Source organism: Arthrobacter sp. ISL-28 (assembly GCF_018613875.1).
Taxonomy (GTDB): Bacteria; Actinomycetota; Actinomycetes; order Actinomycetales; family Micrococcaceae; genus Arthrobacter.
Map to the genome: position 1 here is coordinate 112,338 of NZ_JAGGPJ010000013.1, position 54,359 is coordinate 166,696.

Sequence of the window (54,359 nt, forward strand, 5' to 3'; positions counted from 1 at the left end):
TGTCTTTTGTGGCAGCCGAGGACAACACTCCCGCAAGGACGGGAACGAGCAGCTCGATAAGTAACATGGACTTGTGATGACAACCGTTGACTCGCGCAATGGCAGGCGCCTGACGGCGCGCGGTGAAAAGACGCGGGCAAAGATCGTCGCCGCAGCGGCCGACCTGATGTATGTCCAGGGCATCGGGGCTACCACGCTCGACGACGTTCTAATGGCCAGTGGAGTGAGCAAGTCGCAGTTGTACCACCATTTCGCAGGCAAAGACGAGCTCGTGCGGGCCGTCATCGATCATGTAGGCGAACGCATCATCGAGCGTGAGCGCGATGCCCTCGGCCATGTTTCGACGATCCCAGGCCTGCGACGCTGGCGCGATGCGTTGGTACAGAACAACGCCCTACGGCATGGCGCCTACGGCTGTGCGCTCGGCTCACTGGCCTCCGAGGTCTCCGATCAAGACGATGCCGCACGCCAGGCCGTGTCTCAACTCTTCATTGAGTGGCAGGGGCTGCTGGCAGGCGTGTTGCGCAGGCTTCAGGACGGTGGCGCGCTTCCGCCCGAGGCGTCGATCGACCAGCTCGCCACCGGACTCATGGGCGCCGTCCAAGGAGGGTACATGCTGGCACAGACTGCGCGCGACGTCACACCCATGGCAACATCAATTGACATGGCGCTTGCGCATATCGAGAGCCTGTCTCCTGACTGAGTTTCACTCCCGACCAAGCCACAGATAACGCTGAAATCCTCGCCCGAGATTCGGTTCGAATTCACCCGTGGCCTACCGCTTGTCTGGGTCATAGGGTAGCGCGCAGCCCGTAGCCGCACGTAATCGTGGCGCAACGGCATCCGCTGCTCGGAAGCGCGGTGTCAGTCCCCGGTGCTACGCGGCAGCATCGGCTCCAGCCTTCAGTGGGTCGAAATAGACATGAAGAACAGACATCGCCTCATCACACCCACCCGACGTCATGCGGGTAAGTGTCCGCGAACTGCTCGAGCACTCACGCCACCTGGACATGAGCTTCCACCTTTGCCTGTTCAATAGGTTGGGCAGTCGTCGGCTCCCCTTCCAGGTATCCGTTAACGATCAGGTAGGCACGGATTTTTCGTCGTGCATCGAAAACGGTCTTGTAGATCGCGCCCCGATTCGATCCAGACCGAGACACCATGGCGTCCATCGGTACACCGTCGATCACGATCGCGACGAAGAAGTGGCGCTGGTGATCGGTCAATGTCTCGTTCATTGCCCGCTGCACGGCCGTGATCAATTCCCGCTGCTGTGTCTGCGCGAGCGGGTCGGCAGCGAACATCTCAGGGAGTTGCTCCCAGTCTTCGGCATCTAGGGACACGGATGGCCTGCGCCATAAGTGGCGGCCGAGTTTGTTGGAGACCTCCAGCGAGACAAAGCGGTACGCCCAGGTCGTGAATCGACTCTCCCCGCGGAAGGTGTTGAGTTTTTCCAGTAGGGAAACCATCGCATCATTGGCGGCCTGATGTGCAAGGTCGTCGAGCTCCGGTCCGCCAATGCGGAAGCCGGGTCCACGCCGATACGTCTCATGGAAGGCGACCCTCAGCAACATCTTGTGCAGGCGGGCCAACGCCGCGTCCCGTTTGGTTCCTGCATCGCCGAGTGCGGTCAGCCACGAGGAGGAGTCTATGTCCATGTCGATAAGTCCAAATTCGGTGAGTGCGCCGTGCGTCTGTCGTCGGTGGTTCAGCATCGACACAGTCGGCTCTGCAGCTGACGGCTCCTGCGAACTCGTCGTCGAGTTGCGGCGTGCGGTTGAGGCTCGGTCGATCTGTCGACCACGATAAAAAGAACTATTTAGTCCAGAATAGATCATCGGCGCACCGTTCGGCAAGCCCGCATTCCCCTTGCTGGCCCGACTCCACCACCTCCTTTGATGGCGGAATTTGGGGCCACAAGTGGATCTAGGTGCCCGGTATCTGAACATTCCCGATTCGTCCGCCGTCCTTCAGCGAAGACTTTCGCACATCTAGTTCTGGACTATAAGGTCCTGTTAGGGGTACAACTGTAAGAGTGTTTCGACAGCCGATTCGAGCACAAAGGGCTCTGCCTCCGGCGCGCCGGAGGCAGCGAACAGTAAGGGAGTCAGGATGTCTGAGAACCGCTTCATCAGCGATGCCATCACCGCCAGCGCGGAGACCGCAGAGGACCGTGTCAAGCTGGCCGGCATGGTCGCAGAAGCTGCAACCGCCGCGCCGGCGGCTACGACGGCCACGGACGGGCCCAGCGATGCCTCGATCCTGAACTTCGCGCTCAACCTTGAGTACCTTGAAGCCGAGTTCTACCTTCGTGGCGCAACGGGGCAGGGACTTCCCGGGGACATGGTGGGAGGGGTCGGGACGCCCGGCCAGGTGTACGGTGGCCGGCAGGTCGATTTCCGCAGTCCGTTGATCAAGAACATCGCCCGGGAAATCGCCATGGACGAGCGGGCCCACGTCGCGTTCCTCCGCGGCGCACTCGGAGACGCGGCCGTTGCACGCCCACGCATCTCCCTCGATCACAGTTTCACTGCCGCAGCCACCGCTGCCGGGTTGATCAAGCCCGGAGAGACCTTCGACGCCTACGCCAACGACCGCAACTTCCTCTTCGCCGCCTTCCTCTTCGAAGACGTGGGAGTCACCGCTTTCAAGGGCGCGGCGCCGTTGATCTCCAACAAGACCTACCTGGACGCGGCCGCTGGCCTGCTCGCCACAGAGGCCTACCACGCCGGGATCGTACGGGCCACGCTCTTCAGCGAAGGACTCGCGGACGAGTCCGTGTTCGACGTCGTGCACAAGATCTCCGCGGTCCGCAACGCCGTCAGCGGCCCCGCAGACGATGATCAGGGCATCGGCACCAAGGACGTGGCCAACCTCGTTCCTACCGACGAATACGGCCGGACCTTCGGCCGGAGCGCCGCGCAGATCCTCAACATCGTCTACCTTGACTCCCAATCGGGCACCTCCGGCGGCTTCTACCCGCATGGGCTCAACGGGGACATCGTTCACGGCACCGGGCCGATCGCGGACTAAATGCGTGCCCTCGCCAATCAGCGGTGCCTACGAGATGGCTCATCGAGCGACCGGGAAGCTGCCAAGCCCGCCTGGATGCTCAGGAGCGCCACCCCATTCGAAGGGAGCATGACATGCCAAAAGCTGCGAGACCTGCTGTCAAAAACGGAGACCGCATTGACGCAGGCGACATAGCGGAAGCGCTGACGAGAGCACCATTCACCTACACCGACGGGGCAACCCAAGTGTTTGCTCGCGACGGCCGCACCATCTACACCGAGAATGGGCACCCAACGTCCGGAACGTGGGGAGTAGACGATCAGGGGCAGTTCTGGTCTTTCTGGCCACCGGCCTATCGCGCCACCTACGACGTCTTCTGGATTACAGATGCAGATGGCGATCCCGTCGGCATCCGGTTCAACGAACTCAGTCGTGGAGCGACCTCTGCAGGGCGATACATCTCCAAGCCCACGTCATCTCCGGATTGATTGCCCCCAACACGCCGCTCTGATCGATCATGCCCACTTGGGCTTTAGTCCACGATTGGAAACCACTCCCAGAGAAAAGAAGGATCCAATGTCCACCCCCGATTACTGCAAAGATCCCGACAAAGTCGCGAAACTCACCCCCGCGCAGTACGACGTCACCCAGAAAGCGGGGACCGAGCCGGCCTTCCGGAATGAGTACTGGGACAACCACAACGCCGGCCTGTATGTCGACATCGTCTCCGGTGAGCCGCTGTTCACGTCCATCCACAAGTTCGACAGCCGCACCGGTTGGCCCAGCTTCACGGCGCCTATCGACCGCAGCAATATTGTCCTCAACGAGGACCGCAGCTACGGCATAGTCCGAACCGAGGTGCGCTCCAAGCATGGTGACAGCCACCTCGGCCACCTGTTCAATGACGGCCCAGCCGCCGATGGTGGCCGGCGTTACTGCATCAACTCCGCCGCCTTGCGCTTCGTGCCTCTGGACCAGCTCGAGACTGCCGGATACGGGCAGTTCCGCATACTCTTCACCACGGAGGCAGAATCATGAGCCGCGACCACGCCATACTGGCCAGCGGCTGCTTCTGGGGCGCCCAGGAGCTGCTCCGAAAGAAGCCGGGCGTGATCTCCACCCGCGCCGGATACTCCGGCGGCAACACACCAAACGCCACCTACCGTAACCACGGTGACCACGCCGAAAGCGTCGAGATCGTCTTCGATCCCGACGTCATCTCCTTCCGGGACCTGCTCGAGTTCTTCTTCCAGATCCACGACCCTTCGACCCGGGACCGGCAGGGCAACGACATCGGCCGCAGCTACCGGTCCGCAATCTTCTACACCAGTGACGACCAGAGGCAGGTCGCGCTGGACACAATCACAGATGTCGACGCGTCCGGACGTTGGCCCGGAAAGGTCGTCACCGAGGTCGAACCGGCGGGAGATTTCTGGGAAGCCGAGGAAGTACACCAGGACTACCTCCAGAAGTACCCCGACGGCTACACCTGCCACTACGCCCGCCCAGGATGGAAGCTCCCGCAGCGTGAGAGCCAGACCGCGTAAACCCGGTCCCGGGCCAGAGGGCCGTGGGATCTACATGCCGATCGGTTGAAGGAGAAATGATGGCAGTTTTCGGAGGTCACCGCCGTGACGACAACCCAGCGCTACCGCCCGGGCAGTACCTGACGGAGTCTTTCCCTGTGCTGTCGTCAGGTCCGACCCCGTCGATCGATATGGAGGACTGGGAGTTCTTCATCCACACCGAAGCTGGGCAGACCCACCGTTGGACCTGGGATCAGTTCATCGCCCTCCCGTCCCAGGACATCAGCGTCGATATCCATTGCGTGACCAGCTGGTCCAAGTTGGGCACGGGCTGGAGAGGCGTGTCACTGGACACCCTGTTCGCTGAAGTCGAGACGGGTTTCGATTTCGTGATGGCCCACTCCTACGGCGGTTACACCACAAACCTTCCGCTTGGGGAGCTCCTCAACGGTCGGGCCTGGATCGCCTATGAGTACGACGGCGACGAACTCGACGCCGAACACGGCGGCCCGGCACGCCTCCTGGTGCCTCATCTCTATTTCTGGAAGAGCGCCAAATGGGTGCGGGGACTTGTTATGCAAAGCGAGGACAACCCCGGCTTCTGGGAAGAGAACGGCTACAACCTGCACGGCGATCCTTGGCGGGAAGAGCGCTACGCGTGACCAGCCGAGCCATCGGCTGGCGCACCGGCAGCCTCGAGCGTGCACACCCGCTGACCGCCTCCGCGCGGAGCATCACCTTCACCGTGTCTAGCTGGCCAGGTAATGATGCGGGGCAGCACGTCGATGTCCGGCTCACCGCGCCGGACGGGTATCAGGCCGTCCGTTCGTACTCCATCGCCAGCACTGGCGCGGGTGAGGAGATCGAATTGGCCATCGACCGGCTGCCGGACGGTGAAGTCTCCCCCTTCCTCGTCGACGACCTCGAACTCGGTGACACCGTCGAGCTCCGCGGTCCACTCGGCGGATGGTTTGTGTGGCGCCCGGAACAGACCCAACCGGTCCAACTGATCGCCGGCGGCTCCGGTGTCGTCCCATTAATCGCGATGACCCGTGCTCACGCCAGCGCCGGCAGCTCCGTGCCTATGCAGCTGCTCTATTCGCTCCGCACACCCGATGATGCGTTTTTCCGTGACGAACTGTCCCAGCCCTCAGCGACCGCTCGGACAACCTGGCACTACACCCGCGCTGTACCGTCGGGATGGTCTCGCTCTGCTGGCCGGCTTACCGCTGAAGACCTGAAGCGCGAGACGCTGCCACCGGAACACGTGCCGCTCACCTACATTTGCGGCCGCACCGGATTTGTCGAAACAGTCTCCCGTGCCCTCATTAGCCTCGGGCACGTGCCCGACAATATCCGCACCGAACGATTCGGAGGAACCTGATGGATCACCTCGACGGCAACGTTCTCGCGGGCCCGAGCACCGATCTTTTCGCTTTCGAGGCGACGACGACACAGTGTCAATGTCAGTCCTGTGCCGATATTGCAATGCTGGGCCAAGCGATGGTGTATGGCCAGCCAATGGGTTTCGTCGCCCGCTGCCGCAACTGCGACAACGTCCTCATTGTCATCGTCGAACGCGCCGGACAGAAATCTCTAAACATGCGAGGGCTCCGCTGGCTACGGGTCGCTGACCAAGCAACAAACGACCGTATCTAGGCCCAAGACGAAGAGGAGGTCCAGGTGACCATTATCATCGGCTCCGGTCCTGCCTTATATGCGGCCGGGATCTACGCTGGCCGTGCCAACCTCAATCCGTTACTCATCGCAAGCTCAGTAGAAGCTGGAGCGAGCTGGTCAAGACCACCAGAGCTTAAGAACTTTCCCGGGTTCCCAGGCGGAATCCTTGGCCTCGACCTCATGGTCAAGGCGGAGCGTCGTTGCAGACGGATTCACGTCAGCGCCGTATTGTTCGATGCCGGTCAATGTGACCATGCCCTCGGCCTTTCCTGCCATGCTGCCTCCTAATCATTCGTCCCATCGGCCGTCGGGAGCGCCCAGACGGCCGGATGAAGCGTTTCTTCTCCTCCTCGGCGAAGGTCTCATCGAGGTCCCAGATGGCCCCGGTCCGAGTGCCGTCCGCGCCGAGGAGATGGCCGAGCAGAGCATTGGCGGGACTCCTGCGGGGTGATCAGGCCACCAGAGTCGTACGTGCGGACGAAGCCGTCGCGCAGGCCAGCACCGATGCTTTGCGGGTCCTCACTACGAATCCACTCCTGCATGGCGATATCGACACCCCTGGCCCGCAGATATTGACCGTCACATCCGTGCCGTCGAGTTCGGCGGCGAGATTGCGACTATGGACTTCGAGAGCAGCCTTCGTGCGGCCGGTGCGGCGGGAGCAATCACGTCGATCTCGAATACCTGCCGTAGCTGTTTAGGGCTGATCGTGCCGCTGGCGCCGGCGAATTCGACAGTGGCCGCCTTGCTCACAGCCCGCGTTCGTTCCGTGAGATCGTCTCGGTGCCGTTGCCCTGCTGCCAGGCGGTAAAGTCGGCCAGCGACATAAAGCAGTAGTAGTCGCAGTACCGGGCCTGCTGCCGCTCCTCGCGGGTCATTCCGTCACGCCCAGCTGCTCGCAGAGCAGGCGGGAGAGGTTCTCCACGCAGGCGCCAATGATGGCCGTGGCGTGGTGCAGAATGTGGTCCCGGTTGGTGATGGTGTTGGGGACGTCGCACCAGTACATGAGGTCACAGTCTTCGAGGTTGTGAGCAGTCTTGAAGGCCTCCTCCAGATGGTTCCAGGCACGGGCGGAACGTTATTGATCAGAACATTGATCGGGCCGCCGGACAGCATGTCGGCGATGGCGTGTTGTGTCTCATCGGTCAGATCGGCAGTCACGTGCGAACCTCAACACGCGACGCACTCGCCCAGATGGCGTTGGCGGTCTCGTTGAGCTGGTCGGCAGTAGGCGAGAAGAATCACATTAGCTCCGGCCTCGGCAAACCCGGTCGCGATTGCTGCGCCGATGCCCCGGCCAGCGCCGGTGACCAGTGCAGTCCTGCTAACAAGTCCAGCTGTCATGCTTGACGGTTCCTTTCACGCGATGTGTGGCACACCCTCACTAGCGCACCACGCGTTCCGATGAGTGAGAAGGCACAAACAGATGCAACCTGCACCTACATCATGAGTGTCGATCTTTCGCCCCGTCTTACCAGCAACCTCTATCGCGTTCGTCCTCTCCGAACAGGTGTGCCACAACGTTGTCCGACCAGCGTTGTAAGACGCCGCGGTTTGGCGCCGCTAACTCTTCAAGAACTTGATGAGAGGCGAGCGAATATGACCAACACCGATGATGGCAACGGCTTCGAGAATCCGGCCGAGAACTTCGGCTTGCTTCCGCCCGACGAGAGCCTCGACACCGATGAACTCGGCGACGATATAGACGAAACCGGGTACTCCCCGTTGGATTGGCGGCCGGCCGATCTCTCCTGGGGTTTCACACCGCGCGAAGCGCGGTCCCGGGAGCCTCTATCCGCCCGGCTTGCCCGAGAGATCCCCGACGAGACAGAAGAAGTTCTCGGAGACGGTATCGGAGACACCACTGACACAGACGGCGAGGTTATTGACGATCAGGTCGGTTCAGTCCGAGCTGGCCGACTGAACTGGGTCTCCCCAGAGAGCTTCGACCCGGCGACGGATTACTGGGCGAACGACAACGGCATTGACGGTGCCGGTGCATCAGCGGAGGAAGCAGCAGTCCACATCGTCCTAGATCTAGACGATCTGTACTGACCGTGAACAACGTCACCGAATAGGAGAAGAAACGCTTCATCCGGCTGTCTGGGCCCGCCCGACGGCCGATGGGAAGAATGATTAGGAGGCAGCATGGCAGGAAAGGCTGAGGGCATGGTCACATTGACCGGCATCGAACAATACGGCGCAGAAGGAGCTGTTGGCCAGCCGCAGGTGGTGCCGCGCTCCAAGGGACGGGTGGTCGTTAACTGGATTACATCCACTGACCACAAGACCATCGGTTACCTGTATCTGATCACTTCGTTTACCTTTTTTTGCCTGGGCGGCGTGATGGCTCTGCTGATCCGCGCGGAGCTGTTCGAACCCGGCATGCAGATCCTGCAGACGAAGGAACAGTACAACCAGCTCTTCTCCATGCACGGCACGCTGATGCTACTCCTGTTCGCAACCCCCCTTTTCGCCGGTTTCGCCAACGTGATCGTGCCGCTGCAGATCGGCGCACCGGATGTAGCATTCCCCAGGCTGAATGCCCTGGCGTACTGGTTTTATCTTTTCGGCTCGCAAAGGTCATGGTTGATGATCCACGGGGCTTCGGCGCCTCCCTTGAATGGGCAACATCCTGCCCGCCGCCGCGCCACAACTTCGCCTCCCTGCCCCAGATCCGCTCCGAACGCCCCGCACTGGACCTCCATCACCCCGAACTTTCACACCACCTGCATGACACCACCCACAGCAATGCCGCGGCGGCGCTTGCGGCCGGTGACATCGGTGATGCAGGCACCCGGTCCGCCCCGCCGCCCGGGATGCCCGCCTATGAACGGGACCCAGATCCGCGCCAAGCCGGGAGGCCATAATGGCGCTGTCTGAACACGAGAAGGTTGTACTCGAGCAGCTCGAACAGCAGTTCAGAATGGAAGACCCGAAGCTCGCTGAGGCCATGGAACCGGCCCGTACCAGGGTTCCCGGCCACATCGTTATCGCTGTGGCGGGTATAGTGGCCGGCTTGCTACTTGTGGTCCTGGGTGCAGTACTCCAAGGCCTCGTTCCGTACATCCTTGTCGGGGTCCTCGGCTTTGCCGTAATGATCACCGGAGGGCATTTCGCCGTGCAGCAGACCTCGGTGAGTTCTCAAGGACTCTTGGCCCCGGTGTGACGGTCATACTCGGCCCCTCATAGGGCTGCCGCCAAAACCCTGCAGAGTACGGTAAGGTCAAGCCTCGGTGCCGTCCCGTTAGCCCGTCCTCCAACGCAACGCCATACGGCCACTCCCCTGTCGCCGGGCCGAATTCGCGGGGATGGAAAGACGACCATGCTCTTCAACTATCTCCAGGTTGAGGTCCTCGAGCCCGCAGGCTGCCAAGGCAGGAATTCTTGTAATCGTTTGTGTCCTTCCCCACACTGGCCACTAGACTTCTTGTGAGCTCAGCGTGGCGCTCTGCCTGTATACCCTTCGAACCAGGATTTGAGCCTAGATAATGAAAATTGGAATCCTCACCAGCGGCGGAGACTGCCCCGGACTGAATGCCGTGATCCGCGGCGCGGTCCTTAAAGGCATCGCCATCCACGGCCACGAATTCGTGGGGTTCCTCGACGGATGGCGCGGAGTGGTTGAGGGAGACATCATTCCCATTCCCCGTACGCTTGTCCGAGGCATTGCCAAGCAGGGCGGCACCATCCTGGGCACGTCCCGCACCAACCCGTTTGAAAATGGCGGCGGACCGGACGTCATCAAGGCCCATATGGACCGGCTCGGCATTGACGCCATCATCGCGATCGGCGGTGAAGGCACCCTCGCCGCAGCAAAGCGGCTCACCGACGCCGGACTGAAAATCGTCGGTGTCCCCAAGACCGTGGACAACGACCTCGACGCCACGGACTACACCTTCGGCTTTGACACTGCCGTCCAGATCGCCACCGAAGCCATCGACCGCCTGCGGACCACCGGCGAGTCGCACCACCGCTGCATGATTGCCGAAGTCATGGGCCGCCACGTTGGCTGGATCGCCCTGCACGCGGGCATGGCCGCGGGCGCCCACGCCATCCTCATTCCGGAACAGAAGATCAGCATCGAGCAGATCACCAAGTGGGTGACCGAGGCCCATGACCGTGGCCGTGCGCCGCTGGTAGTGGTTGCCGAGGGCTTCGTGCCGGAACACATGGAGTCCCCGCACTCCGAGCGCGGGTTGGATACCTTTGGCAGGCCCCGCCTGGGCGGCATCGCCGACCAGCTGGCCCCGGAAATCGAAGCGCGCACCGGCATCGAGACCCGGGCCACCATCCTTGGCCACATCCAGCGCGGCGGCGTTCCGTCCGCCTTCGACCGCGTGCTGGCCACCCGATTGGGCATGGCCGCCGTCGACTCCGTGGTCGAGGGCCGCTGGGGCACCATGGTCTCGCTGAACGGCACGGACATCGACCACGTGGGCTTCGAAGCAGCCCTGGGCAAGCTCAAGACCGTCCCGCAGCACCGGTACGACGAAGCCGCGGTCCTCTTCGGCTAAACCGTACCTGCCCGCGCCGGGTTTGGGAGCGGCCGGGGTCGGTAGGCTAAAGGTATGAGCCTTGAGCCCCATTCCGCCGCCATCATCCAGCTGGCCTGGGCGCGCCGTTTGGGTCTCGACGACGGCGCTTTCGCCACCGCCCTCGATACCGGGGAACGCATCACCAGGGTTGACGAGGCCGCCCGCTCCGTCGAATTTGTCCGCCTGTTCGGCAGTTCGGTACTGGTCGGGCCGCAATGGGCGCTGGATGCCGCCGTCGGAATTTCCGATGAGGAAATGGCGCAGCACGTGACCCTGTTGACCATCTCGCGGAAGCACGGCGGGCACGGCCAGGGCTCGGCGGCATTGTTCTTCGCCGATGACCTGCCGCTGCTGCAGCTTCCCCGGGAACTGACCGTCTCACACGGACATCCGGAGGCCATCGAACTGGAGAGCCTCTGCCCGCCCGACGACGTCAACGAGGTCGGGCTCTCGGACCTTGAGAACCGCTTTACGATCATGTACGACGAGGACGGCCGAAGGGTGCCGGTAGCCTGCGGCGCCTACACCGAGTGGGAGGGGATTCTGGCGCACATGGGCGTCCTCGTGGCGCCCGAGTGGCGTCGCCGCGGTGTGGGCTCGCTGGCCGCATCGATCGCCGCGCACGAGGCCCTCGCTTCCGGGCTAACGCTGCAGTGGCGCACCGACGTCAGCAACAAGGGATCGCTCGCCACGGCGCGCAGCCTTGGCTTCTCCACCGGCGGCATCCAGACAAGTGTGCTGCTGGGCTAAATCCGCCTCGTCCCTGGGCGCACGGCACTGACCGCCCGACCCTGACCGCCCGGCGGGGCGCCTATGCCAGCAGGTCCTGGATGTCCTTTCGGGCGAACATCTCCGCGGCGGCGCGCGCCGAGGGGGTTCCGGCGTCGGGGTCGGCACCGGCGTCGAGCAGCACCCGGGCCACATCCGTGTAGCCCTTGAAGGCCGCACCGGCCAGGGGCGTCTGCCTGCGGTCGTTGGCCTGGTTCGCGTCCCCGCCATGATGCAGGATCAGCTGAACAGTCTCCGCATGGCCGTGGTATGCCGCGAGCATGAGCAGCGAGTCGCCGGCAGAGTTCGTCAGCGTCGCCGGGGCGCCGGCGTTGAGGTAGCTGCGGAGCACTTCCGTTTCCCCGTTGCGTGCAGCATCGAAGAGCGCGTGCGCCAGGGCGATGGTCTCTTCGTCAAGCTCCTCGGAGGAGCGGGGCGCGACTTCCGGGTCGGTCGGGTCGGTCGGGTCTGTCATTTGTGGGTCCCCCTCAGGAATCCGGTCTGCCGGCCAATGACCTGCCCGGCGTCGGGAGCCACGATCACTTCCTGCGCGGCTGTGTACGGCTCTTCACCGTCCATGACAGTCAGTATTTCATCCGGGGCGACTGAACGCTTGATCACCGCCAGCGCAATGGGTCCCATCTCGTAGTGCTGGGCCACGGACGTGACGGTGCCCACTTTGCGCTCGCCGAGCAGCACGGGGCTTCCGGCCACCGGCATGGTGTGCTGCGAACCGTCCAGCTGGAGGAACACGAGCCGCCGCGGCGGGTGGCCGAGGTTGTGCACCCGGGCGATTGTCTCCTGCCCCTTGTAGCAGCCCTTGGACAGGTGGACGGCGGTCCGGAGCAGATCCAGCTCGTGCGGAATGGTCTTGTCGTCAGTTTCGGCTCCGAGGCGCGGACGCCAGGCTGCAACGCGCAGGGCCTCCGCCGCCGAGACTCCCGCCAACGGCCGGTCGCCAACCGTCGCTTCGAGCTCCGAAGCCGGCACCAGATATTCGAACCACGGACGCTCGGCGCCGGGATGGGCGTCCTCGCCCACCACGGAATAGGCGTAGCCGCCGGTACCGACGTGCGGCCAAGGGTCCTGCCAGACCTTCAGGGCAGACCACTCCGGCACGGCCCTGGTGGATCCCAGCACTGCCCACTCGTCTGAGACATCGGCGATTTCGACGCGCAACATGAACTTCATCCGGTTCAGCCACTCGGTCAGCGGGGCAGCTTCGGCGGCCTCCACGATCAGCCAGGTGGTCCCGCCGTCGTCCACTACCCGGGCATCGAATTCGATGCGGCCCTGCACACTCAGGAGCAGCAGCTCACTGGATTCGCCGGGCTGGAGATTGGTGACCTGCTGCGAGGACAGCGTATTGAGCCAGCTCAGGCGGTCGGGTCCGGCGACAGTGACCACGCCCCGGTAGGAAAGGTCGACGACGGCGGTCCCGGACGCGAGGGCGCGCTGCTCGCGCAGCGGCTCGCCGTAGTGGGATGCGACGCCGGAATCGGCACCGCCCGCTTCGACGGCTCCAGGGCGCGACAACAGAGGGCTCTTGATAGTCATATGAAGGGAACGTCCTTGGCTTGGCGGAAATTCCGGTCGGGGAGGACCGGGGTGGAAGCGGCGTTCGTGTCCGCTGTTCAGGGGTCCGCTGTCAGCGGTATTCCGGATTCTCGAAACCGAACGTCGATCCGGCTTTCCATTCTTCCGGAAGGTTGCCATAGGCGGGAATCCCGCCGGAATCCTTGAGCATCCGGGCGAGATGAAGGAGGTTCCACGTCATAAATGTGGTGTTCCTGTTCGTGAAGTCACTCTCCGGGCCTCCGGACCCCTCGTCCAAGTAGCTGGGTCCGGGGCCTACCGGGCCGATCCATCCGGCGTCGGCCTGCGGAGGAATGGTGAACCCGATGTGCTGGAGGCTGTAGAGGACGTTCATGGAGCAGTGCTTGATGCCGTCTTCGTTGCCGGTGATCAGGCAGCCGCCCACCTTGGGATAGAAGGCCCACTGGCCCTTGTCGTTGAGCTCACCGGAATGCGCGTAGAGGCGCTCGATGAGTTTCTTCGTCTGGGAGGAGTTATCGCCCAGCCAGATGGGGCCGGCCACCACCACGATGTCCGCTTCCTGCACTGCCGGATACAGCCGGGGCCACTCGTCGGTCTCCCAGCCGTACTCCCGCATGTCCGGGTACACGCCGCTGGCGATGTCATGGTCCACTGTCCGGATGACTCGGGTGGTGACGCCCTGCTTTTCCATGATCAGACGGCTGAGCCGAATCAGCCCCTCGGTGTTGCTCCTTTGGGGTGAGCGTTTGAGGGTGCCGTTGAAGAACACCGCCTTGAGATCGCTGTAGTCCGCCGGGATTCGAGCGTCATCCATGTGGTGCTCCCTAGGTAGCCGCGGGCAGAGTCAGGAGACCCTTTTAAGGAAAGCAGAAGCGTGGGCTTCCAGGCCGTCACGCGGTTCCGAAGATCCTGCCGACGAGGCACCGCCGGTGGCAACATCCCAGCGCCACAGGAGGTTTCCGTCCACCAGGCCGAAGATCCGGGTTGCTGCGCTGTAGTCCTTGGAGTGGCTGCCGCGCATCACCATGTCGGTGCTCAGCTGAATCTGGGGGCCCTTGATCTGGCCGTAGTACAGCTCGGAAATCCCGCCGGGATGGGCAATGGACACGGAGATGTCGAATCCCCCGTCTTTGTTCCGGAGCGCCTCCACCTCGTCGGCGCTCTTCAGCGCGGGCACGATGTCTGCGGGAACCAGACCAGGACCGCCGTCGGCGTCCAGCTGTTTGCGTTCCAGTGCCCAAAATCCGGTCTCGACCGTGAGCGGCCGGAGTTTGGTGCCGTCTTCGTCCGTCAACCAGCTCTCCGCACGGTACTGCAGGTACGGCAAGCCGTTGTGGGTGAACGAAACGTGCTGCAGGAAGTGCTCAGAGCCTTCATCGCCGGAACCGAGCCGTCCTCGGCCCTCCCACTCACCAATGAGCCAGGACAGCGGGACCAGTTCGGGAGTCAGGTCTGTGGGAATCTCAATGGGCACGGCTGTTACCTCTGGAAGGTGCTAACAGGAACGCGGTCTACTTCTGCCCCTTGAAGAGGCGGTAGACCACAAGGCCGGCAAACCAGGCCATGGAGAGGCTGGCGACACCGAGCAGGACGAGGAAGAAGATTTCATATGCAAGTACGGACATGGTGCCATCCTAACGCTTTAGTAGGTGAGTAGTTTGTCTATGAAGTAAGCAAGTGATCCGACCGCCGAGACAGGCGCCAGGCCCATCCCCAGGGCGGCCGGGAAGTCCAGCGGGGTCCCCCGCAAAGTGACAAGCCGGCGGAAGCTGACCAGCACGGCCCCCACCACCACTCCGAACACGGCGGCGGGCAGGACGGCAATGTCGGAGAACACGAGTCCGGCCAGCGGCCCGGCGAGGCCGGCCAGAACGATTCCCAGCGGTGCGATGATCCTGTCAGACCAGCGGATAAGGCCGGCAAGGAGTGGGACGGCGGCGCTGATGCCGGCGATGAGGACCATTTCCTTGACTCCGTTGAACCGTGCCCCGGCAATCCACCCGGCACCGAGGCACGAGAGAAGGACGCCGACGCAGCAGCCAAGCGTCGACTCGAGCCGTTGCGCCTGGCCTGTCCCGCGGAGCAGCTGGACCAGGAACACGGCAGTGACGCCCAGAGCGATGAAGCCCGGCGTCCAGTCGAGGTAGCCGGGGGCAGGGACGGTGGCCGCGGCCACGGCCGAGCCGGCCCCTGATAGGCCGATCACCGCGGCGAGGGTTTTCTTCGCCGGTATCCCCAGGTAATGCGGCCAGCCCAGGCCGATGGCCAGGGCGATGAGCACCGCGACGGCGAGGAGAACGTCCGGCGTCCGGTAGACGCTGGCGACAATGGTGGACAGACCGGCCAGGCCAATGACTCCGATGCTCCACGATTTCACGGTGGTGCCCGAGGGCGCCGCAGCGCTCACCTCAGGCGGGGCCATGGCGTACTCATCTGTGACTGTGCACTCAACTTCGCTGCGTCCTCATCTGCCTTTGCCTTGACCGGCTATGCCCTTGACGGGCTGTGCCGTTGACGGGCAGGGCTGGCGCCCTGACGGTTCAATCCTGCCCTATGTGACTGCCATATGTCGCAAATGAGGCGCACCGCGGGCCCGAACCAGTGTCCGTGAAGGTGCCGTTAGGTATACTCAAAGCTCAGCTACGCTTCCAGCGCGGGAACGGAGGCCCTGGTCCGCCAGAGCATCCGCCCCTGTTGCAGGCAGCACAGTACCGGCCGGTGAAAGCCCGGTTCAGTCGCCCAATGATGCGCGGACGGCCCCTTGGAGGAACAATGTCGCACATCCTGTTACTGACCAACAGCACCGGATCATCGGTGGACATTCTGCCTGCCTTGGAGCTCTTGAACCACCGAGTGCACATCCTGCCCGCCGAACCCACAGCGCTTCTTGAAACGGATCCGTGCGACATCGTGCTGCTTGATGCCCGCAAGGACCTCGTCGGGGCGCGCTCCCTCACCCAGCTCCTGAAGGCAACAGGCCTCAGTGCACCCCTGGTGCTGATCCTCACCGAAGGCGGCATGGCCGCCGTGTCCTCCGCCTGGGCGGTCGACGACATTGTGCTCGATTCCGCAGGCCCGGCCGAGGTGGAGGCCAGGATCCGCCTCTCCGTGGCGCGTGCTGTACCCGAGCAGGAGGACACCCCCTCCGAGATCCGGGCCGCCGGCGTCGTCATTGATGAGGCGAGCTACACGGCCCGCGTCAACGGTGCGGCACTGAACCTGACATTCAAGGAGTTCGAACTACTGAAGTACCTCGCGCAGCACCCGGGGCGGGTTTTCACGCGCCAACAGCTGCTCACCGAAGTGTGGGGCTACGACTACTACGGCGGCACCCGCACCGTGGACGTTCACGTCCGGCGGCTGCGTGCCAAGCTCGGCGCAGACCACGAGAACCTGATCAGCACCGTCCGCAACGTGGGCTACCGCCTGACCCTGGTGCGCCAGCAGGAGGACGAACTCACCGAGGCCTGACGGGCTTCTTCGGCGTCAAGTACGAAGGCACGACTACGCAAAACGGCCCGGGCTCTTTCGAGACCGGGCCGTTGCTTTCGCTTCAGTGGAGGACATACGGGTCGAACGTATCGAGGCCACCCCAGTGGTGGATCCCCCTCGCGTCCTGCTTCAGGAAACCGGACGAGATAACGAATATACCGGCCCAATGCGGCGGCCACAAATCGGCCACCACGGAGCCCTGTGCATATAGCCTTGCAGCATGAGCCTTGCGCATCCGGAGAACTGGCCCGTCACCGTCATCAAGGACGGTGCTGACGACGAACTGCTGCGGGACATCAAGACCCTGCTGTCCGCCGCCGAGGAATCGGACGGCAACCCCTCCATCTCGGAGCAGACCCTGGTGACGCTGCGCGCCGCGGACACCGGGCCCCACTCCGTGCTGACCCTGGCCCTCTATGCCCCCGATGAGGATTCCGATCCCGCCACCGCTCAGGACCTGGCAGGCTTCGCGGTCGTGGTCGAGGAATCGGACGGCACCGGGATCCTGGAGATCGCCGTGCACCCCAGCTACCGGAACCAGGGTGTGGCCGACAGGCTGATCCGCACTCTTCAGTCCTCACGCGGCCTGGACGGGCTCAAGGCCTGGTCCCACGGCAACCACGAGGCCGCCGCGGCCCTGGCGGCCCGCTATGGTTACGGTCCCGTCCGGGAGCTGTGGAAGATGCGGCTCATGACCGCCGCGGCGGAACTGCCCGACGCCGGCCTTCCGGACGGCGTGAAGCTCCGCGCCTTTGTGCCGGGCAAGGATGAGGACGCCTGGCTCGCGGCAAACCGCGAGGCGTTTGCCTACCACCCGGAGCAGGGGTCCATGACGAGGGCGGACCTTGACGCCCGGATGGCGGAGCCGTGGTTCGACCCGGCCGGCTTCCTCCTGGCCGAAGACACGGACGGGCGGCTGCTCGGCTTCCACTGGACCAAGGTGCATCCCCGGCACGGCGATCATCCTGCCATCGGAGAGGTGTACGTCGTGGGTGTAACGCCGGCCGCGCAGGGCATGGGCCTCGGCAAGGCGCTGACGGTTGCAGGCATCAGGCACCTCCAGCGGCAGGGCCTTCACGCGGTCATGCTGTACGTGGATGCGGACAACACCGCGGCCGTCTCGCTGTACCGCCGGCTGGGCTTCACGCGGTGGGACGCTGATGTCATGTACGGGCCGTTGGACGGACGATAATCCACCTATTTGGCGCAGTGCCCGCCCGCGCTGAAATCTGAGGGTCCCGCAGCGGCGAATGCTTGTAAGGTTGAAGCTAAATTCAGCCAGCACCAAGGAGAGAGCATGCAACCGGAATCCGCCGGAACAGCCACGACCGAAATCAAGGCGGCCCCCCTGCGTGCCCGTTTCGGTTCCTCCGAAGTGCCCGCCTCCCGCGCCACCCAGGACCGCATCGACATTCCAGAATTCGCCGCCATCCTGGAGCCGGAAGGCGACATCAGCCGGGACCGGTTCCTGGACCGTGAGCTGAGCTGGCTCGCCTTTAACGCCCGCGTCCTTGAGCTGGCCGAAGACCCCAACCTCTACCTCCTCGAGCGCGTCAGCTTCCTCTCGATCTTCGCGTCCAACCTCGATGAATTCTTCATGGTCCGCGTGGCCGGCCTGAAGCGCCGGATCGCCACCGGCCTGGCGGTCCCCTCGCCCGCGGGGCTGAGCCCGGTGCAGGTCCTCGAGCAGATCGGCGAGGCGGCCCACAAGCTCCAGCAGCGCCACGCCCAGGTCTATGCCGAACAGATCCGCCCTGCCCTGGCGTATGAGCACATCCACCTCATGCACTGGGACGAACTCGACGACGAAGCCAAGCGCCGCCTCAGCGTCATGTTCGCGGAAAAGGTCTTCCCCATCCTCACCCCGCTGGCCGTGGATCCCGCCCACCCCTTCCCCTACATTTCCGGCCTCTCGCTGAACCTGGCTGTGGTGGTCCGGAACCCAGTCAGCGACAAGGAGCTCTTCGCACGTGTGAAGGTGCCGGACCAGCTTCCGCGCCTCATCTCCATCGACGGTCCGCGCGCCGGGTCCGTGCCGGGGCGCGTTGCCCGGTTCATCGCCCTTGAGGAAGTCATTGCCGTCCACCTGGACCAGCTCTTCGCGGGCATGGAGGTCCTGGAACACCACACCTTCCGCGTTACCCGCAATGAGGACGTCGAGGTGGAGGAAGACGACGCCGAGAACCTCCTGCAGGCCCTTGAGAAGGAACTCCTGCGCCGCCGGTTCGGTCCTCCCGTCCGTCTGGAAGTCACCAACGACATCAACCCCAACATCCGTGCGCTGCTGATCCGTGAGCTGGGCGTGGAGGAGTCCGAGGTCTATTCGGTTCCTGCTCCGCTTGACCTCCGAGGGCTCTCGGTCATTGCCGGAATTGACCGCGCCGACCTGCACTACCCGAAGCACGTGCCCCACACGTCGCGGTATCTGAACGAATCCGAAACGTCCAAGGCTGCCAACGTCTTTGCCGCGATGCGCCGACGGGACATCCTGCTGCACCACCCGTACGACTCGTTCTCCACGTCTGTGCAGGCCTTCCTCGAACAGGCGGCCGCCGACCCGAAGGTCCAGGCCATCAAGCAGACCCTGTACCGCACCTCGGGCGATTCCCCCATCGTCGATGCCCTCATCGACGCTGCGGAGGCCGGCAAGCAGGTACTGGCCCTCGTGGAGATCAAGGCCCGCTTTGATGAACAGGCCAATATCTCCTGGGCCCGCAAGCTCGAACAGGCCGGCGTCCATGTGGTGTACGGCATTGTGGGCCTGAAGACGCACTGCAAGCTGTCGCTCGTGGTTCGTCAGGAAGTCGACGGACTGCGCCGCTACTGCCACATCGGAACCGGCAACTACCACCCCCGCACGGCCCGCTACTACGAGGACCTGGGGCTCCTGACCGCCAACGAGCAGGTGGGTGAGGACCTGTCCAAGCTCTTCAACCAGCTCTCCGGCTACGCCCCCAAATCGACCTTCAAGCGGCTCCTGGTTGCGCCGCGCTCGGTCCGCTCCGGGCTGATTGACCGGATCGAGACCGAGATCCGCAACGCCCGCGCCGGAATCCCGGCGCACGTGCAGATCAAGGTGAACTCGATGGTGGACGAAGCCATCATCGATTCCCTCTACCGGGCGTCGCAGGCCGGCGTGAAGGTCGACGTGATTGTCCGCGGCATCTGCTCTTTGCGTCCCGGCATCCCCGGCCTGAGCGAGAACATCACGGTGCGATCCGTGCTGGGCCGCTTCCTGGAGCATTCACGGGTCTTCGCCTTCGGCAACGCCGGTGATCCCGTGGTCTATATCGGATCGGCTGACATGATGCATCGCAACCTGGACCGCAGGGTCGAGGCGCTGGTCCAACTGTCCGGCGGTGAGGACACCCTGTATGTGCTGGACATGCTCCGCCGGTACATGGACCCCGAGACCTCCAGTTGGCACCTTGACAACCAGGGGATCTGGACCCGCCATCACTTGGACGAGGACGGCAGGGAACTTGACGATGTCCAGTCCTGGCTCCTCGCCTCCCGTTCGCGCCAGCGCGCGTCTGCCCGACGATAGGACCGGGTTTGAAGAGCCTTTCACAGGTATCCGATTTGAAGAGCGATTCACCGGTAGCCGACCAGACTGACCATCCGGGCGAGCCCGTTGCCGTCACTGCGGCCGGCGCCCTGCCTTGGCGGGTCAAGAAGGACCAGCTGGAAGTCCTCCTGATCCACCGGCCCAAGTATGACGACTGGTCCTGGCCGAAGGGAAAGCTCGACGTCGGGGAGACAGTACCTGAGTGCGCTGTCCGTGAGGTGCAGGAGGAGATCGGGCTGCAGGCTCCGCTGGGCATCCCGCTACCACCCATCCACTACCACGTCTCCGCGGGGCTGAAGGTCGTCCATTACTGGGCTGTGGAGGTCAACGACAGTCCGCTGCGCCCCGACGGCAACGAAGTGGACAGCGTCATGTGGTGCAGCCCGGAGCGTGCCGCTGCCCTGCTGTCCAATCCCTCCGATGTGCGACCCCTTGAGTATCTGGTGGCCGCGCATGCCCGGAAGGAACTGCACACCTGGCCGCTGGTCATTGTGCGCCATGCAAAAGCGAAGCCACGGTCGTCCTGGACCAAGGCCGAAGGCGAACGGCCGCTCGCTGCCACAGGCATCCGCCAGGCGCAGGCTGTGTGCCGGCTGCTGCGGGCATGGAAACCGCAGCGCGTGGTGACCAGCCCGTGGCGGCGCTGCGTCGCCACTATCGCTCCGTATGCCAAGGCCTCGGATGCCAAGGTCAAGCTGGTGGATGCGCTGACAGAACACCGGCATGCGCGGAATCCAAAGAAGACGGCCGCCGCGGTCGAGGCATTGTTCGACAAGCAAAAGGGCGTCGTGCTGTGCACGCACAGGCCCGCGCTGCCCACCGTCCTGAACCAGCTGGGCGTCTTCATGAGCTCACGATTGAAGGGCGTGCTTCCGGTCGCCGACCCCTACCTGGCGCCGGGAGAGATGATCATTTGCCACGTGGCGCACGCAAGCAAGAGCAAGATTGTGGCCGTGGAGCAGTTCAAGCCCTTCGACGACTGAGCGCGGTGACCCGTTTCGCGAGCCGGCTCCTACTAGACTGGACGCGTGAACATCCCAACGCCCTATGAAGACCTCTTGCGCGACGTCATGGCCAACGGCACGCACAAGTCCGACCGCACCGGTACCGGAACCAGCAGTGTTTTCGGCCGGCAAATGCGCTTTGACCTGAGCAAGGGCTTCCCGCTCATCACCACCAAGCGGGTGCATTTCAAGTCGGTCGCGGTCGAGCTGCTGTGGTTCCTGCGCGGCGACACCAACGTGAAGTGGATGCAGGACCAGGGCGTCACCATCTGGAATGAATGGGCTGACGCGGACGGCGAACTCGGCCCGGTTTACGGTGTCCAGTGGCGCAGTTGGCCTACTCCTGACGGCGGGCACATTGACCAGATCGCTGAGCTTGTCGAAAACCTGAAGGCCAACCCGGATTCCCGCCGGCACATCGTGTCGGCCTGGAACGTGGCTGAGCTCAAGGACATGGCGCTCCCGCCCTGCCACGCGTTCTTCCAGTTCTACGTGGCCAACGGCAAGCTATCATGCCAGCTGTACCAGCGCTCCGCGGACATGTTCCTGGGCGTGCCGTTCAACATCGCCTCCTACGCGCTGCTGACCTGCATGCTGGCCCAGCAGACCGGTCTGGAGCCGGGCGAATTTGTCTGGACCGGCGGCGATGTCCACATCTACGACAACCACATGGACCAGGTGCTCAAGCAGCTGGACCGGGAGCCCTACGAGTATCCCCAGCTGAAAATCACCCGCAAACCGGCCTCAATTTTCGACTACACGCTCGATGACTTTGAAGTGGTGGGTTACCGCCACCACCCCACGATCAAGGCGCCGATCGCTGTATGAGTACCGAAGAGACCATGGATCCCCAGACCTTCAGCGAAGAGATCGCCGCGAACGCAACCGGCATCGGTCTGGTCTGGGCACAAACCACTTCCGGTGTCATCGGCCAAGCCGGCGACATGCCCTGGCACCTGCCGGAGGACCTGAGGCACTTCAACAAGGTGACGAGCGGGCATCCGGTCATCATGGGCCGCAAGACCTGGATGTCCTTCCCGGAGAAGTACCGCCCCCTGCCCAACCGGACCAATATCGTCATTACCCGGCAGGAAAGCTGGGGCGGCACGCCCGAGGCGGAGGGCGCCGTCGTCGTTAAGTCCCTTGACGATGCCCTGCTGGAATCGCAGTTCGCACCCGGCCGCGAGACAGTCTGGATTCTGGGCGGCGGCGAGATCTTCCAGCAGTCCACCGAACTCGCCAATATTGCAGTCGTCACCACGATCGATATAGAGGCCGACGGCGATACGCACGCACCCGAGCTTGACGCGGCGTGGGTGCCGGAAGACTCTGTACCAGGCGAAGGCTGGCTGACCGCCGCCAACGGCATGCGCTACCGGTTCACCAAGTGGAACCGTACGGAAGGTTAGGCAATGCTTCGGAAACCGGAAACGCTCTTTGTCCTCGGGTACATGCTGCTGCCGCTGCTTGCCCTGCTGTCCGCGATCGTCGGCCTGACCATGATTCTTGGCGGCAACAAGATCGCGGGGATCATCGTCCTGGTCGTTGTGACCCAGGTGTTTGCCTTCGGCGCCTTCTTCGCGCTGCGCGCCCGCAAGAGCGCTGTGCTGGAACAGACCGAGCGGCAGTAAGGCCCGCACCGGCTGTTCGGCGGCCATTTCTGAGATGGGGAGGGCTGCCCATCGCGGCCGCGGCACCACCTAATTACAGTGGTGGCAGGATTCAGCAGCAACCGTTCGGCCAGGAACGTTCAGATAATTGGGGGATGACGCCGCAGTGGCAGGCAACTTGTGGGGCGCGGACGTCGCCCAGCTGCGCACACTCGCTCAGCAGTTCGTGAAGGTGTCCGACAACCTGCTGCAGCAGTCCTCGCAGCTGACAAGCCAGATCAACAGCAACCCTGTCTGGAAGGGCCACGACGCGGCACAGTTCCGCTCCGACTGGAACGGCAACCACCGGGCACTCATCCAACAAACAGCCCGCGCGCTCAAGGAAGAGTCCAAAAAGCTGCTGGCCAACGCCAATGAGCAGGAGAAGGCCAGCGACGCCGCTCCCGGCTCCGGCGGCGGACCGGGCACACTCAGCGATCCCGGCGGGACGCTGCCGGGTGTGGTGGGTGGCGTGCTGCTTGGCGGGGCCGGCGCGCTCCGGTCCTTCCTGACCATCCAGAAATTCATCAAGGCACCCCTCACCCTCGCCAAGCACGTAGGGCAGTACGGCTGGGTGATGAAGAACCAGCGGGCCGGGCTGGCTCAGGCATTGCTGACGAAGGGCCGGCACCGGCTCGGCGGCCCCGTTTTTGATAGCCGCCACCTGCTGCAGACCACCAGAGGGAATGCCGCCCTTGAGGACATTCTGAGGAACTCGTCGAAGGCAAACCGCGGTCTCGGCATCATCGACAAAGCGACGGACATTGCCTCACTGAAGAACCTGCATCGGTACGGAAAGCTTTCCAGGCTCGCCCCGTTGCTGGAGGAGAAGCCGTGGATCGGTGCGGGCAAGAGTTACGAATGGCTGGGCAAGGGAGGCCTGGCCCGGGGCCTCGGCTGGGCCGGTGTTGGCTTCAGCGCCTACGACTCGGTGAAGAGCTTCACCGAAGGCGACATCAAGGGCGGACTTGTGGGCGCGGGCAAGACCGCCCTCGGCGTCGGCTGCTTCCTGCCGCCTCCGGCCGGGACCGTCTGCCAGGTCGCCAGCGTCGGCATCGCGATCTACGAGAACTGGGACACCATCAGCAGCGTGGGGAAGAACATCGGAGAGGGCATTGCCGACGCCGTTAAGGACCCCGGAAAATTTGTCAGCGATACGAAAGATACGCTGGTGGACGCGGGCAAGTCCGTGGGCAACTTCCTCGGGTTCGGCGATTAGGAGAGAAACATGACTGTCCAGGACCAGACCCAGCACGAGCCGCGCCTCGGAATCGACGTTATCGGCTTCGGCGTAGGCGAGTTCGCCTATCTTCTGAACGTCTTCGAAGGTCCGGCGCGGGACCGGTCCGTCAGCGTTTTCCATGCCGAGGAAATGGTGGACGACGTCACCCTGTCCACCGCCGGCGCCTCCTCGTTGCTTGCCCGCGACCTGGCTACCGTCGACGACAACGGCGAGCTCGGGGTGAAGGGTGTGGCCGCTGCTGTGGCCACGGCTTTGGGGCAGGCCACCCGCTGGACTCAGATTTCCCTCCTAACGGCCGAAACCATGGACAATGTCGCCTTTGTTGAAGGGCCCGACGTAGCCATCATGCTCCAGCCCCGGCTGCTGGGAACCTGGTTTGTGTTCGCGAAGGACCCCTCACTTTCCTCGGCAGAGGCCACCCGGCGCATCGTTCAGCAGCACATTTCCGAACATCCCGGAGGTTCTGCCTACTTCGTCTTCAAGACATTGGACTCCGAACAGCACCTTCTGGTCCGGCGTGAGGACGACACGTGGACCACCGGCGTCCCGGACTTTGACAAGGACGAGGTCGCTGAAACCGCTGGCCTGGACGATGCCTCACTGCTGGCCGCGATCGAGGATGCCCGTGGCGCGGCGTAGCGAGGGAGTACCGCAGGACCCCGGCTACGTGCCGTCCCGCGGTTCAGACGATCAACTGATCTACCGCAGGGCGGAAAACGGCGAGATGGTGGGCTACACGTCCGCCGAGTACGGCGTCCGCAAGGACGACGGCGGCGGCCTGGTCAAGCCCGTCAACAGCTCCGGCGGCCTGCTCTTCCTTGCCATCCTCCTCACTGCTTGCCTGGGCGGCCTCGTCTACGGCGTCGTCCAGGTCGCCATTCAGGGGACGTGGCACATTCTTGGCGAAGTATGGTGGGTCTTTCCCGCATGCTTCTTTCCCTTCACGTTCGCTTGGCTGAGCTATCTCAAAGAGCGGCGCGCCGAGAAACTGCGGAAGGCCCGCAACCTCGCGCGGCCCGTCGAGTAGCCTCAACGACCAACAGCACACCGGTTCTGGGCCAGCCAGCGATAGGACAGCGGTGTCCCCGAGTCCGGCCCCCGTCAGCTGAACTGAGGTTGGAAAGACATACTCGGTGGATCGGTTAAGGTCGTGCTTCCGGTTGCAGGCACGCAGTGACGTAACCGACTGCGCCCTTCCCGTTCCAAAGTCTAAACTGGGCTAATGACTACAGCAGCTACTCCGTCCGTTGGACTGGTCGGTTGGCGTGGCATGGTCGGTTCCGTCCTGATGCAGCGCATGCAGGATGAGGGCGACTTCGCCAACATCAACCCGGTATTTTTCTCCACTTCAAACGCGGGAGGTGCCGCCCCGTCGTTTGCTGATGGGGCAGGCAAGCTCGAGGACGCGTTCGACGTCGAGACGCTGGCGAAGCTGCCGATTATTGTCACCGCCCAGGGCGGGGACTACACCAAGCAGGTCCACGGCCTCTTGCGCAGCCGCGGTTGGAACGGCCTGTGGATCGATGCCGCCTCCACGCTGCGGATGAACGACGACTCCATCATCGTGCTGGACCCGATCAACCGCGACGTCATCGACAAGGGCCTCGCCAACGGCACCAAGGACTACGTCGGTGGCAACTGCACCGTCTCCTGCATGCTGATGGGCCTTGGCGGGCTGTTCAAGAACGGCCTGGTCGAGTGGGGCACCTCGATGACCTACCAGGCGGCCTCCGGCGGCGGCGCGCGGCACATGCGCGAGCTCCTCAGCCAGTTCGGCACCCTCAACGCGGAGGTCAGCACGGAACTGGACGACCCGGCGTCGGCCATTCTGGACATCGACCGCAAGGTCCTGGCCCACCAGCGCACCGCCATCGACGCCACGCAGTTCGGTGTGCCGCTGGCGGGTTCCCTGATCCCCTGGATCGACGCGGACCTGGGCAACGGCCAGTCCAAGGAAGAGTGGAAGGCCGGTGTCGAGACCAACAAGATCCTCGGCACCTCCGGCGAGAACCACGTCATGATGGACGGCCTGTGCATCCGGATCGGGGCCATGCGGTCCCACTCCCAGGCGCTCACCCTCAAGCTCCGCGAAGACCTCTCGGTCACCGAGATCGAAGACATCCTCGCCAAGGATAACGAGTGGGTCAAGGTGGTGCCGAACACCAAGGAAGCATCCATGGCCGAACTCACCCCGGTCGCAGCCTCCGGAACCCTGGACATCCCCGTCGGCCGGATCCGCAAGCTCGAGATGGGCCCGCAGTACATCAGCGCCTTCACGGTGGGCGACCAGCTCCTGTGGGGTGCAGCCGAACCGCTCCGGCGCATGCTGAACATCGCCGTCGGGAAGCTGTAGCCACCCACTGAGGCGGCTGTGCCCCGAGCGCATGAGCGGCCCTGCCCCGCATGAGCGGCCCTGCCCCGGGCCGCTCAAGCGGTTCGGGGCCGCTTTTGCGTATCAGCCCGGGCCAGGGCGTTCTCTCCGGAGCGCTCCGCCAGCAGTGCCTGATCTGTGGGCCCGTAGTCGCTGTACTTGGCCTTGCCGTCAAACTCAATGATCACCCGGCGTGCGGGGTCGGCGAAGTCCGCTCTGAACAGACCCGACCTCGTGAGCAGCTCGTGCTGCGGCTCGAAGCCGTCAATCCCAAAGGAGCGCAGGAGCAGCCTGGTCCGGGTTTCGCCCGCAGATTCCGATCGGCCATCCAGCGCGTCCAGCACTGCCGCAGCCCGCATGCTCCCCCGTTTGACCGGACTTTCATCAAGCATTTTCCTCATGCTTGCCAGGTCCGCGCCCTTCCGCAAGGCATCGTCCCCAATCACGGCGGCAGCGTCGAGCCGGAGGGTCCTGGCGCAATCCAGTACAGTGCGTTCCAGGCTGGTCACCTGAATGTCCCGGCCGTCCGCAGTCTGCAAAATGGTGACGTCCGACGGGTCCAGCGGTAAGCGGTGGGTTCGGACGTCGGTCCCGCTGCTGGTGGCGGAGTTTGAGTACCGCGTGATGACGTGAACCAGCGGCCCGCAATTCCAGACCTGGCACGAGTGCAACCGCGCTGCGCTGGTATGGCTGTAGCGGGCCGTCCCGCCCGTGGATTCGTAGTGCGCATGGATCCGCAGGCTGTCCCGCTCCCAAGGCTTGAGCTGATTCCACTGTGAGCTTCGGACGTATGCTCCTCGCCTGAGCCGGACCAGCACCCCGTCCCTCACCGCCCCGGTCAGCGTCCGGTCGTCCACTCCCGCTGCTGCCAGCTGCTGCGTCAAGACGACAGGTGGTCCGGGCCATCGCGATTCGACCATCGGGCGTATTTGCTCACGTCTCATGGCCCCCAAGAATGCATCTGTGCGTTGCCTGCCGGAAAGTCACGGTATCCCCTATGTGGATAACGGGCACGGTTCAGGCCAGCCCTCAGACTTGACCGGCCCCGGCCCGCACAACCGTCGCTGCCCCGGGCCGGTCCTGCGGGGCCGGGCCGGTCCTGCGTGGCTCGGCCGGTCGTGCGGGGTTGGAACCGGGTTGGAACCGGTTGGAGCCGGGGGCTTGGGCTGACGCCCGGCGGGGCGCCGGCGCGGGCCCGGCCCAGGGCAGGGCCGGGCCAAGCCCTCAGGACTCGAGGAACCGCTCGTAGCGCTCGACGGCCTTGTTGAATGCGGCCAGCGTCGCCGGGCCGAGCGGCTTCGAGTCGTCGAACGGCTCCGAGATGATGGCGGCAGCCCGCCCGGTCCCCTGCCGCCCCCAGGTCCCGACCACTTCGCCGCCCGCGACGACCGCTTTCTTGAACACCCCGTTGCCGCCCGGGACGATCTTTTGGGCATGCTCCGGCGGCAGCACCAGGCTGCGGTCCGTGTAGCCGAGGATGAACTCGTCGAACCCCGGCAGGGCAAGGACTGTCCGATGCCCCGGCACGCCGTCGTCCAGCAGGGCCGCTGTCTCGGGCGAAAGCCAGTAGCTGGTTCCGCCAAACTCCAGTTCCACGAGCTGCCCGCTGATCGAGGGAAGCGCGGCCCGGGCCTCCGTCAACGTGGTGTTGGACCACCAGGCAAAGTCGCGCACCGTCGCCGGCCCGTGGCTGCGCAGGTAGCGCAGCAGGAGCTCGGCAATGCCCTCTTCGCGGTCCAGATCCCGCGAGGTGGTGATCCAGTCATCGAATGCCACGAACTTCTGCTGGTTCCCGGCCAGCGGCCCGGGCACCAGCGACGCGCTTTGGCACAGCAGGCCAAGCACGTGGATGCCCCGCTGCCCTGTTGGAGGCTGGCCGCCGGCCTCGAAGGCTGCGAACAGCTCCCCGCGTGTGGCCCCGTGCCCGCCGGTGACCAGGTCCAATGCGATCTTCCGGCAGGCTTCAACGTCGCTGCCGCTGATCTCCAGCTGGCGGTGACGGGTCGACATGCCCTGCACCAGCCGTGCCGTAGTGATGTTCAGGATCCAGCGCAGATCCTCCGGGGCGAGCAAGTGAAGAGTGCCGCGCATGGGCCACGACCGCACCACGGTCCCTGCGTCCAGGGCCGACCGCACATCGCTCAGCCCGGTACCGGGAACGCGGATGCCGACCGCCCATAGCGCGGCCTGAAGGTCCTGCGCCTGCATGGCGGTCATCGCGCGAACGGCCTCCGGAACGCTCGCGAACCCCATGCCCAGCAGCCCTTGCGAGGCCAGCCGCAACCTGCCGATCACCTTCGCCGTAACCCTTGTCCGCGCCACTGCTGCCATGAGCCCATCCTAGGACCAGCGACAGGCAAGCACGTCCCGCCGGCGCGCGGCGCGTGGGGTACCAGGACTTAGAGCTCGACGCCGATCAGCAGCGGTTCCGGGTGCAGTTCAATACCAAAACGCCCGACGACGCCGGCACGCACCTCGCGCGCGATCGCCACCATATCGGCGGCGCTGGCGGAGCCGCGGTTGGTGATTGCCAGGGTGTGTTTCGTGGAAAGAGCTGCGCGACCGCCCGAGACACCGCCCGTTTCCAAGCCGAAGCCCTTGCCGAAGCCGGACTGGTCGATGAGCCACGCCGCCGAAAGCTTCACGAGGCCGTCCGAACCGGCCGGGTACCGGGGCGCATTTGCCGGCAGCCCTGCCGCCACCTCAGCGGGGACGATCGGGTTGGTGAAGAAGGAACCGGTGGAGTACGTGTCGCGGTCCGCGGGGTCAAGGACCATGCCCTTGGACGCACGGAGTCGCAAGACCTCGCGGCGGACGTCATTGGAGTAGGCCCGCTGTCCCTGCTCGACGCCGAGCACCCTGGCCAGCTCGGCGTAGCGGACCGGGGCGCTCATCCGGCCCAACGGCAACTGGAACTCGACCGTGAGCACCACGTACCGCGGAGACCCGTTGACGGTGGTCTGTTTCAGAATCGAGTCCCGGTAACCGAACTTCAGCTCGGAGTTGGTGAAGGTCTGCACTGCATTGCGTTCCCGATCCCAGGTGCGGACCGCCGCGATGGTCTGCGAAACGTCAGAGCCGTATGCTCCCACGTTCTGCACCGGCGTGGCGCCGGTGGCGCCCGGAATGCCGGCCAGCGCCTCGATTCCGGACCAGGCATGCAGCACGGCATGCTCCACCAGGGCATCCCAGTTATGGCCGGCCTGAACCACGACGGCCACGCCGCCACAGGAGTCCTCCGCCTTGACAGTGAACCCCTCCGAGGCGATCTTCACGACGGTCCCGGGGAACCCGTCGTCGGAAATCAAGAGGTTGGAGCCGCCACCGATGATGAGTACCTGTTCCCCGGCTGCATCCGCCGAACGCACGGCCTCGACGATTTCCGCTTCCGTGCGGGCCTCGACGTAGTTGCCGGCGGGGCCGCCGACGGCAGCCGTGGTCAGATCGGAAAGCATAGTGGAAGTCACCTGTCCAGCTTAACTTGGATTGCCGCCGCGCCCGTTATCGACCGTCAGCATCGGCCGGGGATCTTCGGCCGGGGAGCTACGCCGACTTCCGCGCCACGGGTGACAGCAGGAAGCTCACCACGAGAACCGCCATGACGGCGAGCAGGGAGTGCAGGATCCCCACGTGTTCGGCCAGGAGGCCCAGCAGCGGCGGGCCGCACAGGAACGCGCCGTAGCCGATGTGGATACCACGGACACCCGGCAGCTGCTTTCGTCGGATCGTCGGCGGCGGCGGACATGCTCACCGGGAAGCCCAGGGAGGCGCCGAGCCCCCAGACGGCCAGGGCGGCGTAGGCGGCAGCGTAGGCCACCACCACCGCGTTGCGCCAATGGGTGACCTCAGGCGCCTGCACGGCGGTGGAGCTCAAAAGCGGATCACCCTTTAGGAAAGGCTAACAAGCGCCTGGGCCTTCATCAGGACTTTCTGTCCGTCAAAGACCACGGCAAGGTCCACGCGGGCCGTGCGCGCTTCGGCGTCGAGCGCGCCAACGGCGCCGCTGACCTCGATGACGGCACCGGCGTCGGCGGTTCCCGTGGTGTCGGCCACCAGCACCGGCTTGGTAAAGCGGGTCTGGTAATCGACGACGGCGGCCGGGTCGCCTGCCCAGTCGGTCACCAGCTGCACGGCAGCACCCATGGTGAACATGCCGTGCGCGATCACGCCCGGGAGCTCCACGCCGGTGGCGAAGGCTTCGTTCCAGTGGATGGGATTGAAGTCACCGGAGGCGCCGGCGTATTTGACCAGGTCCTGCCGCGTGACAGTGATGCTGCGGCTGCCGATCTCTTGGCCGACGCTGAGTTCTTCGAAAGTGGGGCTCATGGTTACTGTCCCTCTCCGCGGACCAGGATGGATGATTTGGTGGTGGACACGGGTTCCCGGCCATCGCCGTCGGTCAGGGCAAAAATCTCGGCACGGGTGGTGATCATGGCACCGCCGCCCATGGCGCGGACACCGTCGACGTGCAACTCGGCCACCAGGCGGTCGCCGGCGAAGATGGGGCGGTGGTGGGTGAACCGCTGGTCCGCATGCACCACGCGGGAGAAGTCGATGCCGGCCTCCGGATCCTCAATCAGCTGGGCGTCGGCGCGCTGGGCGATGATGATGGCAAACGTGGGCGGGGCGACGAGATCGCGGTGGCCCAGGCCCTGCGCAGCCTCGACGTCAAAATGGGCGGGGTGCGTGGCTTTGACCGCTCGGGCAAACTCGCGGATTTTCTCGCGGCCGACGTCGTACACCTCTGCGGCAGGGTAACTCCGACCCTGCAGATCCGGATTGATAGTCATGGCCTCAAGCCTATCGTTCCCGCTTGGCGCACCGCCGAGGAGGCTCCGCGTCGAGGGCGCTGTTACGCCGCAGTCATTCCCCCATAAGCTGACCACAAAACGCGGATGATATGATGAATCCATCATTTTGTCATGTCATTGACCCGCGGCACTTCCGATCCCGCGACAGGGCGTGAACCAGGAAACGGCAGGTCACGATGATATCCCCCGCGCAGGCCCCCCTCTACGAAATCAAGGCGAATCTCTTCAAGGCGCTGGCACACCCCGCCCGCATCCGGATCCTTGAGCTGCTGGCGGCTGCCCCGGAGACCACGGCCCCGGTGAGCTTTCTCCTGTCCGAGACGGGGCTGGAGGCCTCGCATCTGTCGCAGCATCTGGCGACTCTTCGCCGGCACAAGGTGGTGACGTCCATCCGTTCCGCCAACGTGGTGACATACCGGATCGCGCACCCCAAGGTCGTCGAGCTCCTGGCCATTGCCCGCACGTTCCTGCTGGACACCCTGGCGGATTCCAACGATCAGCTCCGGCTCGCGCAGGACCTGCCCCAAACCCACCTGCCCACCCCTACTGCATGAACGCGGACGCGCCAGGCACCGCAAAGGCAGGCACCGCAGTGACCGACTACTTCTTGTAGCTCTTCCGGATCTGCTGGCCCCGGACCACCAGGGCAGCGACATGCAGGACCAGCCCCAGCCCGATCACGGGCAGTGAGGCGATCATCAGCCCTTGGTTGGAGGTACCGTTTCCGGCGACCGTGAGGATGATGCCGGCGGCGATCAGGCCCATCCCGCTGAAGACCAGCACCTTATATGACGCAGGCGCGGTGGCCCAGAATTCGTTCAGCACCATGACAGTCTACAAGCCGGCCCGACGAGTGGGTTTCAGGGCTGGAGTCCTTGGAGCAGGTCCCTCACTCGGTCCGGCTCCCCTCAGAACAGCGCTTCCTGCACGGCGGGCACTTCGGAACGGAACTCCCCCAGTTCCACGTGCCGGGCCTTCAGCAGCCCCAGGTTCACCACGAAGTCCAAACCGGATTCCTCAATGGCGGCGAGGCCGTGGCTCCCGCACAGCGCCTTGAGGGTGAAGCCGTGGCTCCCGCGGTCCATCCCGTGCGGATACGGGTGCCGCTCCGAGCCGCCGCACAGCGGGGCCGCCTGCCCGGGACGCACCCACTGCTCGTCCACGGTCTCAAAGCCGCCGACGGCGGTGCCCGCCAGCAGCGTCCGGATTTCTTCCGCGTGCCGGCGGTTCAGTCCGTCCAGCTCGCCGCCGGGCCTGGGACCGGTGAACGCGGCGGCTTTCGCTGCCGAACGCACCTGCTGGGCCAGTCCGGCCTCACGAGTGACCATGTCCTCCAGGAGGCGCACCACACGGCCGCCCTCGGCGAGCGCCACGTACCGGGCCACGACCGCTCCCTGCTCTGCCAGCCGGTTCCATTTACGAATGTGTGACGCAGTGCCGACCTTGCTGGCGCCGCCCGCGAAGGTCGCAACGTACAGCCAGTGGGGCTGCATGAGGTAGCTCCGCAGGCCGGACGGGACGCGTCCGCCGCGGTGGAAGTCGTGCATGAGCCGGAAATCGTCCACCATGAAGCACCGCTCACGCTGGCTGCCCTTGACTGCCTGGGAGCGGGCGGGGCACGGCACGTGCTCGCGTGCGGTGGCCGAGAAGACTCTGGCATGCCCCAGGCAGTGCCTGCCGCCACCCGCAAGCCGGAAACCGAGGCGGGTGCCGTCGTCGAGCCGTACGTCGGTGAAGGCCGGACCGCCGGAGCGGCGCCCGGACCCCGGCTCGTGCGGCGGCGAAAGGTGCTGGAGGCGCAAAACGGGGCGCCCGCCGTCGGACGTTGGAGACGGTGCCGGCGGGCCATCCCAAAAGACCCCGTGCACCAGATAGCGGGTATCGGTCACGGGGTCTCCTGGGAATGTTCGTGTTGGCTACAGCGCCGGCTGCACTCCAAAGGCTACCGCGAGCTTCATGATCTTCTCGGCACGGCCCAGGCGCGGCAGGTCGGACCCGTCGCGGATGACGCGGCCGCTGGCTTCGAAGTCGGCCATGAAGTCCGTGGCCCAAGCAACGTCGGAGGGTGTGGGGCTGATGACCTCGTTGATGACGCTGGTCTGGTCGATGGCGAGGCAGAGTTTTCCGGTCATGCCCATCATTACCGTGATGCCGGTCTGCTCGCGCAGGATCGGGTGGTTGGTGCCGACGGTGGGGCCGTCGATGGGGCCGGGCAGGTTGCCGACACGGCTGGCGACCACGAGCTTGGCGCGCGGGTAGGCCATGGCTTCCTGGGTGTTCGCCATGCCCGTGTCACGGCGGAAGTCACCGGAGCCGAAGGCCAGGCGGAACGCCCCCTGGGCCTTGGCGATGTTGTTGGCCTCCTCGATGCCCACGGCACTCTCCACCAGCGGGATCACGGGGGTCTTGCCGTCCATGCGGTGGTAGCTCTCCGTGACCTGGTCCGCCGATTCAGTCTTGGCCAGCATGATGCCGAGCAGGCCAGGCGTGCCGCGGAGCCCGGCGAGGTCATCGGCCCAGAAGGGGCTGAGTGCGTCGTTGATGCGGACCCAGGCCTGACCGCCGGCCGTCAGCCAGTTCACTACATTTTCACGGGCTACAGCCTTCTGCGAAGGGTCCACCGCATCTTCAATGTCCAGAATGATGGAGTCCGCGCGGGACACCGCGGACTGGTCGAAGAGCTCAGTTTTCATTGCGTTGACCAGCAGCCACGAACGGGCGATTTCGGCAGGGATGTTGCGTTCGTGCCGGGTGATCTCGGCAGTGGAAGTAGACGTCATACATCTACCGTATCGGGCGCGCACCCGTGTGCGCGACGATGATCGGTCCCCGAGAGCGACCAATACGACCAAAAGCGGAAGGTTACGCGCCTAAACGGAGTTCCGCATCCCTGCCGTCACGGGATTTCACGGGCCGAAACGGAAAGCCTCATGACCCTCCATTGCCGCGTATTTCCGCGGATTGCCAAGGGTTTCCCGGAATGAACAGGGCGCTTTTCTGTGCCGGTGAAGTGCGCTTACATCGAGCCATCGGCCGCTGCGGCGGCCGGCAGAAGGACTGATCACAGCGCCAACCATGAATCCACTGAAGGAACCCCACATGAAACGACACCTGACCATCCTGAGTGCTGCGGCCGCCGTCGTCATCGCCCTGACGGTGTCCGGCTGCGGCGGCTCCTCGGCGGCCGACGCCGGCGAACACAGAGCCAGTGAAGTCAAGGAACTCCGCTACCAGGGATGGGCGAACACCGTGACCCTTCCGGAGCTCGCCCAAGACCTCGGCTACCTGGGTGACGTGAAGCTGAACTGGGTGGGGAATACCATCAGCGGCCCGCAGGATATCCAGTCGGCGGCAACAGGGCAGACGGATTTCGGCGGAGCGTTCGCCGGAGCGGTCGTGAAGCTCATCGAGGCCGGCGCCCCGGTCAAGGCCGTCATCAACTACTACGGCGAAGACGCGAAGACCTTCAACGGCTTCTATGTGAAGGAGGACAGCCCCATCAGGACGGCCCGCGACTTTATCGGCAAGAAAATCGCGGTCAACACCCTGGGCGCCCATTCGGAGGCCGTCATCAACACCTACCTCCGCAAAAACGGCCTCACCCCCGAGGAGATCAAGCTGGTCCAGCTCGTCGTGGTCCCGCCCAACGACACCGAGGAAGCCATCCGCCGCGGCCAGGTGGATGCCGGTTCACTCGGCGGCGTCCTTCAGAACAGGGCGATCGCCAATGGCGGCCTGAGGTCCGTCTTCAGCGATTTCGATCTGTTCGGCAGCTTTGCGGGCGGGCCATACGTCCTGCGCACCGACTTCATCGCGCAGAACCCCAACACGACCCGGACGTTCACTACAGGCGTGGCGAAGGCAATCGAGTGGGCGCGCGCCACGCCGAGGAAGGAAGTCATTGCACGCTTCACCAAGATCCTGAAGGAGCGAGGCCGCAATGAGAACCCCGCCGCCCTGCAGTACTGGAACAGCGTGGGCGTCCCCGCCAAGGGAGAGATCAAGGACGAGGACTTCACCCGCTGGAACGAATACCTGAAGTCCGTCGGCATCATCAAGGACGATCTCGACCCCAAAAAGCTCTACACCAACGAATTCAACGGCCTCATTTCCAAGTAATCCACCGCAAACGGCACAACAGTAAGGAAGAACAATGACCATCATTACCGAAACCAAACTCGAATTCGCCAAGCTCGGCTCCCGAATCGGCGCCGAGATCCGCGGACTGGACCTCAGCGGGGACCTCTCGGCGGAGACCGTGGCGCAGATCCGCACCGCGCTGAACGAGCACAAGGCACTCGTCTTTCGGGAGGCGAACATCCTCTCCGACGAAGCCCAGGTGAAGTTCGCCAGCCATTTCGGACCCTTGACCAAGGCCCACCCGACGGTGGCGTCCGTGGAGGGCGAGGAGAACGTCCTGCCGGTGGACAGCGAGAACGGCTCCGCCAACAACTGGCACACCGACGTCACGTTCGTGGTCAACCCTCCGCAGGCCTCGACGCTGCGCAGCATCGATCTGCCGGCGTACGGCGGCGAGACGCTGATCGCCTCCTCCGCCGGCGCCTACCGCGACCTGCCGGATGAGCTGCGGAATTTCGCAAACACGCTCTGGGCGATCCACACCAACGATTACGACTACTCCGTGCCCAAGAACCTTGAACACGCCAACGCCGAGGAGCGCCGCAAGGAGTTCACCCGGCTTAAGTTCGAAACCGCCCACCCCGTGGTGCGCGTCCACCCCCTGACCGGCGAGCGCGGATTGTTCATTGGGGGCTTCGCGCAGCGCCTTCGGATCGTGGGGCTGTCCAACACTGAATCCCGGGACATCATCCGGCTGCTCCAGGCCTACGTCACCCGGCCCGAGAACATCGTGCGGGTGAACTGGGAGCCGAACCAGCTGGTGCTGTTCGACAACCGGATCACGCAGCACTACGCGCCGGACAACTATGACGGACAGCCCCGCAAGCTCAACCGGGTGACCATCGCCGGGGACATTCCTGTGAGTGTGGACGGCACCCAGAGCCAGTCGCTGAAGGGCGATTCCTCCACCTATTCTGAGGTCGCCCCGCTGACCTAGGCTCCCGTTTCAGCCGGCCCAACTGGGTAGCAGCACGCATCGTTCTGAGGGCTCAGAACCGCGCCAACTGCTACCCAGTTGGGTTTAAGGGACGTTCCTCCCCCGCGCCGTCACCCAGAGCAGGTACCACTCGGCCCGGCTCATAGTCTCCGCCATCCGGGGGGCCCCGGCGCACGCCCGGATCCGGTCAGCGTTCGCGGTGCCGATCACCGGGGCGATGCCCGCCGGGTGCTTCATGAGCCACCCGAGCAGCACCGCCTCCACCGTGGTTCCCTTCTCCCGCGCCATCTCGGCCAGCAGCTCCGCGGTAGCGGCCTCGGCGGGCGTGTGCCGCTCGGGCGGATTGCCGGTGTAGTGGCCCCGGGCCAGGGCGCCGTAGGCCTGCAGGGTGATCCCGTGCCGGGCGCAGTATTCGAGCGTTCCGTGCGGAAAGCTGTAGTCCGCGGCGTCCGGATGGTTGACGAGCACCGTGCTCTCCAGCCAGTCCCGCTTGAGCAGGCTCAGTTCCAGCTGGTTGGCCACCACGGGGGTCTCGAGGCTGTCCTGCAGGAATTCGATCTGGTCCGCCGACATGTTGGACACGCCCAGCGCCCGCACCTTGCCTTCCGCCATCAGCTTCCCGACGGCGGCTCTCACCTCCGCCGGATCCATCAGGGGGTCCGGGCGGTGCAGCAGGAGGACGTCCACATAGTCGGTATGCAGGCGCTCGAGGCTGCCGTTCACCCGTTCGATGATGGCGTCGCTGCTCAGGTCGTAGTGGGTCTCCAGTCCGCGCTCGTTAAGGCGGATGCCGCACTTCGTCTGCAGCTGGATGCGGCTGCGCAGGCCGGGAGTGGCGGCCAAGACCTCGCCGAACACCGCCTCTGCCTTGCCGCCGCGGTAAATGTCTGCGTGGTCGAACAGCGTTACCCCGATGTCCATCGCAGCCTCAATGGCCGCAGCCGCCGTTTCCACGTCGGTGGTGGTATGCGGATCGTCGGACCAGTTGCCGCCCAGGCCCATGCAGCCGTAAAGGAGGCGGCTGGCGGGAATCGCAGTGTTTTCAGTCATTGCATCACTCTTTCACTTCGTCCGCGGATGGCACAGCCCTTAAACGCCCCGGCGGCGGCGCCCCTGATGAGGCACCGCCACCGGGCGGGGTTGGTGCTCCGCGACCAGCTGCAGCGTCAGCGCAGCCAGGCCGTGGTGTTGGCCGGCAGCTTGCCGTCCACCAGCGGAGCACTGCTGACCAGCACCGTGCCCGCGGGAAGCTCGACGGCGGTGTCCCCGAAGTTGGTCACGGACCGCCAGCCACCGGGGCGGCTGAAGTGCAGGACCTCCGGGTTGCCGGTTTCGATCCATTCCAGTTCCTCTGCGGCCTGCAGTTCGCGGCGCAGCTTCAGCGCCGTGCGGTAGAGCTCAAGGGTGGAGCCTTGCGTGCCGTCCTGTGCCTCAACCGCATACCTGCTGAACCAGTCCGGCTGCGGCAGGTGGGCCCCGCCGTCGCCGAAACCGAATGACGTGCCCTCCACGGCCCAGGGCAGCGGCACGCGGCAGCCGTCGCGGCCCACTTCCACGCCCTTGTTGCGGAAGAACGAGGGGTCCTGGCGCTCGGCGTCGGGGATTTCCGCGACTTCCTGGAGGCCCAGTTCCTCGCCCTGGTAGAGGTAGGCCGAGCCGGGCACGGCGAGCATCAGCAGGGTGGCGGCGCGGGCACGGCGCTCGCCGAGCTCCACGTCCAGCTCCTCCTTGGGACCGCCCGCCAGCAGCCAGCTCTTGCCGTCCTGGCCCTTGGCGGGCTTGCCCTTCGAGCCCTTGGAGCCCTTCGGCAGGCCATAGCGGGTGGCGTGCCGGACGACGTCGTGGTTGGAGAACACCCAGGTGGAGGAGGCGCCGGTGGCGGCAGCCTCGGCCAGGTTGCGGGTGATGATCTCGCGGAATTCCTCGGCATCGAAGTCGGCCTGCAGGAGGTCGAAGTTGAAGGCCTGGCCCAGACCGGCTGGGCTGGCGTAGCGCGGGCGGCGGGTGGCGTGCACCCAGGCCTCGGCGACGGCGGTGCGCGGCGGGTTGTACTCGTTGAAGACCTCGCGCCACTCGGCGTAGACCTCGTGGACGTCGTCGCGGTCCCAGAACGGGTGCGAGCCGTCGGCGAACCCGTCGGTACCCGTGTTGGCTGCGCTCAGCTCCAGCTTGGACAGCAGCGGTTCGGTGAGGTCCTTGGTCAGGGCGTGCGCCACGTCCACGCGGAAGCCGTCCACGCCGCGGTCGGACCAGAACCGCAGGGTCTTGAGGAAGTCGTCGCGGATTTCCCGGTTGGCCCAGTTCAGGTCCGGCTGTTCCTTGGCGAAGATGTGCATGTACCACTGGCCGGGGGTGCCGTCCGGTTCGGTGATGCGCTCCCAGGCCGGGCCGCCGAAGACGGAGTCCCAGTCCGACGGCGGGAACTCGCCGTTCGGGCCCTTTCCGTCACGGAAGATGTAGCGGTCGCGTGCAGCGGAGCCCTTCGGGGAGGCGAGGGCTTCCCGGAACCATTCGTGCCGGTCAGAGGAGTGGTTGGGGACGATGTCGGCGATCAGCTTGATGCCTGCGGCGTGCAGCGCGTTGGCCATCTCATCGAAGTCCTCGAGCGTTCCGAGCTTGGGGTCCACGTTGCGGTAGTCGTCCACGTCGTAGCCACCGTCGGCGAGGGCCGAGGGGTAGAACGGGCTCAGCCACACGGCGTCGATGCCCAGTTCCTTCAGGTACGGCACCTTGGCGGTGATGCCCTTGATGTCGCCCAGGCCGTCACCGTTGGAGTCGGCGAAGCTGCGCGGGTAGATCTGGTAGACCGAAGCCTGGCGCCACCAGTTGGGATCAGCGGCGAGGTTGGAATCGGACAGGGTTGCCAGGGTGGCAGTGGTGGACAAGGGATGATCCTTTTCTTGTGATTGATGTTTGATGCTGGATGGATTGATGGGTCTATTTCACGGCCCCGCGCATTACTCCGGAGAGTACCCACCGCTGGGCCAGGATGTACACCACCAGGGTGGGTGCCATGGCCATCAGGTAGGACGCGAAGGCGAGGCTGTAGTTGGTGTTGAATTCGCCTTGGAAGAGCATCTGCACCACGGGAAGCGTCTGCAGGGCAGGGTCCGCGATCATCATCTGGGGCAGCAGGAAGTCGTTCCACGAACCAAGGAAGGCGAAGATGCCCACCGTTGCGTTCATTGGGGCCAGCAGCGGGAAGATGATCTTGCGGAACACCTGCCAGGTGGTGGCGCCGTCCATGCGGGCCGACTCCTCCAGCTCAACCGGGATGGAGCGGACAAAGGCAATGTAGAGAAGCGTGTTGAAGGAGATGCCGCCCAGCACGTGCAGGAACACGACGCCGGCCGGGTTGTCCAGGCCAAGCAGTGCTGTCTGCTTGATCAGGGGCAGGATGATCACCGGGAACGGGATGAACATGGCCGAGAGCAGGTAGACGAACGAGCCGCGGAAGAACTTCCGGTTCCAGTTCCGGGCAATCGCGTAGGCCACGAGCGAGCTGCAGGCCAGGGCGCCGAGGACGCTGAACACCGTGACGAACGCCGTGGACATGAAAGCCCGCGGGAAGTCGGTGGCCACGTAGGCGGCCGCGAAGTTTTCCCAGTTCATCGGGTTCGGCCAGGCCAGGCCTGTTCCGCTGATCTGGTCCGGGGACTTGAGCGCCATGGCGACCGTGAAGTAGAGGGGCAGCAGGACGGTCAGGGAGGCAGCCAGCATCAGTGCCGTGAGCCACCAGTTGATCTTGAAGCCTTCGCGGTTGGAGCGGCGGGTCTGGCCGGCAGGGCCGGAGCCTGGACTGCGGAAGCCTGTCCTGATGCCGGTCTCGCTTTGGGTCTCGCTTCGGGTGTTGATGCCGGTCTCGCTTTGGGTCTCGCTTCGGGTGTTGATGCCGGTCCTGCTGCCGGTCCTGCTGCCGGCGGGGGCCGGTGCTCCGGCAATGGGCTCCGGAAGTGTGGATGTGGTCATTAGAGAGAAACCCCCCGGCGCTGGATGAGGCGCAGCTGGATGACGGAGATCAGCAAGGTGATCAGGAAGTAAATGACGGCGTTCGCCATCTGGTAGGAATAGTCGCCGCCTGTGAAGCCGGAGAAGATGCGCATGGCCACGGACTGCGTGGCCATTCCGGGGCCGCCGCCGGTGAGGCCGACGATGATCTCGTAGGTTCCCAGGAAGCCCTTGAATCCGAGGATCACATTGATCACGAGGTAGCCCATGATGAGCGGCAGCGTCAGGCTGAGGAACTGCCGGAAGCTGCCGGCGCCATCGAGGTCCGCGGCTTCGTAGACCTCGGAGGGCACGCTCTGGAGGCCCGCCAGATAGATGATGGTGGCGCCGGGTGCGGCCTGCCAGACGGTGACGAGCACAATGGCGAGCCAGGCAAGGTTCTCGTTGGCGAGGATGCTCGTGGCCAGCGGCGTGAAGCCGAACCGTTCAGCGAGCACCGGAAGGGTGTTGGAGAAGAGGTAGTTGAACACAAAGGAGACGATCAGGGCGGAGAGCACCATGGGGATGAAGAACACGGTGCGGATGCCGGTGCGCCACTTGATCTTGGCGTTCAGGCCTAGGGCGATGGCGAGCGCCACGATGTTGACCACCACGGTGGTGGTCAGCGCGAAGACGAAGGTGAAGATGTAGGACTGCAGTACTGCCGGGTCCTTGAAGATGTTGACGTAGTTGGCGAGTCCGATGAATTTCCAGTCACCGTAGCCGGCGTAGTTCGTGAGGCTGAAAAAGACTCCCACGAGTGCCGGCAGGGTGATGAAGAAGGCGAACAGTGCCAGGACGGGCACCACCATCCAGTAATACGTGGGGTCTATCTTGTTCTTCGACCGGAACGTTCCGGTGGTGGCAGGGGCGGGAGTCGGGTTCTTGCGTCCTGCGGGACGGGCTGTCTGGGCCACCCGGGCTGTTGTAGTCATTGAGGCTCCTGGAGTCGGGGTGGTGGTCAGACCGCGGTGCGTTCGGCGACGCGGCGCCATTCGTCGTCGAGGGCGGCGAGGAACTGCTCGCCGTTCTGGGTGTACACAAAGGACTGGACGTAGTTGTACAGCGGCACCGACGGCGGGAAGTACGTAGTGGCTCCCTGGTAGTAACGCCCGTCCCTGACGGAGGTGTTGAGTCCGCTGATCTGCGGGTTTTCGACGGCGGGGGCGTCCTTGAGCGGCGAGTATGCGGCGTTCTTTTCGTTGTACGCGTTCACCACCGATGGTTCCAGGAGGTAGTTCACGAACCGCTGGGCCGCGGCCATGTTGGGGGTGTTGCGGGTGATGGACAGCGCCATGTCCACGTTCACCCGGGCCTTGGTGTCCGCGGGGTTGTTGGTGACGGGCAGCGGGAAGCTGCCAAGCCTGACGTTCTTGTTGGCTGCCACAAGCTGGGACAGTGCCCACGGGCCCTGCAGATACATTGCCGCCTGGCCCTTGGCGAACGCCGCGTTGCCGTCCGCGTAGTTCTTGCTGGCTGCGCCCTTCTGCGAGAACGAGGCGAGCTGCAGCATCTTGGGCAGCGCCGGGGCGAAGTTGTTGGTGAAGGACTCCGCTGCATCCGGGCTGATGGCGGCGCCCTTGGCAGTGAGTTTGGCGAAGAAGCCGGCCACGTCGAGCGAGCCGCCGGCGACGTAGTCGAACAGCCCCTGCCCCAGGGTCCAGTTGTCCTTGAAGGTGCCGTAGATCGGGGCGATTCCGGCTGCTTTGAACGTTTCGCAGGCCGCGATGAACTCGTCCCAGGTGGTGGGCACCGCAACGCCTTTGGCCTCGAAAATATCGCGGTTGTAGATGACGCCGGCAGCTGCAAGGGAAAACGGCAGGGCGCTGATCTCGCTCCCGTTGTACTGGCCCCACGAGGCGACGAGGTCCTGCATTTTCGGGTCGATGGAGGCAGCCACGGGCATGTCCGAAAGGTCGGCGAAGATGCCCTTCTTCACGAAGTCGGCCGTGGCCTGCGCGAAGCCGCGGGTCACGACGTCCGGCGGATCGTTGCGGACGAGTCCCGGAACGAAGTTTCCCTCGTTGAAGTCCTGGATCACACGGATGTCCGGGTTCAACGCCTCGAAGTCCTTGATCACCTGGTTGAAGTAGGCCACGACCTCGGGCTTGTTCTGCATGAACCGGAGGGTGGTGATCCCGTTGTGCGCGCCGGACGTGGCGCCGCAGCCGGAGAGGGGAACCATGAAGGCGGCACCGGCGAGGCCCGCGGCTTTCAGCAGCGAGCGGCGGCTGGGTTCCGCTTTCGCACTCAGCGAGGCGGCGCTCACAGGGCGGAAACTGTCGTGCGGAACTGGCGGGGCTGCTGTTGGGGTCCGGGCGGGCAGTGCTTCAGGATGCTGTTCACGGTTGCTCCTTTGCAAAAGACGGGGTGAGGGGCTGGAAGAAAGCCAGTGGTCGGCGGCCGTCCGGCCCACCGTGCTCAAAGTTTATTTGGAATCTAAATTTAGTTCCTCAAGTATTATGTGGTGCAAAGCACAAGGAGGTCAACACCATGTCCGAAATGACGTCGGCAACGCCCCAGCTGTTGCGCCGGGTGAGTGCCGGAGCCGTCCTGGATTTCATGCGCGCATCCCAGGCGGTGACGGTCACTGAGGTCATGCATGCCACCGGGCTCACGCGGGCCACCGCCATCTCGGTGTGCGAAGACCTCATGGAGCGGGGCTGGATCAGGGAGCTGGAAAACCAGCGGGCGTTCGGCGGCTATCAGAAGGGCCGGCCCGCGCGCCGCTTCGAGCTCAACGAGCGCGCCGGCTATGTGCTGGGCATGGACGTGGGCATCTCCAAGACCACTGTGGTGGTGTCCGATCTCCGTGGGAAGGCTCTGGGGCGCTCCAGCCAGCCGTTCGCCGGCGCCGAAATCGCCGCGGAGGAACGCCTCTCGGTCGTTGACCGGACAGCCATGATGGCGCTGGACAGCGTGGGCGCCTCCCCGGATTCAGTCCTCGCCGTCTGCGCTGGCATCGCTGCCCCCGTGGACCGGAATGGGGAGGTGCTGGCAACCCAGCATTTCTGGGGGCTGTTCGACGTCGGGCTCAAGACCGCATTGCGGGAGCGCCGAGGATGGACGGTGCTGCTCGAAAACGACGCCAACCTCGCCGCCCTGGGTGACCGGTGGCGCGGAGCGGCGGCGGGTGTGGACGACGTCGTCGTCATCCTGGCCAGTGAACGCTTCGGTTCCGGAGTGATCGACGGAGGCCGGCTGGTGCACGGCAGCCGCGGCGGCGCCGGCGAGCTGGCGTTCCTCGACATGGTGGAGGGCGTGGGCGACACCTTCGGCATCGCCACCTTGGCTCGGACCTGGGCAGCGGAGGCCCTGGCAGGCAGGGCCAAGACATCGCTGCGCGAGCATGCCCGGGACGGCGCAGAGGCGGAACATGTTTTCGCGGCCGCCGCTGCGGGCGATGCGGTGGCGCTGAAAATCCTGGACCGGCTGGCTGACCGGATGGCACGCGTGATCGGAGCCGTGGCATCAATGCTCAACCCGGAGCTCGTGGTTATCGGCGGCGCCGTGGCAAATTCCGCCGGCGTGCTGCTCGAATCGATCCACGAACGGCTGAAGGAATTCACGGCCACCCCGCCGCGGGTGGCCGTTTCCCCGCTGGGCGACTCCATCGTGACAGTGGGTGCCGTCAGATGCGCCCTGGATTACGTGGAGGCAAACACCCTGGACCTGGAGCTGTCCGTTCCGGCCTAAGCCGCCTCGTGGCGACTTAGTCCGGCATGATCATGGTCCGCAGGTCGAGCTGCCGGAGCACCCTGTCCGCCACCTCGGGATCCATGTCCGGCTCGTTGCGGGCCGCCACCACTTCCTGCCGCGCGGCGTCCAGGGCGATAGTCTGGACAGCGATGGCCAGCTCACGGCCGCGCTCGCGCTTTTCCCGGAGGCTTTCATTGCGCAGGCTGCCGTCCAGGAGCTCGGCATGCAGCCGGGTCATCTTCTCCTTCACGCGTGCCACTTTCTCCGGCGGGAGTTCTTTCATCAGGTCGTGGTCCTTGAGCGCCGCCACGGCAGCCGACTGCGCGCGCTGGGCGAGCAGTCGGGCCGCATCCCGTTCCTCGGTGCCGTCCTGGGACGCCTTCAGCACCCGCATCAGCCAGGGCAGGGTGAGCCCGGGCAGCACGAGCGTCGCGAGGAGCACCGCACAGGCGGTAATCAGCAGCTGTTCCCGGGCGGGGAACGGGGTGCCGTCCGCGAGCGTTAGCGGCAGCGCCAATGCAAGGGCCAGCGTGGCGAGGCCGCGCATCCCGCACCAGGTCAGGATCAGCACTTCCTTGACCGATGTCGGCTGCAGCAGGTTCCTGCGGTGGCGGGCGGACAGGGCCAGCAGCCCCAGCCAGCCGAACCGTACTGCGAACACCAGGATGCAGACCACGACGGCGGTGCCCACCATTCCCAGGACGCCGGCGCCTTCCGCGTGGATCACGTCCTGGATTTCGAGCCCCACGAGCCCGAAAGCCAGGCCGGTCACGAGGAGCTCCACCACGTCCCAGAAGGCCGTCCTGGTTACGCGCTCGGCGGCGTCCTGCGGGCGCGAGTGCCGCTGCATCTCCAACGCGGTGACCACGACGGCGATCACCCCGGACGCGTGGAACTCTTCAGCCAGGATGTACGCGGCAAACGGCACCACCAGCGTGACCGCGCTGCGCGCGACCATGGACGCCACGAGCCTGGTGATCAGCGACGTCAGCCAGCCCATGGCAATGCCAACCACGACGGCAAGGGCAGCGCCCACCACAAACTGGAGGACGACGTCGGGCCCTATTCTGGTGCCGGCGACAGCGGCGGCAACGGCCGCCTGGAAGATGACGATGGCGGCGGCGTCGTTGAAGAGCCCCTCACTCTGCAGCACAGTGATCAGCCGCCGCGGCATGTGGACGCGCCCGGCAATGGACTCGACAGCCACCGGGTCCGGCGGGGCCACCATGGCGCCGAGGGCGATGGCCGCCGGGATGCCGATCCCGGGAATCATGAGCCACGCGGCGCCGGCAACCACCGCGGTGGAGATCACCACGAGGGCCACCGCCAGCATGACGAGTGTGCGCCACCGGACCCGGAACACCGCCCACGAACTGCGCTGGGCCGTGGCGAACAGCAGCGGCGGCAGGAAGATCGGCAGGATCAGTTCGGGCGGGATCTCCAGCTCGGGGAAACCGGGGATGAACGTCAGTGCGACGGCCAGGAGGAGCATCAGGACGGGGTACGGCAGGCGCAGCCGGTCCCCCAGGCCCACTGCCACCACGGTGGCCAGCAGCAGTCCGATGATGAGTGCCAGCTGGTCCATGTGCTCACTTTCCCCGGAGTGTAGGCCCCGCGCCCTCAGGCATCAAGGAGCGGGCCATGCCCTTCCACTCTACCGGGAACAGCTCCGCAGCCCGCTGCTACCTCGCGAGTCCGAGAGCGGCCGGCACCGGGAGGCTGCCGTCCCGGAATTCGATGGTGCGGCCTATGCAGCCGGGCTGGTCCAGCACTGCGGCGGCGACGATGGCAACGTTGGCCCGCGACGTCTGGGTCCCCGCGGAGGGGTCGGCCGGGTTAACGTCAATCAGCCCGTTCCCGGGCCCGTCAGTCAGTGTCCCGGGTCCGAGGATGGTCCAGTCCAGTCCGCTGCCGCGGAGGTATTCATCGGCCGCCGCCTTGGCCTCGGCGTAGGCGTGGAAGCTGTGGCCCGCGGGCACACCATGGTCCGGGCCGGCGCCGAAGTAGGAGACCATAACGTACCGGTTCACGCCGGCTTCCACGGCGGCGTCCATGGAGCGGATGGCGGCGTCGCGGTCCACCGCGTAGGTGCGCTGCGGGTTCCCTCCCCCGGCGCCGGCTGACCAGACCACGGCGTCGTGGTTCCGGAGCGCGGCGGCGATTTCCGCCGTCGTCGAATTTTCCACGTCAAGGACCGCCGGCGACGCGCCGGTGGCAGCGACGTCGGCGGTGTGGTCGGGGTTGCGGATGAAGGACGTGACGCTGTGCCCCTCGTCCATGAGCAGGGCGGACAGCTGGAGGGCCACTTTGCCGTGGCCGCCGATTATCGCGATGCGGGTCATGCACCCATTCTGTCCCAGTGTGCGGCTGCGTCCAGCCGGGCGTCAGGTGCGGTTGGCGTAACGGAGAAACACGACGCCGTTGCCGAAACGCCGTTCTTCCAGCAATTCCAGGTCCAGGCGGACGTCGTCGGGGAGGTACTTTTTGCCGCCTCCTACCGCCAGGGGGGAGATGAACATCTGGAATTCATCCACCAGGCCTGCCCGGATGGCGGCGGCGGCGAGCTCCGGACCGCCCACGGCCAGGTCCTGCCCGGCATCCGCCTTGAGCTGCCTGACGGCGCCGGCGTCGAATTCGCGCTCGATGCGGGTCCGTTCGCTGGACGGCCTGGCCAGGGTCCGGGAGAACACCACCTTGTCAGCCGCTTTCCAGAGCTCAGCGAAGTCCTGGATGTAGGGAGGTTCCTGCGCGAAGGCGGCGGGATCTTCCCACGCCACCATCACCTCATAGAGGCGCCGCCCGAACAGATAGGTGCCGATCCCGCGCTGGAGCCCGTTGACGAAAGTGTGCACTTCCTCGTCCGGCTCGCCCCAGTCGAAGCGGCCGTCGCCGTCCGCCACGTAGCCGTCGAGGGACATGATGAACGAGTAGATCAGTTTGGCCATGACGGGCCTCCTGTGGTGAGCCTGATACGGTCCGAGCCTAGGCTCCCGACCCTAGATTGCCCGGCGCAGGATGACAACGTTCCGCGGCTTCCGGCGGCCAGCCGCACCAATGGCACAGGATTCCATCAAGACCTCATCAAGGATCGGATTTCGGGCATTTCGGCCTGCCATGCTGGTCATCGCACCACTGAAGGTGCGCGACTTTTCAAGGACTTTAATGGGGAAATCATGCCGACACGCCGGTTCAAGCATGTCCGAAGCCGGGCCGCATCACTCGCCGCATTCGTCGGGCCCGGGGCCTGGGGCAAGTCCCTTGCCGCCTCCGGCCTGGCGGCGGGCCTGCTGCTCGCGGGACTGGCCGTCCCCTCAGAGGCTGCCCCCTATTATTCGGCGCCGCTGCGCACCGCGGCCCGCTCACTCCCGGTGGCGGCCGAGAACAACGCCGGCTACGACAGGACCCGCTACTTCGGTTCCTGGCTGGACACCAACCGCGACTGCCAGAACACCAGGGCCGAAGTCCTCCTGCAGGAGACAAAGGCGCCCGTAACCTTCACCACCGCGCGGAAGTGCACGCTGCGCACCGGGCGCTGGGTGTCCGTCTGGGACAACCGGACGCACTACTCCGCTTCAGCCGTGGAGATCGACCACACCGTCCCCGTCCACGAGGCATGGGGTTCGGGGGCGCGCTACTGGTCTCAGGCGCGCCGGGTGGCGTTTTACAACGACCTCAGCGACTCCCGGTCCCTGAATGCCCTGACGGCGGCGTTGAACTCCGCCAAGCAGGCAAGGGGTCCGGAGTCGTGGATGCCTCCCGCGAACAGCTGCGCCTACATCGGCCAGTGGATCGCGGTGAAGATCCGGTGGGGTCTGCGGGTGGACAGCGTGGAGAAGGCCGCGCTGATCCGCTACGCGGACCGCTGCCCGAACGTGACGGTCGGCGTCACGAGGGTATAGGGCGTTCGCGCCCGCCGGCGCCAGGGTTCTTGGGGGGCCCTGGAAGAAATGCCCCGCGCCGCTCGACGGCGGCGCGGGGCTTTTTCTTGCCGTCGCGGGCTGGCTGACACACCAGCATGGAACCAGTACCCTGTCCGCTGGCCTGCACGGGACTTAAACCAAAAGCAGGCCAGAAGCGTCATGCCTCTGGCCTGCTGATCCTGTAGCGGTGGGGAGGCTCGATCTCCCGACCTCACGATTATGAGTCGTGCGCTCTAACCAACTGAGCTACACCGCCACGAATGAGAAAAACCTGTGCCAAGCCGGTCAAGACCGCCCTGACACAGGCCCTCATTCAGAGCCCCCCACCGGAATCGATCCGGTGACCTCGTTCTTACCAAGAACGCGCTCTACCACTGAGCTAGGGGGGCAACGAGTAAATACTCTACCGGAAGATATGCCACTCAACAAATCGGCGGACCGGCCCCTGGGGAGGGGACGAAACAGTTGCGCCGGAACGATTTTTCTGGCCTTCGAAAGGGCCCATTAGCGCCTCCGGAGGGCGATCGACGGCGCTGCTGCGGTGCCTCACAGCGCCTTTGGAGGCCCTGCCGTCCGAGCCAACGCCCGCGTCCCCGGCTTGTCCCTGAAATGAGCCTGGTCTGTCCCTGAAATGAGCTTGGCCTTAAATGCGCAGGGACCGGCTCGAAAGCCGGTCCCTGCATTGTTAGCCGAGAGCTGGTGCTGGGGAGTTACTCCCCTGACACCGGTACGACCGGGCGGTGGTTAACACCTGCCGATTACCATTTGCCCTTGCGGTTGAAGTCGCGGTGTCCGCCTTCATTGCCGTGGCGGGGCTTGCGTGAACCATCGCCGTGGCCGCCGAAACGGGAGTCGCTGGACTGCCCTCGGCCTGCACCGGCGTCGGCGCTGACGTTGCGCTCTGCGCGGTCGCTGTAGGAGCGTCCGCCGCGGTCCGCCGAGGAACGCTCGCCGCCGCCGGCGTAACCGCCGCGGTCGCCGTCGTTCTTCCGGAATTCCTTCTTGAAGCCGCCGGAGCCCTTGAAGTTGCCGCCGCGCTCACCGCCGCGGTTGCCCTGGTAGCTGCCGCGGTCACCGGAAGGCTTGCGTCCGTTGTCCAGCTCGAGGTGGATGAGCTCGCCGCCGATCCGGGTGCGGGACAGGGCGCGCAGCTGCTCCGGGCTCAGGTCCGCTGGAAGTTCCACGAGGGAGTGGTCAGAGCGGATGTCGATGCCGCCGATCTGGGCCGAGGAGATGCCGCCTTCGTTGGCGATGGCGCCAACGATGGAACCCGGCATGACGCGCTGACGGCGTCCGACGGCGATCCGGTAGGTGGCGTTGCCTTCGGTCAGGGTGCGGGTCGGGCCGCGGGAGCCGAAGCCGTCCTTGGAGCGTTCGCGCTTCTGGAATTCAGGAGCAGCAGGCAGTTCCTTGACCAGGAGCGGCTGTCCACCCTGAGCCATGACAGCCAGTGCTGCAGCGATCTCGGCGGCGGGAACGTTGTGCTCCTCCTCGTAGGAGGCGATGAGGTCGCGGAACGCCGCAACATCCTCGGACTCGAGAGTCTCGGTGATGCGCTCGGCGAACTTGCCCAGACGCAGCGTGTTCACGGTCTCAGCGGTGGGCAGGTGCATCTGCTCGACCGGCTGGCGCGTGGCCTTTTCGATGGAGCGCAGCAGGTACTTCTCCCGCGGCGTCATGAAAAGGATGGCGTCGCCGGAACGGCCTGCACGACCGGTGCGGCCGATGCGGTGCACGTAGGACTCGGTGTCATGCGGGATGTCGTAGTTGATCACGTGGCTGATGCGTTCCACGTCAAGACCACGGGCAGCAACGTCGGTGGCAACCAGGATGTCGATGCGGCCTTCCTTCAGCGCGTCAACAGTGCGTTCGCGCTGCTGCTGCGGGATGTCGCCGTTGATGGCGGCAGCCTGGAAACCGCGGGACTTCAGCTTGTCGGCGAGGTCCTCGGTGGCCATCTTGGTGCGCACGAACGCGATGACGCCGTCGAACTCTTCAACCTCGAGGATGCGGGTCAGCGCATCGAGCTTGTGCGGGCCCATGACCTGCAGGTAGCGCTGCTTGGTGTTGGCACCGGTGGTCGTCTTGGACTTCACCGAGATCTCGGCCGGGTTGTTCAGGTACTGCTTGGACATCCGGCGGATCTGGCTCGGCATGGTGGCCGAGAACAAGGCGACCTGGCGGTCCGAGGGGGTCTGCTGGAAGATCTGCTCCACGTCTTCGGCGAAGCCCATGCGCAGCATTTCGTCGGCCTCATCCAGGACGAGGTACTGAAGTTCCGACAGGTCCAGGGAGCCCTTGGAGATGTGGTCGATCACGCGGCCGGGAGTACCGACAACAACCTGGGCGCCGCGGCGCAGGCCGGCCAGCTGGGGGCCGTAGGCGGAGCCGCCGTAGACGGGGAGGACGGTGAAGTCATCGATGTGCTTGGCGTACGAGGTGAAAGCCTCGGCAACCTGGAGCGCCAGCTCACGGGTCGGGGCAAGAACCAGGGCCTGTGTCTTGCGGGACGGGCCGTTGAGGTCGTGGAGCTCGGCAAGGCGGGACAGTGCCGGTACTGCGAATGCTGCAGTCTTACCGGTGCCGGTCTGGGCGAGGCCCACGACGTCGCGGCCTTCGAGCAGCAGCGGGATGGTTGCTGCCTGGATCGGGGAAGGCTTTTCGTAGCCGACGTCCTGCAGGGCGGCGAGGACGCGGGGGTCGATGCCGAGGTCCACGAAACGGACGCCATCGGCTTCAGTGTCAGCTTCGCCGCTGGCGCGGTCAGCCTGGGGAGCTTCTTTGGTTGCTTCGTCAGCCTGGGGGGCTTCAGCCTGAGGTGCCTCTGCGGCAGCGCTCTCGGTGTTAACCGTGTTCTCGGTCTCGATCGCGTCGTTGTGATTTTCGGGCATAGGGAAGTTTTCCTCATCCATAGGGGGCCAGGCGGCACAACCCGAGGTGAGCGGAGCCGCAGTACATGTGCCGTGATTGCCGGGCATACATTGACCGGCCGGTCACGGAGAAGTCCGGCGCTTTCGCAATCCCGTGGCAGGACTTCCCGCTGCATCTCTTGGCTGCTATCCCAGCAGTCTGTACAGCGTTTTCTTTAGCCGGCTCTCCCTATGAAAATGCCCGCATCACATTTGCGGACTCCAACACTTGCCAGTCCTGCCTCAAAAATTGGGCAGGAATAAGGGATTTCCGGAGTGGGGGATATTTCAAGTGTAGGGCATACTTCCGCACATGAATAACCGAGGGGCCTGGAGCGCCAGTGAGCTTGGCCACACAGTGGTCCTCCGCCGTCGTTCATTTCCGCCGTTCGAGGCTCCGGGGCCGTGGCCGCCGATGGGCTGGCTGGACGGCTGGCGGCAGATCTGCACCACTTTCCGGCGGCCACAGAGGCCTCATCCGCGCCACTGCGGCGGCTCCCCACGCCAAGCTGTGCAAAGTGGTGCAGAAAAGACCAGGAAGAACGACGGCGGGCGGCGGTAAGAGCCGGCGGCTAGCTGCCCACGCGGCGGAGCAGTTTCTCGAATTCGTCGTGGTACTCGGGCTGCAGACGGACTTCGCCGTCCGCCTCGGCGTCCCGGAGGGCCTCCATGGCTTCGACATCGGGCTGGCTGAACCAGCGCCCGATCGTCACGCCATGGCGTGGAACGAAGAGCCGGTGGATGTGGTCTCCTGCCTGGACTGAGCCGGTGCGGATCACCCGGAGATAGGTGCCGACCAGTCCGGCGTCAGTGAAGCGCTTGACCCACTGGCTCTCCCCCATGCGCCGCTGGAATGCAGCACACGGCACCCGCGGCGAGGTGACCTCGACTTCGACGTCCAGCCCGATCTTCCAGCGCTCGCCGATCACGGCGCCGGTGGTGTCGATGCCGGAAACCCGCAGGTTCTCGCCGAATATTCCCGGCGGCAGTTCACGCTGCAGTTCGCCGACCCAGTAGTCGGCATCGGCCTGGGAGTAGGCGTACAGGGCCTGGTCCTCGCCGCCGTGGTGGATCCGGCTCGCCTGGATGTCACCGTGCAGGCCAAGCTTGTGTACCTTCACGGGCCCTTCCACGGGGCGTTTGTCGATCGCGGTGACACCCACGCTCCCCTCATCAGGGAGCAGTTGGTGTACCCGGCAGACGGCAAGCAGAGTGGCGGTTTCCATGGCAACAGTCTAGGTTCTTGGCGCAGGGCTGTGTCTCCGCAAACTCATGATGACTTGCGGCCACGATTTTGTTCTCGGTCCAGGGGTGCAGCTACTAGGCTGGCAGCAGGATTTACGTGCGGGCTGCAGCCTGCCCCAGGACGGCCGCGCCACCGGCGTGAACCTATCAAGCCTGACCCAATCAGCATGGACCGGCAGGGGGACTCATGGACCCGGAGAAAGACCAGCCGCAGGACAGCGACGGCGAGGCGCGCGATGCTGCGTCCGCCGCCGGCGCCCCGAAGCCGCCGCCGTGGCAGGTGCCCAAGCCGGAGCTCCGGCCCGAACTGCAGGACCCCGGGCTGCTGAAGCCCGACAGTCAGAGCGGACAGCCCAGACCCATCATCGACCCCTTCGCCAGGGAGCGCGAGCGCGACCTGAACGCGGCGGCGGCCCGGAAGAAGCGCTCCCAGCGCCGCACCGTAGTGGTGGGGCTGGGCGTGACAGCGCTGCTGGCCGGCACCATCACCGCGATCGTGGCGAGCAACGAACAGGAACCCGACTACGCCCAGGTCTGCTTCAACGACGAAACCGGTGAACGGGTGGAGGACACCCAGTGCAGCAGCACGGCCGGCCGCGGCGGGGGCCTTTACGCCTGGTACTTCTACGCCCGCGGCGCCAGCGTTCCGGGTGTGGGCCAGAACCGGTCGTCCTATCCGAACTTCACCAGGACCGTTCCGCAGGGCGCCAAGACGTCCACGGGATACAGCACCAAGGGCGGCACGGTCAGCAGGGGCGGCTTCGGCAGCAGCTCCAAGGGCGGAAGCACGGGAGGCTAAGGGGTGAAGAGACTAACCGCTGCACCCCGGCCGGACTGGAAGCAGAAAATCGAAGAGCAGGGCCTGGTTTTCTCGACCACCACCATGCCGGACGGCAAGAAGATCGAGTACTGGAACGAGTCTGCGTACTACGAGTTCACCATGGACGAGGTAGAGGCCCTCGAGGTCACGGCCGAGGACATGCACAAAATGTGCCTCGAGGCGGCAAAATTCCTCGCCACGGGAGCCATGGGCCCGATCGGCATCGGCGGGCAGGCGCTGGAGCTCGCGGCCGAATCGCTGCAGGCCGGGGACATGGACATTTACGGCCGCTTCGATTTCATCTACGACGGCCAGGGCGGGCCCGCCAAGATGCTCGAATACAACGCGGACACCCCCACGGGACTGATTGAGGCGGCCGTGGCCCAGTGGTTCTGGCTGCAGGACGTCTTTCCCGAAAAGGACCAGTGGAACGGCATCCACGAAGCCCTCATCCGGCAGTGGAAGAAGCTCCAGTACCGCACGGGCATGAGCACCCTCCACATCGCGCACTCGGAGGCCGAGGAATCCGGCGAGGACTGGATGACTGCTGCCTACATGCGTGATGTCGCCAGCCAGGCCGGCTGGACCACTATCGGCATCAACATGTCCGATATCGGCTGGGACCCGAACCTGAAACGCTTTGTGGACCTGGACAACTACATGATCAGCACCATCTTCAAGCTCTACCCTTGGGAGCTGATGATGAAGGAGCCGTTCGGCCACCGCCTCCTGGAGCGCGCCCACAATCCGCGCTGGGTGGAACCCGCCTGGAAAATGCTGCTCTCCAACAAGGCGCTGCTTGCCGCCCTGTGGCACCTCTACCCGGACCATCCCAATCTGCTGCCCGCCTACCTCAACGAGCCCGGGCCGCTGAAGGAGTGGGTGGCCAAGCCGCTGCACGGCAGGGAGGGTGACAACATCAAGATTCATGCCCGAGGCATCAGCATGGAACAGCCAGGCGGGTACGGGCGCGAAGGCTGGTGTTACCAGCAGTTCCAGCCCCTTCCCGATTTCGACGGCAACCACCCCGTCCTTGGCCTCTGGGTGGTCGACGGCGAGTCCGTCGGCTGCGGCGTCCGCGAATCCGACGGCCCCATCACCGACTACTTCTGCCGCTTCGTGCCGAACACCATCGATGCGCCGGCCCCTCTTTCAATCCAGGCCCACTCCAGCAAGGCAGGTAACGCCCTATGAGCACAGGAACCACGACGGCGGGCGGCGGCGCCGGGAACCAGCCATCCGGCATTGTGCCTGCCAAGGGGCTGCGCGCCGGGATCCTGGACCTCGGCGACTCGGTCATGCTGGGGCTGGCGTCCACCGCTCCGGTGTACTCTCTGGCCGCCACCCTGGGCCTCATCGTTGCCGTGAACGGCACCTATACACCCCTGATCCTGATTTTGGGCTTCATCCCGGTCCTGTTCATCGCCTACGCGTTCCGGGAACTCAACAGCATCATGCCGGACTGCGGCACCACATTCATCTG

Annotated in this window: 61 protein-coding genes, 2 tRNA genes and 2 pseudogenes (2 of these 65 cut by a window edge); 33 read left to right on the forward strand and 32 right to left on the reverse strand. The window is 65.0% G+C overall.

Translation table 11 applies throughout. From position 1 onward, the window contains the following. Positions 1–77, forward strand: partial view of a hypothetical protein gene (locus tag J7E80_RS10360; protein ID WP_215051363.1) — the 3' end only. It extends 397 nt beyond the left edge of the window; only the last 77 of its 474 coding nucleotides appear in the window; its start codon lies beyond the left edge, outside the window; its stop codon occupies positions 75–77. Further along, positions 77–703, forward strand: coding sequence for a TetR/AcrR family transcriptional regulator (locus J7E80_RS10365; protein ID WP_215051364.1), 627 nt, complete (start codon positions 77–79; stop codon positions 701–703). Before J7E80_RS10360 ends, J7E80_RS10365 begins: the two co-directional genes overlap by 1 nt. A 292-nt stretch (positions 704–995) precedes the next feature. Here the strand turns inward: J7E80_RS10365 and J7E80_RS10370 are convergent, their stop codons facing one another. Then, a complete protein-coding gene (locus tag J7E80_RS10370; protein ID WP_251036723.1) occupies positions 996–1,715 on the reverse strand; it encodes a sigma-70 family RNA polymerase sigma factor in 720 nt (239 codons plus the stop codon). 397 nt (positions 1,716–2,112) lie between these two features. Here J7E80_RS10370 and J7E80_RS10375 point away from each other — a divergent pair, with 397 nt between their 5' ends. The 7 genes from J7E80_RS10375 to J7E80_RS10405 all read left to right on the forward strand — a co-directional run bounded on the left by J7E80_RS10375 (position 2,113) and on the right by J7E80_RS10405 (position 6,197). Then, positions 2,113–3,033, forward strand: a complete 921-nt coding sequence (locus J7E80_RS10375; protein WP_215051366.1) for a ferritin-like domain-containing protein — start codon at positions 2,113–2,115, stop codon at positions 3,031–3,033. A 113-nt stretch (positions 3,034–3,146) separates the two neighbouring features. After that, the gene (locus J7E80_RS10380) at positions 3,147–3,500 is read left to right on the forward strand and encodes a hypothetical protein (protein ID WP_215051367.1); all 354 of its coding nucleotides are present in this window, start codon (positions 3,147–3,149) and stop codon (positions 3,498–3,500) included. 88 nt (positions 3,501–3,588) lie between these two features. Beyond that, the gene (gene msrB / locus J7E80_RS10385; RefSeq protein WP_215051368.1) at positions 3,589–4,050 is read left to right on the forward strand and encodes a peptide-methionine (R)-S-oxide reductase MsrB; all 462 of its coding nucleotides are present in this window, start codon (positions 3,589–3,591) and stop codon (positions 4,048–4,050) included. Further along, a complete protein-coding gene (msrA, locus tag J7E80_RS10390) occupies positions 4,047–4,559 on the forward strand; it encodes a peptide-methionine (S)-S-oxide reductase MsrA (protein WP_215051369.1) in 513 nt (170 codons plus the stop codon). The genes msrB and msrA overlap by 4 nt, the downstream gene beginning before the upstream one ends. A gap of 56 nt (positions 4,560–4,615) precedes the next feature. After that, complete coding sequence (locus J7E80_RS10395) at positions 4,616–5,200, forward strand: molybdopterin-dependent oxidoreductase (protein ID WP_215051370.1); 585 nt, start codon at positions 4,616–4,618, stop codon at positions 5,198–5,200. Continuing rightward, positions 5,197–5,922 carry an FAD-binding oxidoreductase gene (locus J7E80_RS10400; RefSeq protein ID WP_311380799.1) on the forward strand — a complete coding sequence of 242 codons (726 nt, stop codon included), beginning with the start codon at positions 5,197–5,199 and terminating at the stop codon, positions 5,920–5,922. Before J7E80_RS10395 ends, J7E80_RS10400 begins: the two co-directional genes overlap by 4 nt. Then, a complete protein-coding gene (locus tag J7E80_RS10405) occupies positions 5,922–6,197 on the forward strand; it encodes a DUF6510 family protein (RefSeq protein WP_215051372.1) in 276 nt (91 codons plus the stop codon). The genes J7E80_RS10400 and J7E80_RS10405 overlap by 1 nt, the downstream gene beginning before the upstream one ends. A 138-nt stretch (positions 6,198–6,335) precedes the next feature. Here the strand turns inward: J7E80_RS10405 and J7E80_RS10410 are convergent, their stop codons facing one another. The 5 genes from J7E80_RS10410 to J7E80_RS10420 all read right to left on the reverse strand — a co-directional run bounded on the left by J7E80_RS10410 (position 6,336) and on the right by J7E80_RS10420 (position 7,562). Next, positions 6,336–6,494 (reverse strand): hypothetical protein, encoded by a 159-nt coding sequence (locus J7E80_RS10410; protein ID WP_215051373.1) that lies wholly within the window; start codon positions 6,492–6,494, stop codon positions 6,336–6,338. A gap of 303 nt (positions 6,495–6,797) precedes the next feature. Next, complete coding sequence (locus tag J7E80_RS10415; RefSeq protein ID WP_215051374.1) at positions 6,798–6,971, reverse strand: hypothetical protein; 174 nt, start codon at positions 6,969–6,971, stop codon at positions 6,798–6,800. Then, positions 6,968–7,096, reverse strand: a complete 129-nt coding sequence (locus J7E80_RS24270; RefSeq protein ID WP_285291839.1) for a hypothetical protein — start codon at positions 7,094–7,096, stop codon at positions 6,968–6,970. The genes J7E80_RS10415 and J7E80_RS24270 overlap by 4 nt, the downstream gene beginning before the upstream one ends. Continuing rightward, complete coding sequence (locus tag J7E80_RS24275; RefSeq protein WP_285291840.1) at positions 7,093–7,224, reverse strand: hypothetical protein; 132 nt, start codon at positions 7,222–7,224, stop codon at positions 7,093–7,095. Before J7E80_RS24275 ends, J7E80_RS24270 begins: the two co-directional genes overlap by 4 nt. A 164-nt stretch (positions 7,225–7,388) precedes the next feature. Further along, positions 7,389–7,562, reverse strand: a complete 174-nt coding sequence (locus J7E80_RS10420; RefSeq protein ID WP_215051375.1) for an SDR family NAD(P)-dependent oxidoreductase — start codon at positions 7,560–7,562, stop codon at positions 7,389–7,391. A 255-nt stretch (positions 7,563–7,817) separates the two neighbouring features. Here J7E80_RS10420 and J7E80_RS10425 point away from each other — a divergent pair, with 255 nt between their 5' ends. The 5 genes and pseudogenes from J7E80_RS10425 to J7E80_RS10445 all read left to right on the forward strand — a co-directional run bounded on the left by J7E80_RS10425 (position 7,818) and on the right by J7E80_RS10445 (position 11,506). Next, positions 7,818–8,273 carry a DUF5709 domain-containing protein gene (locus J7E80_RS10425; protein ID WP_215051376.1) on the forward strand — a complete coding sequence of 152 codons (456 nt, stop codon included), beginning with the start codon at positions 7,818–7,820 and terminating at the stop codon, positions 8,271–8,273. A 114-nt stretch (positions 8,274–8,387) separates the two neighbouring features. After that, positions 8,388–8,795, forward strand: a pseudogene (locus J7E80_RS24605) (cbb3-type cytochrome c oxidase subunit I); the annotation flags it as partial. Positions 8,796–9,087: 292 nt separating this feature from the next. Then, a complete protein-coding gene (locus J7E80_RS10435) occupies positions 9,088–9,387 on the forward strand; it encodes a DUF3040 domain-containing protein (protein ID WP_215051377.1) in 300 nt (99 codons plus the stop codon). A 322-nt stretch (positions 9,388–9,709) separates the two neighbouring features. Beyond that, positions 9,710–10,735 (forward strand): ATP-dependent 6-phosphofructokinase, encoded by a 1,026-nt coding sequence (locus J7E80_RS10440; protein ID WP_215051378.1) that lies wholly within the window; start codon positions 9,710–9,712, stop codon positions 10,733–10,735. A gap of 54 nt (positions 10,736–10,789) precedes the next feature. After that, entirely contained in the window at positions 10,790–11,506 is a 717-nt protein-coding gene (locus J7E80_RS10445; RefSeq protein WP_215051379.1) for a GNAT family N-acetyltransferase, read from the forward strand. Between the two features lie 61 nt (positions 11,507–11,567). Here the strand turns inward: J7E80_RS10445 and J7E80_RS10450 are convergent, their stop codons facing one another. From J7E80_RS10450 to J7E80_RS10470, 5 genes are all read right to left on the reverse strand, one after another. Continuing rightward, positions 11,568–11,999, reverse strand: coding sequence for an ankyrin repeat domain-containing protein (locus J7E80_RS10450; RefSeq protein WP_215051380.1), 432 nt, complete (start codon positions 11,997–11,999; stop codon positions 11,568–11,570). Beyond that, a complete protein-coding gene (locus tag J7E80_RS10455) occupies positions 11,996–13,081 on the reverse strand; it encodes a folate-binding protein YgfZ (RefSeq protein ID WP_215051381.1) in 1,086 nt (361 codons plus the stop codon). Before J7E80_RS10455 ends, J7E80_RS10450 begins: the two co-directional genes overlap by 4 nt. A gap of 91 nt (positions 13,082–13,172) precedes the next feature. Then, entirely contained in the window at positions 13,173–13,895 is a 723-nt protein-coding gene (locus J7E80_RS10460) for a flavodoxin family protein (RefSeq protein ID WP_215051382.1), read from the reverse strand. Positions 13,896–13,925: 30 nt separating this feature from the next. Then, the gene (locus tag J7E80_RS10465; RefSeq protein ID WP_215051383.1) at positions 13,926–14,555 is read right to left on the reverse strand and encodes an FABP family protein; all 630 of its coding nucleotides are present in this window, start codon (positions 14,553–14,555) and stop codon (positions 13,926–13,928) included. 168 nt (positions 14,556–14,723) lie between these two features. After that, a complete protein-coding gene (locus J7E80_RS10470) occupies positions 14,724–15,458 on the reverse strand; it encodes a permease (RefSeq protein WP_215051443.1) in 735 nt (244 codons plus the stop codon). 395 nt (positions 15,459–15,853) lie between these two features. Between J7E80_RS10470 and J7E80_RS10475 the strand changes: the two genes are divergently transcribed. The 11 genes from J7E80_RS10475 (at position 15,854) to asd (ending at position 26,390) form a co-directional block, all read left to right on the forward strand. Further along, positions 15,854–16,552: a response regulator transcription factor gene (locus J7E80_RS10475; RefSeq protein ID WP_215051384.1), complete on the forward strand. Its 699-nt coding sequence runs from the start codon at positions 15,854–15,856 to the stop codon at positions 16,550–16,552. 241 nt (positions 16,553–16,793) lie between these two features. Then, positions 16,794–17,765, forward strand: coding sequence for a mycothiol synthase (mshD, locus tag J7E80_RS10480; RefSeq protein WP_215051385.1), 972 nt, complete (start codon positions 16,794–16,796; stop codon positions 17,763–17,765). 105 nt (positions 17,766–17,870) lie between these two features. Beyond that, entirely contained in the window at positions 17,871–20,120 is a 2,250-nt protein-coding gene (locus J7E80_RS10485; RefSeq protein WP_215051386.1) for an RNA degradosome polyphosphate kinase, read from the forward strand. 35 nt (positions 20,121–20,155) lie between these two features. After that, positions 20,156–21,124: an NUDIX hydrolase gene (locus tag J7E80_RS10490; protein WP_215051387.1), complete on the forward strand. Its 969-nt coding sequence runs from the start codon at positions 20,156–20,158 to the stop codon at positions 21,122–21,124. Between the two features lie 45 nt (positions 21,125–21,169). Then, on the forward strand, positions 21,170–21,973 hold the full coding sequence (locus J7E80_RS10495) for a thymidylate synthase (RefSeq protein WP_215051388.1): 804 nt from the start codon (positions 21,170–21,172) through the stop codon (positions 21,971–21,973). Beyond that, on the forward strand, positions 21,970–22,554 hold the full coding sequence (locus J7E80_RS10500) for a dihydrofolate reductase (RefSeq protein WP_215051389.1): 585 nt from the start codon (positions 21,970–21,972) through the stop codon (positions 22,552–22,554). The genes J7E80_RS10495 and J7E80_RS10500 overlap by 4 nt, the downstream gene beginning before the upstream one ends. A gap of 3 nt (positions 22,555–22,557) precedes the next feature. Next, on the forward strand, positions 22,558–22,776 hold the full coding sequence (locus J7E80_RS10505; RefSeq protein WP_215051390.1) for an NF038396 family protein: 219 nt from the start codon (positions 22,558–22,560) through the stop codon (positions 22,774–22,776). A 145-nt stretch (positions 22,777–22,921) separates the two neighbouring features. Further along, a complete protein-coding gene (locus J7E80_RS10510; RefSeq protein ID WP_215051391.1) occupies positions 22,922–24,013 on the forward strand; it encodes a WXG100 family type VII secretion target in 1,092 nt (363 codons plus the stop codon). Between the two features lie 9 nt (positions 24,014–24,022). Beyond that, positions 24,023–24,676 carry a hypothetical protein gene (locus tag J7E80_RS10515; RefSeq protein ID WP_215051392.1) on the forward strand — a complete coding sequence of 218 codons (654 nt, stop codon included), beginning with the start codon at positions 24,023–24,025 and terminating at the stop codon, positions 24,674–24,676. Then, a complete protein-coding gene (locus J7E80_RS10520; RefSeq protein WP_215051393.1) occupies positions 24,663–25,064 on the forward strand; it encodes a hypothetical protein in 402 nt (133 codons plus the stop codon). The genes J7E80_RS10515 and J7E80_RS10520 overlap by 14 nt, the downstream gene beginning before the upstream one ends. A gap of 195 nt (positions 25,065–25,259) precedes the next feature. After that, entirely contained in the window at positions 25,260–26,390 is a 1,131-nt protein-coding gene (asd, locus tag J7E80_RS10525) for an aspartate-semialdehyde dehydrogenase (RefSeq protein WP_215051394.1), read from the forward strand. Positions 26,391–26,464: 74 nt separating this feature from the next. Here asd and J7E80_RS10530 read toward each other — a convergent pair whose 3' ends face one another. From J7E80_RS10530 to J7E80_RS10550, 6 genes and pseudogenes are all read right to left on the reverse strand, one after another. Further along, positions 26,465–27,292, reverse strand: coding sequence for a type IV toxin-antitoxin system AbiEi family antitoxin domain-containing protein (locus J7E80_RS10530; protein ID WP_215051395.1), 828 nt, complete (start codon positions 27,290–27,292; stop codon positions 26,465–26,467). Positions 27,293–27,632: 340 nt separating this feature from the next. Beyond that, the gene (locus J7E80_RS10535) at positions 27,633–28,739 is read right to left on the reverse strand and encodes a winged helix DNA-binding domain-containing protein (RefSeq protein ID WP_215051396.1); all 1,107 of its coding nucleotides are present in this window, start codon (positions 28,737–28,739) and stop codon (positions 27,633–27,635) included. 68 nt (positions 28,740–28,807) lie between these two features. Continuing rightward, positions 28,808–29,875 (reverse strand): UDP-N-acetylmuramate dehydrogenase, encoded by a 1,068-nt coding sequence (locus J7E80_RS10540; protein ID WP_215051397.1) that lies wholly within the window; start codon positions 29,873–29,875, stop codon positions 28,808–28,810. 76 nt (positions 29,876–29,951) lie between these two features. After that, positions 29,952–30,210 (reverse strand): annotated as a pseudogene (locus J7E80_RS23785) (MFS transporter); the annotation flags it as partial. An 86-nt stretch (positions 30,211–30,296) separates the two neighbouring features. Further along, complete coding sequence (locus J7E80_RS10545) at positions 30,297–30,734, reverse strand: MaoC family dehydratase (RefSeq protein ID WP_215051398.1); 438 nt, start codon at positions 30,732–30,734, stop codon at positions 30,297–30,299. A gap of 2 nt (positions 30,735–30,736) precedes the next feature. Further along, positions 30,737–31,198, reverse strand: coding sequence for a MaoC family dehydratase N-terminal domain-containing protein (locus J7E80_RS10550; protein ID WP_215051399.1), 462 nt, complete (start codon positions 31,196–31,198; stop codon positions 30,737–30,739). A gap of 197 nt (positions 31,199–31,395) precedes the next feature. Here J7E80_RS10550 and J7E80_RS10555 point away from each other — a divergent pair, with 197 nt between their 5' ends. Next, complete coding sequence (locus J7E80_RS10555) at positions 31,396–31,773, forward strand: metalloregulator ArsR/SmtB family transcription factor (protein ID WP_215051400.1); 378 nt, start codon at positions 31,396–31,398, stop codon at positions 31,771–31,773. Positions 31,774–31,819: 46 nt separating this feature from the next. On the opposite strand, the gene J7E80_RS10560 is transcribed toward J7E80_RS10555, so the two are convergent. The 3 genes from J7E80_RS10560 to J7E80_RS10570 form a co-directional block, all read right to left on the reverse strand. Next, positions 31,820–32,044, reverse strand: a complete 225-nt coding sequence (locus J7E80_RS10560; RefSeq protein ID WP_215051444.1) for a DUF3188 domain-containing protein — start codon at positions 32,042–32,044, stop codon at positions 31,820–31,822. 83 nt (positions 32,045–32,127) lie between these two features. After that, the gene (locus J7E80_RS10565; protein ID WP_215051401.1) at positions 32,128–33,108 is read right to left on the reverse strand and encodes a DUF2797 domain-containing protein; all 981 of its coding nucleotides are present in this window, start codon (positions 33,106–33,108) and stop codon (positions 32,128–32,130) included. Positions 33,109–33,135: 27 nt separating this feature from the next. Continuing rightward, the gene (locus J7E80_RS10570) at positions 33,136–33,999 is read right to left on the reverse strand and encodes a CoA ester lyase (RefSeq protein WP_215051402.1); all 864 of its coding nucleotides are present in this window, start codon (positions 33,997–33,999) and stop codon (positions 33,136–33,138) included. Between the two features lie 319 nt (positions 34,000–34,318). On the opposite strand from J7E80_RS10570, the gene J7E80_RS10575 reads away from it, so the two are divergent. Further along, positions 34,319–35,338, forward strand: a complete 1,020-nt coding sequence (locus J7E80_RS10575) for an ABC transporter substrate-binding protein (RefSeq protein WP_215051403.1) — start codon at positions 34,319–34,321, stop codon at positions 35,336–35,338. 34 nt (positions 35,339–35,372) lie between these two features. After that, on the forward strand, positions 35,373–36,296 hold the full coding sequence (locus J7E80_RS10580) for a TauD/TfdA family dioxygenase (protein ID WP_215051404.1): 924 nt from the start codon (positions 35,373–35,375) through the stop codon (positions 36,294–36,296). Between the two features lie 84 nt (positions 36,297–36,380). Here the strand turns inward: J7E80_RS10580 and J7E80_RS10585 are convergent, their stop codons facing one another. The 5 genes from J7E80_RS10585 to J7E80_RS10605 all read right to left on the reverse strand — a co-directional run bounded on the left by J7E80_RS10585 (position 36,381) and on the right by J7E80_RS10605 (position 42,552). Further along, the gene (locus tag J7E80_RS10585) at positions 36,381–37,346 is read right to left on the reverse strand and encodes an aldo/keto reductase family oxidoreductase (RefSeq protein ID WP_215051405.1); all 966 of its coding nucleotides are present in this window, start codon (positions 37,344–37,346) and stop codon (positions 36,381–36,383) included. A 116-nt stretch (positions 37,347–37,462) separates the two neighbouring features. Then, a complete protein-coding gene (locus J7E80_RS10590) occupies positions 37,463–39,181 on the reverse strand; it encodes a glycoside hydrolase family 13 protein (RefSeq protein WP_215051406.1) in 1,719 nt (572 codons plus the stop codon). Between the two features lie 52 nt (positions 39,182–39,233). Next, on the reverse strand, positions 39,234–40,265 hold the full coding sequence (locus J7E80_RS10595) for a carbohydrate ABC transporter permease (protein ID WP_311380800.1): 1,032 nt from the start codon (positions 40,263–40,265) through the stop codon (positions 39,234–39,236). Further along, positions 40,265–41,218: a carbohydrate ABC transporter permease gene (locus J7E80_RS10600; protein WP_215051407.1), complete on the reverse strand. Its 954-nt coding sequence runs from the start codon at positions 41,216–41,218 to the stop codon at positions 40,265–40,267. Before J7E80_RS10600 ends, J7E80_RS10595 begins: the two co-directional genes overlap by 1 nt. A 26-nt stretch (positions 41,219–41,244) precedes the next feature. Continuing rightward, positions 41,245–42,552 (reverse strand): extracellular solute-binding protein, encoded by a 1,308-nt coding sequence (locus J7E80_RS10605; protein WP_215051408.1) that lies wholly within the window; start codon positions 42,550–42,552, stop codon positions 41,245–41,247. A gap of 224 nt (positions 42,553–42,776) precedes the next feature. Between J7E80_RS10605 and J7E80_RS10610 the strand changes: the two genes are divergently transcribed. Next, positions 42,777–43,979 (forward strand): ROK family transcriptional regulator, encoded by a 1,203-nt coding sequence (locus J7E80_RS10610; protein ID WP_215051409.1) that lies wholly within the window; start codon positions 42,777–42,779, stop codon positions 43,977–43,979. Between the two features lie 16 nt (positions 43,980–43,995). Here J7E80_RS10610 and J7E80_RS10615 read toward each other — a convergent pair whose 3' ends face one another. The 3 genes from J7E80_RS10615 to J7E80_RS10625 all read right to left on the reverse strand — a co-directional run bounded on the left by J7E80_RS10615 (position 43,996) and on the right by J7E80_RS10625 (position 46,927). Next, complete coding sequence (locus J7E80_RS10615) at positions 43,996–45,567, reverse strand: Na+/H+ antiporter (RefSeq protein ID WP_215051410.1); 1,572 nt, start codon at positions 45,565–45,567, stop codon at positions 43,996–43,998. Positions 45,568–45,664: 97 nt separating this feature from the next. After that, entirely contained in the window at positions 45,665–46,324 is a 660-nt protein-coding gene (locus J7E80_RS10620; RefSeq protein ID WP_215051411.1) for an NAD(P)H-binding protein, read from the reverse strand. A 42-nt stretch (positions 46,325–46,366) separates the two neighbouring features. Beyond that, entirely contained in the window at positions 46,367–46,927 is a 561-nt protein-coding gene (locus J7E80_RS10625) for a dihydrofolate reductase family protein (RefSeq protein WP_215051412.1), read from the reverse strand. A gap of 228 nt (positions 46,928–47,155) precedes the next feature. Between J7E80_RS10625 and J7E80_RS10630 the strand changes: the two genes are divergently transcribed. Continuing rightward, positions 47,156–47,881, forward strand: coding sequence for an HNH endonuclease family protein (locus J7E80_RS10630; protein ID WP_251036708.1), 726 nt, complete (start codon positions 47,156–47,158; stop codon positions 47,879–47,881). Positions 47,882–48,084: 203 nt separating this feature from the next. On the opposite strand, the gene J7E80_RS10635 is transcribed toward J7E80_RS10630, so the two are convergent. The 4 genes from J7E80_RS10635 to J7E80_RS10650 form a co-directional block, all read right to left on the reverse strand. Further along, positions 48,085–48,158 (reverse strand) — tRNA-Met (locus tag J7E80_RS10635). Positions 48,159–48,219: 61 nt separating this feature from the next. Next, positions 48,220–48,291: transfer RNA gene (locus tag J7E80_RS10640), tRNA-Thr, on the reverse strand. A gap of 369 nt (positions 48,292–48,660) precedes the next feature. Beyond that, on the reverse strand, positions 48,661–50,793 hold the full coding sequence (locus tag J7E80_RS10645) for a DEAD/DEAH box helicase (RefSeq protein ID WP_215051413.1): 2,133 nt from the start codon (positions 50,791–50,793) through the stop codon (positions 48,661–48,663). 590 nt (positions 50,794–51,383) lie between these two features. Then, positions 51,384–52,037 (reverse strand): MOSC domain-containing protein, encoded by a 654-nt coding sequence (locus J7E80_RS10650; protein WP_215051414.1) that lies wholly within the window; start codon positions 52,035–52,037, stop codon positions 51,384–51,386. 206 nt (positions 52,038–52,243) lie between these two features. On the opposite strand from J7E80_RS10650, the gene J7E80_RS10655 reads away from it, so the two are divergent. The 3 genes in view from J7E80_RS10655 to J7E80_RS10665 are tightly spaced (at most 3 nt apart) and all read left to right on the forward strand, a layout consistent with a single transcriptional unit that may run on beyond the window. After that, positions 52,244–52,855, forward strand: coding sequence for a Tat pathway signal protein (locus tag J7E80_RS10655; RefSeq protein ID WP_215051415.1), 612 nt, complete (start codon positions 52,244–52,246; stop codon positions 52,853–52,855). 3 nt (positions 52,856–52,858) lie between these two features. Further along, a complete protein-coding gene (locus J7E80_RS10660; RefSeq protein WP_215051416.1) occupies positions 52,859–54,070 on the forward strand; it encodes a glutathionylspermidine synthase family protein in 1,212 nt (403 codons plus the stop codon). Next, positions 54,067–54,359 carry the 5' end (the start) of an APC family permease gene (locus tag J7E80_RS10665; RefSeq protein WP_215051417.1) on the forward strand. Its footprint extends 1,234 nt past the window's final position, so only the first 293 of its 1,527 coding nucleotides appear in the window; its start codon is at positions 54,067–54,069; its stop codon lies off the right edge, out of view. The genes J7E80_RS10660 and J7E80_RS10665 overlap by 4 nt, the downstream gene beginning before the upstream one ends.

Bases quoted from the DNA above. Each gene is read 5' to 3' on its own strand.
- msrB (WP_215051368.1), top strand. From the start codon at position 3,589: ATGTCCACCCCCGATTACTGCAAAGATCCCGACAAAGTCGCGAAACTC.
- J7E80_RS10365 (WP_215051364.1), top strand. From the start codon at position 77: ATGACAACCGTTGACTCGCGCAATGGCAGGCGCCTGACGGCGCGCGGT.
- J7E80_RS10515 (WP_215051392.1), top strand. From the start codon at position 24,023: ATGACTGTCCAGGACCAGACCCAGCACGAGCCGCGCCTCGGAATCGAC.
- J7E80_RS10585 (WP_215051405.1), bottom strand. From the start codon at position 37,346: ATGACTGAAAACACTGCGATTCCCGCCAGCCGCCTCCTTTACGGCTGC.
- J7E80_RS10550 (WP_215051399.1), bottom strand. From the start codon at position 31,198: ATGACTATCAATCCGGATCTGCAGGGTCGGAGTTACCCTGCCGCAGAG.
- J7E80_RS10570 (WP_215051402.1), bottom strand. From the start codon at position 33,999: ATGACGTCTACTTCCACTGCCGAGATCACCCGGCACGAACGCAACATC.
- J7E80_RS10425 (WP_215051376.1), top strand. From the start codon at position 7,818: ATGACCAACACCGATGATGGCAACGGCTTCGAGAATCCGGCCGAGAAC.
- J7E80_RS10395 (WP_215051370.1), top strand. From the start codon at position 4,616: ATGATGGCAGTTTTCGGAGGTCACCGCCGTGACGACAACCCAGCGCTA.
- J7E80_RS10455 (WP_215051381.1), bottom strand. From the start codon at position 13,081: ATGACTATCAAGAGCCCTCTGTTGTCGCGCCCTGGAGCCGTCGAAGCG.
- J7E80_RS10610 (WP_215051409.1), top strand. From the start codon at position 42,777: ATGTCCGAAATGACGTCGGCAACGCCCCAGCTGTTGCGCCGGGTGAGT.
- J7E80_RS10445 (WP_215051379.1), top strand. From the start codon at position 10,790: ATGAGCCTTGAGCCCCATTCCGCCGCCATCATCCAGCTGGCCTGGGCG.
- J7E80_RS10545 (WP_215051398.1), bottom strand. From the start codon at position 30,734: ATGAGCCCCACTTTCGAAGAACTCAGCGTCGGCCAAGAGATCGGCAGC.
- J7E80_RS10460 (WP_215051382.1), bottom strand. From the start codon at position 13,895: ATGGATGACGCTCGAATCCCGGCGGACTACAGCGATCTCAAGGCGGTG.
- J7E80_RS10375 (WP_215051366.1), top strand. From the start codon at position 2,113: ATGTCTGAGAACCGCTTCATCAGCGATGCCATCACCGCCAGCGCGGAG.
- J7E80_RS24270 (WP_285291839.1), bottom strand. From the start codon at position 7,096: ATGACCCGCGAGGAGCGGCAGCAGGCCCGGTACTGCGACTACTACTGC.
- J7E80_RS10555 (WP_215051400.1), top strand. From the start codon at position 31,396: ATGATATCCCCCGCGCAGGCCCCCCTCTACGAAATCAAGGCGAATCTC.
- J7E80_RS10650 (WP_215051414.1), bottom strand. From the start codon at position 52,037: ATGGAAACCGCCACTCTGCTTGCCGTCTGCCGGGTACACCAACTGCTC.
- J7E80_RS10440 (WP_215051378.1), top strand. From the start codon at position 9,710: ATGAAAATTGGAATCCTCACCAGCGGCGGAGACTGCCCCGGACTGAAT.
- J7E80_RS10625 (WP_215051412.1), bottom strand. From the start codon at position 46,927: ATGGCCAAACTGATCTACTCGTTCATCATGTCCCTCGACGGCTACGTG.
- J7E80_RS10620 (WP_215051411.1), bottom strand. From the start codon at position 46,324: ATGACCCGCATCGCGATAATCGGCGGCCACGGCAAAGTGGCCCTCCAG.
- J7E80_RS10535 (WP_215051396.1), bottom strand. From the start codon at position 28,739: ATGGCAGCAGTGGCGCGGACAAGGGTTACGGCGAAGGTGATCGGCAGG.
- J7E80_RS10575 (WP_215051403.1), top strand. From the start codon at position 34,319: ATGAAACGACACCTGACCATCCTGAGTGCTGCGGCCGCCGTCGTCATC.
- J7E80_RS24275 (WP_285291840.1), bottom strand. From the start codon at position 7,224: ATGTACTGGTGCGACGTCCCCAACACCATCACCAACCGGGACCACATT.
- J7E80_RS10435 (WP_215051377.1), top strand. From the start codon at position 9,088: ATGGCGCTGTCTGAACACGAGAAGGTTGTACTCGAGCAGCTCGAACAG.
- J7E80_RS10380 (WP_215051367.1), top strand. From the start codon at position 3,147: ATGCCAAAAGCTGCGAGACCTGCTGTCAAAAACGGAGACCGCATTGAC.
- J7E80_RS10410 (WP_215051373.1), bottom strand. From the start codon at position 6,494: ATGGCAGGAAAGGCCGAGGGCATGGTCACATTGACCGGCATCGAACAA.
- J7E80_RS10655 (WP_215051415.1), top strand. From the start codon at position 52,244: ATGGACCCGGAGAAAGACCAGCCGCAGGACAGCGACGGCGAGGCGCGC.
- J7E80_RS10500 (WP_215051389.1), top strand. From the start codon at position 21,970: ATGAGTACCGAAGAGACCATGGATCCCCAGACCTTCAGCGAAGAGATC.
- J7E80_RS10370 (WP_251036723.1), bottom strand. From the start codon at position 1,715: ATGCTGAACCACCGACGACAGACGCACGGCGCACTCACCGAATTTGGA.
- mshD (WP_215051385.1), top strand. From the start codon at position 16,794: ATGAGCCTTGCGCATCCGGAGAACTGGCCCGTCACCGTCATCAAGGAC.
- msrA (WP_215051369.1), top strand. From the start codon at position 4,047: ATGAGCCGCGACCACGCCATACTGGCCAGCGGCTGCTTCTGGGGCGCC.
- J7E80_RS10485 (WP_215051386.1), top strand. From the start codon at position 17,871: ATGCAACCGGAATCCGCCGGAACAGCCACGACCGAAATCAAGGCGGCC.
- J7E80_RS10645 (WP_215051413.1), bottom strand. From the start codon at position 50,793: ATGCCCGAAAATCACAACGACGCGATCGAGACCGAGAACACGGTTAAC.
- J7E80_RS10450 (WP_215051380.1), bottom strand. From the start codon at position 11,999: ATGACAGACCCGACCGACCCGACCGACCCGGAAGTCGCGCCCCGCTCC.
- J7E80_RS10580 (WP_215051404.1), top strand. From the start codon at position 35,373: ATGACCATCATTACCGAAACCAAACTCGAATTCGCCAAGCTCGGCTCC.
- J7E80_RS10405 (WP_215051372.1), top strand. From the start codon at position 5,922: ATGGATCACCTCGACGGCAACGTTCTCGCGGGCCCGAGCACCGATCTT.
- J7E80_RS10420 (WP_215051375.1), bottom strand. From the start codon at position 7,562: ATGACAGCTGGACTTGTTAGCAGGACTGCACTGGTCACCGGCGCTGGC.
- J7E80_RS10505 (WP_215051390.1), top strand. From the start codon at position 22,558: ATGCTTCGGAAACCGGAAACGCTCTTTGTCCTCGGGTACATGCTGCTG.
- J7E80_RS10615 (WP_215051410.1), bottom strand. From the start codon at position 45,567: ATGGACCAGCTGGCACTCATCATCGGACTGCTGCTGGCCACCGTGGTG.
- J7E80_RS10595 (WP_311380800.1), bottom strand. From the start codon at position 40,265: ATGACCACATCCACACTTCCGGAGCCCATTGCCGGAGCACCGGCCCCC.
- asd (WP_215051394.1), top strand. From the start codon at position 25,260: ATGACTACAGCAGCTACTCCGTCCGTTGGACTGGTCGGTTGGCGTGGC.
- J7E80_RS10475 (WP_215051384.1), top strand. From the start codon at position 15,854: ATGTCGCACATCCTGTTACTGACCAACAGCACCGGATCATCGGTGGAC.
- J7E80_RS10630 (WP_251036708.1), top strand. From the start codon at position 47,156: ATGCCGACACGCCGGTTCAAGCATGTCCGAAGCCGGGCCGCATCACTC.
- J7E80_RS10600 (WP_215051407.1), bottom strand. From the start codon at position 41,218: ATGACTACAACAGCCCGGGTGGCCCAGACAGCCCGTCCCGCAGGACGC.